Here is a 52,992-nt window from a genome sequence, read left to right on the forward strand (position 1 = left end):
TGCTTCGACTCGGTCTGCGAGTCTCGCAATGACAACTCTTTTCCTTTGTGGTGAGCGTGTGGTGTTATCACCTTCTCCTACTCACTCGAAAACAGAATACTAAACCCTCAAAACGCGTTTGGAAGCTGACGGCAGATAGCTGATAGCTGACACCTGTCCTTCAGCCTATAGCGTTACTAGTCTTACAACTAGAAGGAGAGTTTGATTCCCATTCCCGCCTGGGCTGTTTCGAGAATCTTGTAGAGGTCAATGCCTTGAGCCATCGTCTCCCAGGAGGTTCCAAGATATGTGAGTGTGTTCGCGCTGAGTGCTGCGTCGAATTCAAGAAAAGGAGTGAGCTGAAGAGATGTGCCAACTACGGCCGTGCCGGAGGGAACATCCATGTTAAGGTCGGCAAACTGAATGGTTCTTCTAGACAATTCGATTGTGGAATGGAAAGACATGACCTTGAGGGGCTTCACCTCAAGCCCGACAACAAGAAAATAGAGGTTTGAGGAATTCTTTTCCAGAGAGAACGATCTGCCTGCATCCACGGCGAGCGTTAAGATTGGGAAGTGTATGGCTGCTCCGATGCGGACCTTTGCCTCGGCAGGCATCCTGTAGATAGTGCCTTGCATGGCCATCTCCCCATCCTCCAGTGGTATTGAGGAGAGATCAACATCGATGCTTCCATATATCCTTCTCCCGGTTGAATCAACCTGTATATTACCGCCAAAGCCTTCTATGGTTGGTGTTCCCATGGCGATTGATGAGCTCGACTCGTACGTTGACGTGAGTGATACGGGTGTGTTCAGCTCTACAGCCACCCCGATCCCTGCGTGCTCCCCCTTTGCCTGGGTTCCCAGAACCAAGGCGACACAATCACCCTTGATCTGACCTGTACCGCTGTAGCCAAGCAGCGTCTGCCTGCTGATTGAGGCTGTTCCCTCAAGTTCTACGTGCCAGTCTCCCGAATCTGCAGGAACAGTCCCGGTCAATCTGCCCTCACCATCTATTTTGATGTCCGATTGGACATAGCCTTCTATTGAATAGAGCTTGATTCCAGCGCCGATACTAAATGGGCCCAGTTTGTGGGCCAGGGCAATCATCGTGGGTCTCTGGTCAAGCTCAGAGTCTATTTTTCCATCAAGGTCGAGTTGAACCTCACCCTCTATGTGGAAGACGACCGGGATTTCCACACCGTCTGGAAGTCCAGGTATCTCTTCACTGGTGAGTGTATAAGGGATATCCACGTCCAAAACCTGAAAAATGCTTTGGGTTCCAGATAGATGGATTCCAATATGTTCTGGTTCGAGAAATCCGAGACTTGCATGGAATATGGGCGTCCTGGCGGCGAGTGAAAATTGCTCGATTCCGCCCTTCCTCCTTAGGAGGAAATTCAGCGGCACCTTGACCTCGCCGACCATTTCTCCTGCGTCGAACGACAACTGGCTGTTTGATCTCCAGCTTCGCCCTCCAGCCATGGCAAGGGCAATCTCGAAGTTCTTCACGTCCGTGAGCGCAGCGGGGTTGATGGCCGCTCCTCTGATCCCCTCTGCCATTCCCACGTGGCAGGATTTGAGACTCAGGGCACTAAGGCTCAAAAAAGAAGGGCTTACAGATATGACACCCGTGAGCGAACCAACATAAGAGCTCTGCTCCTGTGCCAGGCCACCTGAGCTGATCATCATAATCAGAAGTAAACCAACGCTGATTGAAAACAAACTCTTCATTATAAATGTCCTATTGTGTTGTTCACTGCTATAGAATGCAAGAAACATGCCCACGATGCGACACTGGGTCATACCTAACCTGTGGCCTTAACTGGGATTAGCCCACCTGAAAAGAGACTGCCAGCGTGGGCCTGGGCCTTAGTTTCGCAAATTGCAATGTTTTATTTCTAGATTTGCAACGGTCCAATGCACCGGGCTATTCTGGAAAGTCTGAGATAAGCAGAGACGATTGTGCGGCGGTTGGATACGTCAATGGGGACATTGATATTGACTCTTTGACGGTTAGTCTATATAATAGTCTAAGGTGGAGAAAGGTTTACTGCGATTGTTTGATGCGAACGCGAATCGCGCAAGGGAGGGTTTGCGCGTCGCGGAGGATGTGGCGAGGCTCATCGCTTGTGATGAAGCACTTGCCGTCAAGCTGAAAGAACTGAGACACAGGCTGACAGAGCTTTGCTCTTCCGTGGTTGGCGAGGGCCTTCTTATAGCAGAAAGGAATAGCCAGGCTGACCTGGGTCGGTCGGCCGCGTTCGACTCGAAAAAGAAGTCAAAGGATATACGGGATCTTGTCCGGCGCAACATGAGGAGAAGCGAGGAGGCTTGTCGCGTCCTCGAGGAGACTTCTGGTCTGGTGGATGGGGACATAGGGGGCGGATTCAAAGAGCTCAGGTTTGAGATGTACGATATGGAGAAGCTCCTTTTGGAAAGGTTCTGACCGTGACCAGGAGGTTTGATCTTCTTCTCTATGCAATCACCGAGAAGAGATACTCAAGAGGCAGGTCTCTGATAGAATTGATGGAACCCTGTCTGAAAGGCGGGGCGTCGGTAGTACAACTCAGGGACAAGGATGCTTCCACAAGGGAGTTGGTGAGCGAGGCGATTGAGCTCAGGAATCTCACCCGCGCCCATTCTGCTCTTTTCATAATAAACGACAGAGTTGATGTGACTCTCGTAGTTTCCGCAGACGGTGTCCATCTGGGGAGTGATGATATGGAGCCTGCGCTTGCCCGCAACCTGCTCGGTCCTGATAAGATCATAGGGAAGACAGTGAGGAATGCAGATGAAGCTGGCGAGGCTGAACTTCAAGGGGTGGACTATGTTTCAGCCGGATCAATTTTCAAGAGTGAAACGAAGGATGCGCCGGTTATCGGGCTGGGGGCCCTTGAGAATATCTGTAAGGCGACCAATCTGCCCGTGGTGGCCATTGGCGGGATTAAGCTCGAAAATCTAGAAAGCATTTTCGCCAGAGGGGCAAGCGGAGTTGCAGTGGCAAAAGAGCTTCTTGATTTTCCGGACATAGAAGAAAGAGCGAAGAATCTCAGGACAGTCATTGACAAGCTAAATTCTGAAACTGCTGGCAAGCAGAAGTAAGAGAAGACAGGTGAAGAGATGGAAGATTTTTCGGAACAAGCCCAATCAGGGTCCGATTTAACGTTTCAGAACTTCGTTGCAGGAGAATGCAATTCGGCTGCCCTTGCAGCAACACGGGAAGTCTCAGAATCGCCTGGTATCAAATACAATCCTCTCTACATTTACTGCGGCGTGGGTCAGGGGAAGAGCCATCTTCTTCAAGCGCTGGGTTGGGACTTCAAGAGGAGAAACCCGAACAGCGCTGTTCTCCTTGTGAATGGAGAGGAGTTCTCTGAGGAATTTGGGCAGGCAGCGGACAAGCAGGCTTTCAGAGAAAGGTACTCACAGCCGGCCCTTCTTCTCATCGACGACTTTCACCTCTTGTCAGAAACTGCCAGAACCGAAATCCTGAGGATCTTCGAAACACTTCAGTCTAGGAAGAAACAACTGGTGCTCACTAGCCTTCGCAATCCACAAAGGATGACAATGGATGAGAGACTGAAATCGAGGATTGAGGGTGGCCTCGTGTGCAAGATTCTTCCCCCCGATCTGAATACGCGAATAGGTATTCTTAAGCTGAGGGCCAAGAAAGCAGGGGTGAGTATCAGTCAGAATGTTCTTGAGGAGATAGCGGGGAGGGTGATTTTGAATGTGCGCAAGCTGGAGGGCGCAATCAACAGGTTGGCAGTGCTCTCAAAGGCGAAGGGTGAGGAGATATCAGTCGAATTCGTTGAATCTGCGCTCAGAGACATGATACCCGAATTTCCCAGTGAGGGGGCGGCAGCTTATAAAGAACCGGTTGAAGGGGGGCAGGAGGAATTCGGCGACTTCGTCCTGGAAGTTGCGAAGACGATGTCAGTTATAAGGCAGGAGCCGTCCGAAGAAGCGAGAATGAGGGAGGCTTACGCTGAGAAGCTCTATGTTTGGGAAATGAAGGGATTCAATGTGGGCAGGTTGAAAGCTGCCATGGACAAGAAAATGGATGTTGTGGCAAGGGAATTCATTACATTCACGTCCAATGTGCAAAGGCTGATAGAACTCCAGAACAGATACGGCGCCCTAAATGCGAAACGTTTTCCAGATGAGCAGGCAGAGATAGAGGAACTCCTGTTCAATCCAGACGCTCTGGAGGAAGTGACCAGGCGCATAAATTGGCTGGAATCCAGAGTTTCGGCGACATCACTCGATCTCATAGAGGACTACACTTTCGAGAGATTCTCAGTAGATAGCCCCAATCAGGAGGCCCATAAGCTCTGCCGCTCTGTCGCGGAATCGCCGTGGACCTGTCCTGACGTGATATTCCTGTGGGGCGGGCAGGGGACAGGGAAAAGCCATCTCATCAGCGCAGTGGCGAGGGAGCTGTACACGAAACGAAGCAACATAAATGTTTTCTTGCTCCACGGTGAGATTTTTGTGGACGATCTAAAGATGGAAAGGGGAAGACATACGAGGGGAAAGTTGAGGGCGAGATGTCTTGAGGCAGACCTTCTCCTGGCTGATGACGTCCAGGCAATCTTTGAGAATCAGATCTCAGCAAACGAGTTCATGGCCATACTTGAACAGCGTGTTGAGCAGAAAAAGAAGATGATTCTTGTTTCCGATCTCCCGCCTGAGAAAACCTACATAGATCCGGGCTTTATGAGACTCATGTCGAAAGGTGTTGTCCACGAAATAGGTGCGCCCACCGAGAAGCTGAAGCAGGCGATCGCCTGGGACTACCTCCTGAGGAAAGAAGTAAAGGTCAGTCAGGGGGAGATAGAAGAGGTCTGTGCAGGTGTCAAAGACAACTTATGGGAACTGATGGACAGACTTGATCAGGTCGTAGGAGGGAGGCGTGGAGAGACTGCACTCGTGGAAGGTACTCCTGTTGTGGAAGACAGATCAGCCTACCGACCTGTTGTAGAGAAAGCCAAAGTCAAGCCTCCTGTGGAAGAGGCCGAAGAGGTGGCTGCTCCACCTTTAGAGGAACAAAAGCTTGATCAGGTGTTAGAAGAGAGGCCTGCGGAGACAATTCCTGTTGAAGGTACTCCCACCACAATAGACAGGTCAGCCTACGAACCTGAGCCAGAGAAGGCAGAACCTGAGCCTTCTGCGGAAGAGGCCGAAGAGACGCCTGGGCCTGATCTATTGGTGGAAGAGAAGCTCAGCGAGATTCATCCAGGTGAAGGTGCCCCTGCTGAGGAGGCAGAGGTCAAGCCCTTTGTCGAAGAGGCTGAAGGTGCCCCTGCTCCTTCTTTGGCGGAGCCCGGCCTTGACCTGGTGGTAAAAGAGAAGTTCAGCAAGATTCACGTGGATGAAGGTACTCCCGCAGAAGAAGACACATCTGCCCCTCGGCCAGCAGCAGAGGAGGTTGAGCCTTCTGTGGATGAGGCGGAGGAAGTGGCTGCTCCGCCCGCGGAGGAGCCCGACCTTGAAAAGGTATTGGAAGAGCGCTTTGGAGAGACTGTTGCACCGGAAGGTGCTCCTGTTGAAGAGGATAGGTCTGCGTACGAAACAGTGCCAGGAATGGCAGAAGAAGTGGTTGCTCCCCCTTTGATGGAAGGTGAAGAGAGAGAGCCGGAGGCGGAACCTGTTGCTGAAGCTGAGGTGCCTCCGAAAGAAGTAAAGGAGGGTCACCCATCTGAGCACGGACGGGCGGAAGAAATGATGGACGCAGAGTGGGATGTTGACGAAGAAAGGCTGATCGAAGGGCCGTGAACGGTCTTGGATGTGTCATAGAGGTTTTTGATGAGCATAGAAGGAAGTCTGGCTGAACAGTCATTGGTAACGGTTATACGTTCACTTGCGAACACCAACAGGACCGGGGTTCTGAATGTGACAAAAGGAAGTAGTATGGGGATGTTCTTTTTCGAGGATGGGAAGATATCCAGTGTTGAAATGGACCAGGTGGAGGAAGGTCTGGGCCGCAGGTTGCTAAAGAGCGGTTGGATAACGGAAGAGCAGCTCGAAGAGGCTCTAGAAATTGGAGAAAGTCAAGCTGAGAAGAAGCCTGTTTCAGATATATTGACCGACATGGATGTAGTCCCTGCTTCAGTCCTCAGGTCACACGTTGTGGAGCAGTTGGAAGAGGTCATTTCCAAGATTCTGACATGGAATGAGGGTTCATTCGTTTTCGATCCTTTTCCGTGGCCCGCAGATAAGCATTCGACTGTGGCGATAGATTCGGATGAGGTTCTCGTGGGGCCCATCAGAAAACTGGAGCGCGCAGAGGACATGGCAAAGATACTTCCACCGAAAGATGTGGTTCTGGTGCGTACGAAACACGAGCTCGAGGAAGAATGCCTCAATGCTGAAGAAAAAGAAGTTTTGTCCGCGGTGGATGGTTCACTTTCCATGAAAGAACTGATAGAGAAACATCAGGGAGACTCTGTTTCTACAGCGCGCGCACTTTGTGTTCTCTATGGTGCTCGGTTCATTGGAACGCAGGATGAACAGAAAATTGCTGGGGCGAAGAAAGCACCAAAGAGGGATGAACACGTGGAGATGGGGATTGCCTTTCTTGAAATGAAGATGTACGATGCGGCACAGCGCGAGTTCAGATGTGCAGTCGAAATGGATCCCAACTCAGCAGAAGTGAGGTTCTATCTTGGCCTAGCCTGTTACAAGCTCAACCTTTTCCGGGCGGCTGCCGACTATTTCGCTGAGGCTAGAGAATTGGGCTCCGCGAGCAATGCTGTGCTCAACGACATGGGTCTGGCGTATGAGAGGTTGGGGCATCTGGATAGGGCCAGGGAATGTTATGCAAAGGCGGTAGAAGCTGACGATGCCAACAGCACGTCCTATGTGAATCTTGGAATAGCGTGTTACAAAAAAGGTTTGTATGAGGAAGCCGAGAACGCTTTCAGACTCGCGATTAAAATGGGCTCTACGGCTTCATTGTGTCCATACTATTTGGGTATGATACTTGCTAGAAAAGAAGAATATGATGAAGCAGAAAAGATGTTCAAGTCTGCAATCGAGGCAAACCCGGGTTCTGTTGCTGCTCATAACAATCTGGCAGTAGTCTATGAACTAAAGGGAGACCGCAAGAGGGCCGTGGGCGAGTATGAGATGGCGTATGAGATCGATCCTGACTATCGAAAAGCCAAAGACAATTTGAGAGCTATTGGAGGTTGATGGTTGCCTGCAGGACTCCCCAAATACATTGAGACTTTCAATCTTCAGTTCGAGCAGATGAAGGAAGCTCTGAAAGTCGCAGAGTCTGAGAAAGACAAGGAATATGTCAAGGGCCAGATCCAGGAGCTTTACAGGCTGATTGAGATGCACGTACAGAGCCTGAGGAGGATTCAGAGGCTAATAAAGGAATTTGCAGCAAGAGAGAAGGTCCCTTCTTCTGCTGACTCTGGGCCTGAGCCGAAACCCGAGATGGATGAAAAGTCAAGAGGGGAGTTGACCTCCTTCCTCAAGAGTCTGAAGATTTCAGAAACAGACCTGCAGACCTTGAGGCAGAGAGGCTGGGAAATGATAACGGCCGGTGATTGGGACGATGCTCTTTCCGCACTTACGCGTACAGTGGAACTCGCTCCAGATGACGTGCGGAGTCTTGTTCTTCTAGGATGGGCATACTCAGGCAAAGAGATGTACGAGAAGGCAGAGGAGATTCACGCCCACGTGTTAGAGAGGGAACCTGAGCACGCGATGGCCCTGGTCAACCTCGGGTACATATCCTTGAAGAGATGCAACTATAGGGATGCGATCCAGTTCCTCTCAAAGGTCATGAAGCAGGACAGCGATAGTACGGCTCTCATATATGCACACTACTACATGGGACTCGTTTACATGGAAAGGAAGATGCTGGAGGATGCAGTTGGTTTTTTGAAGAAGACTGTTGAAATGGCTCCAAACCTACTTGAGGCATACTACAACTTGGGTCTGGTATATGAAAGGCTGGGTGAGTCCGAAAAAGCCGTGAATATCTGGCAGGACATAGTGGCGATAGACCCCGGTGATAAATGGGCTCAAATGGCTGGAAAGCAGCTTGAGTCCGTTGGGGACTCAAACCCTGAACCCGAGGAGTCCAAGCAGGGCGAGTTTTCGCCTTGACAAACAATACAATGGGAAATAATATACATGGTTTGGCGTTTCTGACATCACGTGTTCCTGAAGAAAAGAGCCTCGGGAAGGTGATAGGTAGTGGGCCGGGGAAGAGGATTGGGCGATTAGCTCAGCTTTGGTTAGAGCGCTTGCTTGACATGCAAGAGGTCACAGGTTCGAGTCCTGTATCGCCCACCATTTGAACAGGAGGTATTTCTGTCTTCTTCTGGTTTCGGTTGTAGAATCGAATGAAAAACATAGAAGTAAAACTTCCCGGCGGAGTCGTCAAACAATACCCGACCGGGATTAGATTGTCTCAAGTCCTGAACGAGCTTGGCGGCGACCTGAACGGGAGAGCTCTTGCGGCAGCCGTGAATGGTGAGGTGACAGACCTGTCCAGGGAGCTTCAGGATGATTCGCAGGTTCGCTTCTTCGCCTTTGACTGCGAAGAAGGGAAGGCTGCATATTGGCACAGCACGTCTCATATTATGGCGCAGGCGGTCAAGGAACTCTTTCCTGAGGCAAAGCTGGGGATAGGCCCTCCCATTTCTGAGGGGTTCTATTACGATTTTGATGTGGAGAAACCGTTTTCGACGGAAGACCTCAAGAAAATCGAAAAAAGGATGCACGAGATTGCAAAGGAGGATCTACCATTCCAGAGGAGAGAGGTGAGCAAGGAGGAAGCCCGAGCTTTGTTCAAAGAGAAGAATGAGCCCTACAAGATCGAGCTGCTCGAAGGCTTAGAAGGACAGGTTTCACTCTACGAACATGACGATTTCGTTGACCTGTGCAAGGGACCTCATGTCCCATCAACAGGAAGGATAAAGTCTTTCCAGCTCCTGTCAGCTGCCGGAGCTTACTGGCGTGGAGATGAAGCAAACAAGATGTTACAGAGAATCTACGGCATCGCATTTGAGAATGAAGAGGATTTGCAGAAGCACATCGAGCTTCTGGAAGAGGCGAAGAAGAGAGATCACAGAAGGCTTGGCACGGAACTAGACCTCTTCTCAATCCATGAGGAGACGGGAGCCGGGCTCGTCTACTGGCACCCTAAAGGTGCACTCATTCTTGAGTTGATAAGGGATTTCTGGAGGGAGGAGCACTGGAAGAGAGGGTATCAACTCGTCTCCACTCCTCACATAGCAAGTGGCAGGCTGTGGCGTTCCTCAGGCCATCTCGATTTTTTTGGAGAGAACATGTACGTGTTTGATGTGGATGAAGTGCCCTATGCTTTGAAACCCATGAACTGCCCCATGCACGTGGTCATATACAAGACCAGGGTGAGAAGCTACAGGGATCTCCCTCTAAGGTTTGCTGAGCTGGGGACTGTTTACAGGAAAGAGAAGTCTGGAGTTCTCCACGGCACATTGAGGGTGAGAGGGTTCACTCAGGATGACGCGCACATCTTCTGCATGCCCGAGCAGCTTGTGGAGGAACTTGTCGGGGTGGTGGAGCTTGCAAAGTACATGATGTCCTCGTTCGGGTTCAAAGAGTACAAGGTGAATCTCTCTGTCAGGGACCTGGCACAGAAGGAAAAGTATATGGGAAGCGACGAGGATTGGAAGAAGGCAGAATCTGCTTTGATAGAAGCTCTTAAGAAGGCAGACCTGCCCTATCACAGGGCTGAGGGAGAGGCCATTTTCTATGGACCAAAGATAGACATAGACTTGCTCGATGCTCTTGGGCGGCACTGGCAGGCGACGACAATTCAATTCGATTTCAATCTTCCCGAGCGGTTTGGCATAACCTATATGGGAAAGGACGGAAAAGAGCATACTCCCTACATGATCCACAGGGCCATACTGGGCGCGCTTGAGCGGTTCGTCGGAACCCTGCTGGAACACTATGCTGGCGCTCTACCTGTCTGGCTTTCGCCAGTCCAGGCGAAAGTAATGTCCATAACTGACGGGCAAGCCTCTTACGCTAATTCTGTTTCTGAGAGGCTGAAGAGCGAAGGGTTAAGGGTTGAACCTGATGTGAGAAACGAAAAGATTGGCCACAAGATCAGAGAGGGAGAAAAGGAGAAAATTCCATACATGCTCATAGTTGGCAAGAAGGAGGTTGAAACCGGGAAGGTTTCCCTGAGGAGGCGGCACGAAGGGGTTAAGGGCGTGATGAGTGTTGAAGAGTTCTTGAAACTTGCCGGTGAAGAGATTTCCAGCAAAGTCTAAGGGAGGTGATATAATAATTGGAGAAGCCAAGGGTCAATGAAAGGATAAGGGTTCCCAAGGTGAGAGTGGTAGGGGCGGATGGGGTACAGATAGGGATAATTGATACCAAAGACGCGATGGCAAGAGCAAGGGAGGCAGGGCTTGATCTGGTTGAGGTAGCACCAGTTGCCGAACCTCCCGTCTGTAAGATAATGGATTTTGGGAAGTACAAGTACGAGGAAGCCAAGAAGGAGAGGGCGGCGAAAAGGAAAGCGCACGCATTCCATCTGAAAGAATTGACCTTAAGGCCCAAGATTGAGGAACACGACTATCAGGTGAAACTGAAACATTTGCGCAGCTTCCTGACAGCACACAGCAAGGTTAAGATAACCTTGAAGTTTAGAGGGAGGGAGATGGCGCATCTCGATCTCGGGAAGAAGGTGCTTGACAGACTCGTCAAGGATTCAGAAGATCTCGGTTCTGTTGAGCATCCACTCAAGGTTGAAGGCAAGCGCATGATTATTGTATTGGCTCCGAAGATGCAGAAGAAATAGGATGGACACATGCCAAAGTTGAAAACGAGAAGATCTGTAGCAAAGAGGCTGAAGAAGACTGCAAAAGGGAAGTTCAAGCGTCAGAAGGCCTATCATAGCCACATCTTGACCAAGAAGACGAGGGCCAGGAAGAGAAGCCTGAGAAAGAAGACAATTGTGAAGGGACCTGAGAAGAAGAAGCTCAAAAGAATGGTGCCCTTCATAGGAAAATAAGGAGGAGAAACTTGGCCAGGGTTAGGAAAGGCCCGGCCGCCAAAGCAAGAAAAAAAAGGTGGCTGAAGGCAGCAAAAGGATACTGGGGAGGCAGAAGCAGACTCTACAGGACTGCTCGAGAAGCAGTGATGAAGTCGTGGTCCTATTCGTACAGAGATAGGAAGAAGAAGAAGGGTGATTTCAGGCGGTTGTGGATAATCAGGATAAACGCCGCGGCGAGGGAGCACGACTTATCATACAGTGCATTCATGTATGGTCTCAAGAAGGCGAACATTGCTCTTGATAGAAAGTCGCTGGCCGACATAGCAGTCAACGACACCAAAGGCTTCGCCAAACTGGCAGAGTTGGCAAAGAGCGGAGAATGACTTAACCGCTGTACGCCATACGCTGTACGACCCGTCAGACTGTCAGTTCTCAGCTGTCAGTCGTCAGCGAATCATTCGAAATTACGAAATCCCTTACAACCCTTCCCCGCACCTTCGAAATTAGGAAATTGAAAACCGTTTCACCCTCTCCTTAATCCTCTCCCTTGACACAGGGAGAGAAACGGATGGGGTCGGACGAAACTAGAAAATTGCCCCCTGGCATCCCCTTGGGGAAATGAAAGCGTCTAGTTGCATTTTCGATTTTCGGAGGGGGGGAGCAAGGCGAAGGGGAATTTCCGGAGCGAGGTCGGTAGGGTCGGGAATTTCGCAATTTCGTGGTTTGTGATTGGCACGGGGACTTCGTGAAATGGGGGCTCGTGAAACGGGGCGGGCCCCGTGTATCTCACTACATGAGAAACGGGGCAGGCAGGTGTAAACTCACAAACTTCTTGTGATTTCGTTGTTGTAGGGGCGCGGTCGCCGCGCCCTTTAGTTTGGGCAGGGAGACCCTGCCCCTACAAAGTCTCAAACCATGGGGACCTCGTGAAATGGGGGCTCGTGAAACGGGGCAGGCCCCGTGTATCTCACTACGTGAGAAACGGGGGGCCGTGAAACGCCCCAGGCAGGCAGGATGCACATGGACTTCTGTACTTTTTGGTTTCGGGGAACTGGCACTTCCTTCCGTTTGTTTTTCCATTCCTCCCTCAATTAGGTCTTTGTACTTCGCAATTCGTCCTTCGTACTTCAAGTAGCATGGTTCTGAAGTTCGTTACTGCTTATGACTAAATGAGTTACAGTCTGTCAGTTAATATTTCAAAAAAGGTGTTGACACATAGGTTGCTCAGTGATAAAATGCTTTTGACAAATGAGGTTATGGGCTGGGATCTGGCCGGCTGCTGTGCTTCTTCTCATTGCCAGCGGGTGCGGCCGTGGTTTTGAGACGCCCCATTGGCGCGTCGGACAGTGGGTTAGATACAGCGTTACCTCAAGTGGCGAGACCTGGCAGCTTGAGTACGCTCTGGTCGGCGAAGAGAAAGACGGAGAGTCCCAGCTGTTCTGGCTGGAGACGAGAAGGTTTGACGGGAAAGATACGCTCTTTGTAAAGTGGCTTGTTCCCGCCGGGCTCAACGGCCCAGCAGAGAGGGTCCTGGTCGGTGAAGGAACTTCTGCAGGTGTCATGGTAGATGGCCCAGGCCTGCCCCAGCAATCTGAAGGGGGAAGGTCTTCTGGTGGCCAAAGTCTGGCTGTTCTGGAGAGTGTGGAAACGCCGGCCGGCCCGTTTTTATCGGAGAGGTATGCAAAACCTTCCGGCCTGGTCTGGCTAAGCCCCAAGGTGCCTATCTTCGGGGTGGTCAGGTCAAAAGGTGAGGAAGGTGAGCTGATGTTGGTTGCATATGGACTGAAAGGAGCGACCAGCAAATTGACAGAGGCGCCCGGTATGATGACCATTCCCTGATAGGAGGGTCTGGAAGTGGATTCGGAGATAAAAGACATTGACATACTGGAGAAGAGGATCGGGGGCGCCGTAAAATTGATAGATGGTTTGAAGAAAAGGGAGGATGATCTAAAGAACAGATTGCGGATCCTCGAGGATGAGAACAGACTCCTCAAGGATCAAAGCAAGAGCCTTTCAAGAGGTCGTGAAGAAGCAAGAGTTAAAGTGCAGGCTCTGCTCGAAAAGCTGAAGCTTGCAGAGGAGTAGGTGTTGGTCACAGCAGTGAACATTAGCAGTTGTATAGTTGTTTCCGGTTTATCCAAGGAACACTCGCTGCGGGGTGGATGAAGATGCAAGATGAAAAGGAAAAGCCAGTAAGTGTAAGAATCATGGATAGTGAATACTCAGTCAGTGGAAGTGTGGACGAGGAGTACACTAAAGAGATTGCCAGATACGTTGATGAGAAGATGCGGCAGATTGCGAGTAAGCATCCCTATCCATCCTCGGCAAAAGTGGCAATACTGGCGGCTCTCAACATTGCAGATGAGCTGTTTGATGAAAAGAAAGCCAGGTCACAGCTTAAAGAAGAGCTGTCAAGGAGAGCCAGAGTAATGGCGCAGGCGCTTGAGCAGAGGCTCTCTACTGCTCCTTGATATACTGGATTTAAGAAGCATTCTATACAGAAGTTCCCTGTCGTGTTCGTGACGGGTGAATTGAAAATGAGCCAACACCTGACTCTAGGGAGCTCACATTCGAATGCGTAGGGCAGACCGCTCTGTGCGGAAGCGCGAAACAATCGAGAGGGCACCCACCTTGGAGAAAGGTTCATATCACTTCACTTGGCGGCACTGAGGCAGGGAACTTTTCTGTTTAACATGGAAGAGAAGATAGATCTTTTTGAGGAAGAAAGTGGTGGTCGGACCAGAGCTCCTCTGGCCGCAAGAATGAGGCCCAGAAATCTTGATGAGTTCGTAGGACAGTCTCACATCCTTGGTAAGGGCAAGCTGTTAAGGAGAATGATAGAGGCTGACCGACTCAGTTCGCTCATTCTTTATGGCCCTCCTGGATGCGGCAAGAGTTCCCTTGCCTACGCCATAACGGACATGACCACATCCCACATCAAGAGAATCAACGCGACCACCTCTGGCGCGTCTGAAATCAGGGCAATCTGCACGATGGCGGAGCGGCGAAGGACCGTACTTCTGGTTGATGAGATAAGCCACTTCAACAAGCTCCAGCAGGACGGCCTTCTGGCTGCGGTGGAGGAAGGAAATGTGATACTGATAGGTACCACTGTGTACAACCCTTTCTTCTCCATCATTCCGGCACTCAACTCCAGGTCGCACATATTTGAGCTGAAGCCTCTGTCCGTTGATGAGATAAAGGAGCTTATCAAGCGCGCTATCAATGACAAGGAGAGGGGTCTGGGGGAATACAGAACAGGAATGGCCGATGACGCATTGAACCACCTGGCAAGGTTTTCGGGCGGCGATGCGAGAAAGGCGTTGAATGCGCTAGAGATCGGCGCACTGTCCACCTCTGCTGTAAACGGTGTGGTGGAGTTTACGCTCGAGGTGGCAGAGGACTCTATGCAGAAGATGTTCTTTCGCTACGACACGGATGAACACTACGACACGATTTCTGCTTTCATAAAATCGATGCGCGGTTCGGATCCAGATGCCTCCCTCTACTGGCTGGCCAAGATGATAGCCTGCGGCGAGGATCCCAGGTTCATAGCAAGAAGAATCTGCATCTGCGCATCAGAGGATGTCGGTAACGCAGACCCGATGGCAACTGTTCTGGCCTCCGCAGCCCTGCACATTGTGGAAACAATAGGTCTGCCTGAAGCAGGAATAACGCTAGCCCAGGCTACCACGTACGTTGCGAGCGCTCCAAAAAGCAACGCATCCTACGTGGGCTACAGGGAGGCCACAACAGACGTGGAAAGTTCAAGGACGATGGAGGTTCCTCAAAACCTGAAGGAGGCAGGATACTCTGGAGCTCGAAGGCTGAAGAGGGGAGAGAGCTACAGGTATCCGCACGCCGCCTCAACGGGTTTTGTCGAACAGGAGTACACCCCAGAGAAGAGAACCTACTATCGTCCGACAGATAGAGGATATGAAAAAAAGATTCAAGAGTATCTTCGAAATCTACGGGCAGAAGAGTGAGATGGAGACGAGTCGTGTACCCTTTGGCTCATCAGTCTCACAAAACTCTGCCTGAAACGGGGGGGTGATAGGTGTGGACATAAGTCTTCTTTCAGTACTTACAAGTATGGGAATTGCGGCACTATTTTTCATTCTGGGTTTCTTTGTAAACAGGAAGATCGGCGAGCTGAAGCTGTACAATGCAAAGAAGATGGCTGGGAACATCGTTGAGGAGGCGAAGAAAGAGGCAGAGAGCTATAAGAGGGAGGCAGCCCTTGAGGCCAGAGACAAGATGTACAAGGCCAAGTTGGGATTTGAAAAGGACACTGCAAAGAAAAAGAGAGAGTTGCAGAATATTGAAAGGAAGCTCGCCGACAGAGAGAGCAATGTCGAACGCAAGAGCGACCTGCTTGCCAGAAAAGAGAGGGAGACGCAGAGAAGAGAGAGGGATCTTGCCCTCAAAGAGAGGACTGTGAAGGCGAAGGATGAAAGGTACAAGCAGCTTCTGGAAGAAGAGAATGCAAAATTGGAGAGGATAGCGGGGATGACTGCAGAGCAAGCCAAGCAGAGATTGATGGCAAACCTGGAGGCGCAAGCGAGGTATGAAGCTGCACAGATGATCAAAGAGATAAAGGACAAGGCAAGGGAGTCTGCGGAAGGGGACGCAAAGGAGATAATCACTTCTGCCATCCAACGGTGTGCAACCGACCACGTGGTCGAGTCGACTGTCTCGGTTGTCTCCTTGCCAAACGAAGAGATGAAAGGAAGAATCATCGGGAGAGAAGGGAGAAACATCAGGGCTTTCGAGACTGCAACCGGTATTGAGGTCATAATAGATGACACCCCTGAAGCTGTCTCCCTGTCCGGGTTTGATCCGGTACGAAGAGAAACTGCAAGACTGGCGCTGGAGACTCTGGTCGCAGATGGACGCATACATCCTGCAAGGATAGAAGAGATAGTGGCCAAGACGGAAAAGCAGGTTGAGGAATTGATAGACAAGACCGGAGAGGAAACGCTGCTGGAAATGGGGATCCCGGATGCCCATCCCGAGGTTGCCAGGCTTCTGGGGAGGCTGAAATACAGGACAAGTTATGGACAGAATGTTCTTCAGCACTCCAAGGAGGTAGCTTATATATGTGGCCTGATGGCGGGTGAACTCGATTTCGATGGCGCTATTGCCAGAAGGGCTGGTTTGCTGCATGATCTGGGAAAGGCCGTTGACCAGAGCCATGAGGGGACACACGCAAAGATTGGTGCAGAGCTTGCCAGGAAGTATGGAGAAAGTGATCTGATAATCAATGCGATACTCGCTCATCATGAGGACACAGAGCCCACGTCAGCGATAGCCACACTGGTTGCGGCTGCGGATGCTGTCTCAGGAGCACGTCCGGGAGCAAGGAGGGAGACGCTAGAGGCCTACATCAAGAGGCTCGAAAAGCTGGAGGAGATAGCGAACTCCTTCAGAGGTGTGGATAATGCTTACGCAATTCAGGCTGGTAGAGAGATAAGAATAATCGTTCAGCCTGAGGAGATATCCGATGTGCAGGCCGGGGAGCTTTCTTCGATGATTGCAAAGAGGATTGAAGCTGAACTGAAGTATCCTGGCCAGATAAAGGTGACGGTAATAAGAGAGATGAGGGCTGTTGGATACGCCAAGTAGTCAACGCGACAAAGGTGATCTGGTGCGTCTTCTCTTCATAGGCGATATCTTCGGAAGGCCCGGTCGCAAAATGGCTCAAGCTGCGGTTCCATTGATCAGGGAGAAGGAGTCAGTGGACCTTGTGGTGGCTAACGCGGAGAATGCCGCTGGGGGAAATGGGCTGACGAAAAAGGTTGTGGAGGAGCTTTATTCTGCGGGGATAGACTGTCTTACCAGTGGTAACCACCACTGGGATAAACGAGAGATACTCGAGTACGTGCAGGACGATGGAAGACTGCTACGACCTCTCAACTACCCTCCGGGTACCCCTGGCCAGGGATCTGTCGTACTGAATCTTGATTCAGGCAGAACCTGCGGAATTGTGTCCCTGGTAGGCCGCCTGTTCATGAAATCTGTCGATTGCCCGTTCAGGGCCGCAGAGGAGGAAGCGGCAAGGATGATGAAGTTGACCAGCACCGTAGTCGTCGATTTCCATGCCGAAGCTACCGCGGAGAAACAAGCGCTGGGCCACTACATGGATGGAAAAGTCTCTGCAGTGCTGGGTACCCACACCCATGTCCAGACCGCGGACGAGAGGATTCTGCCCGGGGGAACAGCCTACATTACGGATGTGGGTATGACAGGTCCGTTCGACTCATGTATTGGCATAAGAAAGGACCAGGCGATCGAGAAGTTTCTCCGTCAGCTTCCAAGGAAGTTTGATGTGGCAAAGAGAGATGTTAGACTGAATGGTGTCATAATTGACCTGGGCGATGATGGGAAAGCCCGAGCAATAAGAAGATTCGAAATGTGCTGGGACGAGGTTGTCAATGTCGGCGACGATAATAAGCGGGACTGAACTGGCTCAAAGCCTGAGAAAAGAGATAAGTGTAGAGGCGGAGACACTCTCTCAAAGAGGGATAACACCCGGACTGGGAGTCGTACTGGTCGGCGATGATCCTGCCTCAATATCCTACGTTAGGGGGAAAGAGAAGGCATGCGCGCAGGTGGGCATCTATACTGAGACTTTGAGGATGGCTGCCGAGACCAGCCAGGAAACTGTTCTGGGAACTCTCGCAGAGATGAATCAGAACAGCAAGTTCCACGGTATTCTGGTTCAGCTTCCCTTACCCAGCCACATAGATGAGATGCGTGTCATCGAATCGATTCTGCCACTGAAAGATGTTGATGGATTCCATCCAGCAAATCTGGGGAGGCTGATGATAGGTAAGCCGAGATTCAAACCGGCAACCCCGGCAGGGATAGTTGAACTTCTGCTTCGCAGTGGGAACAGCCCGGAAGGGAAATCCGTGGTGATAGTTGGAAGGAGCAACATCGTTGGCAAGCCGCTTGCGAATCTTCTCATCCAGAAGTGTGAGGGCGGGAATGCCACAGTAACTATCTGCCATACCAAGACTCAGAATTTGGGTTCATATACTTCCCGGGCTGACATACTGGTGGTTGCAGCCGGGAAGCCGAACACAGTTTCTGGCAGCATGATAAAGTCAGGTGCTGTCGTAATTGACGTAGGCGTAAACCGCGTTCCAGACTCATCTAAGAAAAAAGGATACAGACTTGTCGGTGATGTGGATTTCGAATCTGCCAAGGAAGTTGCCAGAGCGATAACCCCTGTGCCGGGTGGAATAGGTCCGATGACAATTACCATGCTTCTTAAGAATACTGTACATGCAGCGAAACTGCAGGCAAGAGAACTGACCGAGACCAACAGCGAACGGAAAGAATAGACGGTATTGCAGTATAAAGATGGTATTTTCGAGGGGTGTCTTTTGGGTGCTGAGAAGGTCTACAAGGTAAGTGAGATAACCAGGCAGCTCAGGAGTCTGCTTGAAGACGCCTTCCCCGAGGTTTGGGTGGTGGGTGAAGTGAGCAATTTCAAACCACATTCTTCTGGTCATATCTACTTCTCCCTGAAAGATGAGGCTAGTGAACTGAAATGTGTCATGTTCAGGAGAGACGCAGAGTCCTTGAGCTTCACCCCTATTGATGGCATGAAGGTGAAGTCGTTAGGCCGCATAACAGTATATGAGAAGAGGGGTTTCTACCAGTTGCAGGTTCTCTTCCTCATGCCTGCTGGGGTTGGAGAGCTGGCCCTGGCCTTCGAAAAGATGAAGGCGAGGCTCCAGGCAGAGGGCCTCTTTGATGAGGAAAAGAAGAAGAGTCTGCCTCCGTTTCCTGCCCGCATCGGTGTGGTAACCTCTTCCACAGGTGCTGCCCTGAGAGACATATTGAACATCCTCAGGAGAAGGTGGCCCTTCCTGACAGTCGTTCTCCGCCCAGCAAGAGTGCAGGGGGAGGGTGCATCAGCGGACATTGCAGAGGCAATTGACGATCTGAATGAGTACGGAGAAGTGGACCTGATCATAGTGGGGAGAGGAGGAGGTTCAATAGAAGACCTCTGGGCATTCAACGAGGAAGTTGTGGCAAGAGCCATTAACCGATCAACGAAACCTGTTGTCTCTGCTGTTGGTCATGAGGTAGACTATACGATTGCCGATTTCGTTGCTGACCTGAGAGCCCCCACTCCTTCGGCAGCCGCAGAAATAGTCGTCCCGAACAAACGGGAGATCCTCTCGCAACTGGATAGTCTTGTCAAAAGAGGCACGCGAGCCTCTTTTGCACGGATTAGTGACCTGAAAAGGAAACTCCAGGCACTGGCCAGAAGTTATGGATTGAGGAGGCCTCAGGATTTGGTCATGGAGAGCTGGCAGAGTCTGGATGAACTACAGAGGAGAGGTTCCACGGCCATCAGACACCGGCTTGAGATTCTGGGCGGGAAGATCTCCGCACTGGAGGCGAGGTTGAAAAGTGCCGGACCTGAAGCGACCCTTTCCAGAGGCTACTGCATATGCCTCAAACTTCCACAGAAGGAATTGGTGAGAAATTCCTCAGTACTGAGCAAGAGCGATGGTGTCTCTTTGAAATTCGCTGAGGGGAGCGCGAAATGTATTGTTGAAGAGGTGGGGGCCTGAGAAATGCGCGATTTGACCTTTGAAGATGCAATGAACAGGCTGGAGGAGATCGTTGCAGAAATAGAGTCCGGGGAAGTTGGTCTTGACCGCTCGATAGAGCTGTGCGAGGAAGCGTCCAGACTGGTGAAAACTCTGAAGAAAAGGCTGACCGATGCGGAGCTAAAGGTGAAAGAACTGACAAGGGATGAACAGGGCGAACTGAAGGTTGATGAAGAAAAGGAGGAGGGGGGGTGTTAGCCTTCTACGACCAGTACAGGGCCATCATCCTTCCCATCGTGTGTGGTCTGGTTGCTCAACTTTCAAAAGTTGTCAGCTTCTATATCAGAGAGAGAAGGATCAATCTGAAGAGAATGACTGAACCTGGAGGGATGCCCAGTTCACATTCTGCAGCCATAGTTGCTCTGTGTACTGTGGTCGGGTTTGAAAATGGGATTAATTCGACGGTGTTTGCAGTCACTTTTCTTTTGAGTCTGGTTATAATGTATGAGGCTGCCGGTGTACGGCGAGCGGCAGGGGAACAGGCGGAAGTGCTCAACAGGATTGTTGATGAGTTCTTTAGAGACAGGAAAGTATCAGAGGGGAAGGTCAAGCAGTTGCTGGGGCATACGCCTTTTGAGGTTCTGGCAGGGGCCGCAATCGGTTTTATTGCGGGATTCCTGTTCGGGAGATAGGGAGAAGTTTTGTCCATTCTTGAAAAGATAGAGTCGCCAGCAGACCTGCGCGAATTGAAGATGGGCGACTTGAAGAAGCTGGCAGGAGAAATCCGTGCCGAAATCATTGACATAGTGAGCAGAAATGGCGGCCACCTCGCGCCGAATCTTGGTGTTGTCGAATTGACCCTCGCTCTCCATTATGTGTTCGACGCACCCCGGGACAAGCTCATCTGGGATGTTGGGCACCAATCGTACACTCACAAGATTGTCACGGGAAGAAGAGAGCAGTTTCACACCTTGAGGACCCTGAACGGCATAAGCGGTTTTCCCAGAAGAGATGAGAGTCACTTCGACGTTTTCGGCACCGGCCATTCTTCGACCTCCATATCCGCATCGCTCGGTCTTGCTGCTGCCAGAGACCTTAAGGGAGAAGATTTCAGAGTGATTGCTGTCATAGGAGACGGCGCTCTCACTGCAGGAATGGCCTTTGAGGGCTTAAATCAGGCGGGTCATCTGAAGAAGGATTTGGTTGTTATACTGAACGATAACGAGATGTCGATCTCTGAAAATGTGGGAGCACTCTCTGAATACCTTACGAGGATAACCATGTATCCCATATACAACAGGATTAAGGATGATGTGTGGGAGCTTTTGGGTAAGCTGCCAAAGGGGTTGAGTTCAAGGGCAAGGGATGCCGCAAGGAGGATAGCTGAAGGTCTTAAGAACCTGGCTGTCCCTTCGATACTGTTCGAAGAACTGGGGTTCAGATATGTTGGTCCTCTGGATGGACACAACATGGAGGAACTAATAACCACGCTCAACTCAGTCAAAAGGCTCAAAGGGCCAATACTGGTGCATGTCCTGACCCAGAAAGGGAGAGGTTATTCCTATGCCGAGGAGAATCCAACAAGATTCCACGGTCTGGGCTCTTTCGATGTTGAGACCGGCCTTTCCAAGCCTTCCGATGCCCCCCCTGACTACACAGATGTGTTTGGCAGAACACTTGTAAAACTCGGAATGAAGGACAAAAGAGTTGTGGCAATAACTGGTGGGATGAGGGAAGGGACCGGCTTGCGCTATTTCGCGGACAGGATACCTGACAGGTTTTTTGATGTGGGCATTGCAGAGCAGCATGCTGTCACATTCGCCTGCAGCATGGCCCTTGCGGGTCTCAGACCTGTCGCTGCCATATACTCCACATTCCTCCAGAGGGCGTTTGACCAGGTGCTGCACGATGTCTGCCTGCAGAACTCTCCCGTTGTGTTCTGCATGGACAGGAGTGGTATTGTGGGCGAAGACGGACCCACGCATCACGGCACCTTTGACCTCTCCTACCTGAGGCTGATACCGAATATGATCATAATGGCGCCCAAAGACGAGAACGAGCTGAGGAACATGCTTTTGACTGGAATATCGTACACAAAAGGTCCTGTTGCCATAAGATATCCGAAAGGTGCCGGCGTTGGGGTCAGACTGGAGAAGGAGATAAAGGTGCTCCCCATGGGCAAGGCTGAAACCTTGAAGAAGGGTAAGGATGTCGCCATCCTGGCCATCGGCTCGATGGTTTACCCCTGCCTTGAGGCTGCAAAACTTCTGAAGTTGGCGAAAATAGACGCAGCTGTTATCAATGCACGGTTTGCTCAGCCGATTGATGAGGCTCTGGTCAAGACTGTGGCCAAGAAAACAGGCAAGATCGTCACTGTTGAGGAGAATGTGCTCAGGGGAGGTTTTGGTTCAGGCGTAATTGAAATCCTGGAGGACCTGGATTTAAGCGACGTGAGAGTTCTCCGCTTGGGGCTTCCCAATCAGTTCGTGGAGCACGGATCACGAGACAAGCTGCTGGACATCTGCAGCCTGACCGCACAAAAGATTGCAGACAGGATTGCGAATCACTTCTTCTCCCAAAAAGGCAAACGTAAGAGAAAAACGAAAGCCTGAGAGAGTCTGGAAAAAGTGAAAGTTGGCGTCATAGGCGTGGGCTATCTGGGTAAACACCACGCTCGAATCTATTCTGAGATTGAGCGCGCACAACTTGTTGGAGTGAGTGACATAGACGAGGGGCGCGGAAAAGAGATTGCCTCCACCTACGGTACTCAATTCTTTTCAGAGCCTGCAGACCTTCTCGAAAGAGTGGATGCTGCAAGCATAGCAGTGCCTTCCAAGCACCACTATACTCTGGCAAAAGAAGCACTTTCAAAGAGGGTTCACACTCTCGTGGAGAAACCGATAGCCTGTAGTGTAGAGGAGGCCAGTTCTCTTGTTGAGCTTGCCAGGAAGAATGGGACAAGGCTCTATGTCGGTCACACGGAGAGATTCAGTCCACCAATCGTGGCGCTGAGAGAGAGGATAAGCTGTCCCCTTTTCATAGAGTGCCACAGGCTTGCAAGTTTCAGGCAGAGAGGAACTGATATCGCCGTGGTCCTCGATCTGATGATTCATGACATAGACATGGTTCTCTGGTTGGTCAGGTCTCCACTGGAGAAGGTTGATGCTGTGGGCATACCTGTACTCACTGAGCATGAGGACATAGCAAATGCTCGAATGGAGTTTGCCAGCGGCTGCATTGCTAATCTAACTGCCAGCCGTGTTTCAAAGGGAAATCTGAGAAAGATCAGAATATTTCAGAAGAATGAGTACATTTCGATTAACTCTCCGGGCAAGAGTGTGGAGATCTACACAAGACTCCTGGGTGAAGATGGGAGGCCTCAGGTGAGAAGGGAAGAGGTTGAGGTGGGTGGAGATGAACCGCTCAGGGCCGAATTGGAGGCTTTCCTTGAGGAGATTGGTGAACAGGAGAAGACGAATCTGGCTACAGGGGAGGAAGGGAGAGATGCCCTGGTGGTGGCCTTCAAGATTCTCCAGTTGATCAGAGAAAGGAGAGCCAGGATAGGAATAGAGTGACCATCTAAGTCCTTCGATTCATAAATTCGATGACGAATTCATTCACTCAGGACAAGTGCTGAGTGAGCAACCTATTGAAGCACTAAGTCCAGACGCCCGTTTTGTACCCCAAGCAGTTGGTCAAGAGATCATGAGTTCAAAAAGAGTCCTCATAGTTGCCGGCGAGGCATCCGGAGACATGCACGCTGCGAATCTGGTCAGGGAACTGAAGAAGCTTGAACCCGAGTTCTCGTTTTTCGGAATAGGCGGTTCCAGGATGGAAAATGCAGGCGTAGAACTTCTGAGGCGGACCGAGGAACTGTCGGTTGTTGGGTTTAGTGAGGTACTTTCCAAGCTGGGGGCGATAAGGGGAGCAATGTCTCACCTTTTCAGAGAAACCTCCAGACGAAGGCCGCATATGGCTGTGCTTGTAGACTATCCGGGGTTCAATCTGAGATTTGCCAGACTGATAAGAGGTTCGATCCCGAAGATTTTCTACTACATTGGTCCGCAGGTCTGGGCCTGGGGCGGTTGGAGGACCAGGTCTGTGTCCCTTTTGTTTGATGGTCTCATATCTGTGATTCCCTTTGAATGTGACCTGTATGAAGGGACACGACTGGAGTGTCACTTCGTTGGACACCCCATCCTCGATCTGGTGAATCCGAAGGTTTCAAAAGAAGATTTCCGTTCTGAGTGCTGTTCCAGAAGTGGTCCGCTCATAGGCATGGTGCCGGGGTCGCGGAAGGAAGAAGTGAGGAGGATACTGCCTATCATGCTTCGCTGTGCGAAGATGATAAGAGAGAAGAAGAAGGAAACCTGCTTCGCCATTGGAGTGGCAGAGACTATCGACACGGGATTTGTCAGATCTCTGTGCGAGAAGATTTTCGAAGACGTTTTAGTCCTCGAGGGGAAGACATATGAGGTGATGCAGGCCTCTGATTTGCTGATGGTTGCATCCGGCACTGCAACGCTTGAGGCTGCAATACTGGGCATTCCCATGTTTATCATCTACAAGACTTCTCCTCTAACCTGGGCACTGGCAAAAGCGCTTATTAAGGTCAGGTCTGTGGGACTTGTCAATATCATAGCGGGACGAAGGATCGTTCCCGAGTTCATACAGTTTCAAGCGACTCCGAGAAAGATATGTGATCAGATTCTTTTTCTCCTTTCAAACCGTGAACGTATGGAAGAGACGAAGAAGGCCCTCTCTGAGGTGCGTTCACGTCTAGGAAGTCCTGGCGCAAGCAGGCGGGCTGCGGAGATCATTCTCGACCTTTCGGAGAAGAGATGCAACTTGAGCGCTTCAAGATAAACGCTGCTGCGGTGCTGGGCAGCCTCTTTGTGCTGGTTCTCGGCCGAACCCTGAGAACAAAAAAGGCGGGTAGGAAAGACCCCGGCCGTTGTGTCATATACGCATTCTGGCACGGCAGAATGATAGTTCCTCTATTCACTCACAGGGGGAGACGAATAAGCATACTGATAAGTCAGCACACAGACGGTGAAATTGCCTCAAAGGTTGCCAGGATTCTTGGATACGACCCTGTGAGGGGATCGACAACAAGGGGAGGAGCGAAAGCTTTCAGACAGATGTTGAGGAAGGCGAGAGCAGGCAGATGCCTTGCAGTCGCTTCAGATGGCCCGCGCGGTCCAAGGTGCGTATTCCAGCCCGGAGTAGTCAAGCTCGCGCAACTGACCGGTCTCCCCATTCTACCTGTGGGAATTGGGGTCGAGCGGAAGAAAGTTCTCTCGTCCTGGGATAGGTTTGTCATTCCGGCGCCTTTCTCGCGCTGCGTCGTTGTATATGGGGATCCAATTCACGTCAACAAAAGGGATGATGTATCGACGGTGACGAGTGTTGCAGGAAAGGAGCTGGCAGAGCTGTCGGAAACCGCAAACAGTTACTTTCTCACGAGGTGAATCTTGTGGCATGTCGTCTATAGCCTGCTCACCTTTCCTGTGTCGATTTCCCTTCACCTGCTCCGACCTTTGCTTAACGAAGAGTTCACGGAGAGGTTGGGAGAAGTTGCCCCACCTGAAGCGAGCATAGTTTATTGGTTCCACTGCGCTTCTGTTGGTGAGCTCTCTGCAATATCCGGTCTTCTTTCAGAGATTAGAAGACGAGAACCGGACTCTGGGGTAGTCATCTCCACCATGACCAGGACTGGAAAGGATCGGGCAAAGAGACTTTTTCCTGATGTCCCCTCCTTTCTTGCACCCCTGGACTCCTCTCGTTTTATAAAAACCGCCCTGAGCAGGATAAAGCCTTCGGTTCTTGTCATCGCCGAGACAGAAATCTGGCCCAATCTGATAAAGCTGACAGCAGAATCTGGAACTCAGGTTGTGATGGTGAATGCGAGGCTCAGCGCTAGGAGTCTCAACCGTTATCTTCTTTTCAGACCGCTTTTTGCCAGAGTGTTGAAGAGGGTCGAGTGGTTGTTTGTACAGACAGAGGCAGACCGTGTTCGGTTTGAAAGGCTGGGTGCGGAGAATCTACGTATAACAGTCACAGGGGGGATGAAGTCTGATTTGGACATACCTTCAATACCAAGAAATTCTATCAACGAGGAGTTCTCACTGCCAGATGAGAGGAAAATTGTGGTGGCAGGCTCTGTCAGACCCGAAGAGGAGAAGGAGATAATCGAAGCCTTTGAGATTGTGAGGGAGCATCACCCATCCACTTATTTTGTGGTGGCACCGAGGCACGTACAAAGAGCTCAGAATATTGCCAGTCTCGCAGAAGAGAGGGGGATGAGAGTAACACTCAGGTCGGATGGCAACTGCTATTCAGGCGAAGACATGCTCATACTTGATACCATTGGCGATCTCGCCAGGGTCTACGGGTGCGCTCATGTGTCGTTTGTTGGTGGGAGTCTGAGGGCCTACGGAGGACACAACCTTCTTGAACCTGCCATGTGGGGCTCTCCCGTACTTTTTGGGAGATATACTGACAATTGCGATGAAGAAGCCCGGGCCTTGATCAGACAAAAAGGGGGGATGAGGGTGGATGGGTGGAGGGACCTTGCCTCCAAGTTCAATTGTGTGCTTGGAAATGATGGGTTGCGTGATGAAATGGGCAGGAATGCAAAAGATGTGGTCATACAAAGATCAGGAGTTTCGCACAGGATATACGAAGACCTCTGCCAGAAAAAAATCTTAGGGACTGGACATGGAAAACGATAAGCTGGAAGCTTTTCTCATATCAAGAATGGACCACCCTGCCGTAGACGTTCTTCTCAAAGCTGCCACGCCCTTCTATCCTCTGGTCTATCTTGGCGCCAAGGCCCACGCTAATTTCAAGCTGAGGAGAAGGAGACTGCCTAAACCTGTGATAAGCGTGGGAAACATCACTGTTGGGGGAACTGGAAAGACGAGCTTCGTCAGACTTCTGCTTGAAATGCTAGAGAAGGAAGGGCTGAGAACTGCGGTTCTTTCCAGAGGATACAAGAGGACGGGAAGAGGACTGAGGGTAGTGAGCAAAGGCGGGGGTCCTTTGCTCGGTTATGAGTCCTGCGGCGACGAGCCGTGGATGATAGCGAACTGGGGGACGAATGCAGCGGTGCTGGTCAGCAGGGATAGGTTTGAGGCTGGCCTTGCTGCCATGGAAGAATATTCGCCAGATGTCTTCGTGCTGGACGACGGATTTCAGCACGTGAGCTTGGAAAGAGACCTGGATATTGTTCTACTGGACTGCACAAACGCTTTCGGCAATGGGAGGATTATTCCATTTGGCCTGCTGAGAGAGCCTCTTTCTGCGCTCAGGCGAGCCGACTTAATCGTTGTCACCAGATGCAATCAGTCAGATATTGTTGAGGCGGTGGAAACCCTGGCTCGGCAGTTTGCATGTGGTGTTCCCCTGATGAGGGCATCGCACGAGCCTGAATTGCTTGTGGGCTGCGATCAAAAGGCTCTTGATCTGGGAGAGCTCCGGGGCCGACCCGTCTATGCATTTTCTGGTATCGGAAACCATTCTTCGTTCTATTTGTCCGTCCTTCAGTGTGGAGGAGATATCAAAGATACAAAGCCTTTTCCTGACCACCACAAATACACCAGGGATGAGCTGCTCGTAATGGAAACAGAGGCCCGGGGTTCAGGTGCCGAGTGGCTCCTCACCACTGAAAAAGATATGGTTCGGATTACGGATGTAAATTTGACAATTCCCCTCTATGCCCTCACAGTACGGTTGCGGATTCTTTCAGGCATGGAATTGCTTGAATCCGCACTAGATAAAGCCCTGCAACCACCCCTTTCCCCGTAATCCCTGCCCTTCGAGCTGTAAGCCATAATTGACGAATTCACAGCATTTGGTGCCAGGTATAAACTTTTGGCTCTTCTCCAAGAAAGTTGGTGACAGGGAGAAGTTGGGGAATGTGCGGAGAACCCTTGCCTGTGGCGCCGAGCAAGCTCGGCTACTCCTGAATGTATGGAGTAGCGCCGCTTGCGGCGCGCTAGGTTGGCGCCCAGTTCGAGGAAAACGGCGCAGAGTATGACATGGAGGAAAAGAAAAGTCAGACGCTCAGCTGCTTCGAAAGTGTCAGACATCCGCTGCTAGTTATCATTTAGAGATTAGGATTTGTTCCATCCCTGGTTATTGGGCAGGGAGACCCTGCCCCTACGAAGTCTCAAACCATGGTGCCAGGCATGCACTTTTGCACTTTTGATAGAAAACACGCCACTGGTTGGGTGAGGGCTGGCCAAGATGTCAATGTGTCACGCCAGGCACCAAATGCGAGCCTGGGAAAGAAGGCTGGACAAGTGCGAGATTGGTGCTATGATATTGGCGATTTCCCAGCTTGGAGGCAAAGATAAAAAGGGCAACCTGTCCAGCAATCATCATGGCAGCCTTGGTGGCTCCTTTCGGCATAGCCTTGGCTGAACCTGCAATGCCAGACTCCGTCGTGAGGGTGGGGGCATGTGCTACGCCAGGGATTGCTTGGGGTGTGTTCGTGCAGGGCGACTACGCCTATGTGGCGGACAGAGGGGCAGTAACAGTAGTAGATGCGACGGATCCCTCCTTTCCTTGGGTCGCTGGTACACTCAATGATCCGCTAGCTTGGGCATTGGGACTCTTCGTTGAGAATGCCGTTGCATACCTAAACTGGACTGCATTGGGCAATGGCTTTTCCACGTTGGACGTTTCCAACCCCGATTCACTCTATGTCATTGGCTGGTGCTATGTGCCGCCAGCTGGCGGCCCGGATCCGACGGGCGTCTGTACAGTAGATACCATAACCTATTTGGCAAATGGTGATGACGGCTTGGGTATTATCAATGTGTCGGATCCCGCATCACCAGATACTGTGACGTACTTCGATACGCCTGGATATGCGCTTGACCTCTCCACACAGGACACACTCGTCTTCATTGCCGACTATGATAGTCTTGTGATTGTGAACGTCGCTGACGTTCTGAACCCTTATCGTGTTGGTGCGGTCAACATGCCCGACAACTGCTACGGTATCTCTGTGGCTGGTGAATATGCGTACGTCGCATGCAAGGGCGGTTTTGGCTTTGGTAGTCTCGAGGTGGTTAATGTTTCTGATCCGTCTTCTCCCCAGATAGTCGCCAGTGTTGACAACATCGTAGGGGACCCGCTTGATGTTTGGATTTCAGGCAGCTATGCCTATGTGGCTGCCGCAGATTACCCGTCTATTGAGGGAGGAGTAAGGGTAGTAGATATCTCTGATCCACTCAGCCCAAGTCTGGTGGCGAGCTACGATACACCAGGGGATCCAAGAGGTGTATTTGCAGTTGGCGACCTTGTGTTCGTTGCTGACTATGACAGTCTGCAGATACTGAGACATATTGCGACAGGTATCAATGAATCAACGGTTGAGCAGCAACCAAGGGTCTTGAGGTTACGACAAAACCAGCCCAACCCATTCACCGACTTTACGACCGTCAGATATGAACTACCAACCGCAGGCTCGGTTACGTTGGAAATCTATGACGTCACAGGGCGTCTTGTGAGAACACTGGTTGATGCGGCTCAACCTGCCGGCTTACATACAGCCATGTGGGATGGTAGAGATGAAGCAAATGGAAAGCTAGCAAGCGGTGTCTATTTCTGCCGTCTGACAACCGAGTCAGGCACTCTGTCCAACAAGATGCTTCTGGTTCGTTAGTAGGGTCTACAAAAGCAGATTCTTCCCCCCTTCGCCTAATCGGCTTCGGGGGACTGCGCCCGACTCAGCGGTATCCCCTTAGTCGGGCTTGCGTCTTGTACGGCTCTGAAGGACAACTGGGCTCCTCTAGAATGACCCGTCTTCGCTCAACTTCGTTGAGCTTCGACGGGCTGGCGCAGCCCGACGTAGCTAGCGAAAGCGTAGTCGGGTCACTCTGAGCGTTAGCCCTTCGTCTCACTCAGGATAAACTCCGAGTCTGCTTTTCGCATAGACGTGGGGACAGGCCCTTCGTGGTTTTGTCGGGTTTTGCCTTCGTAATAAGTCTTCACCCTCTCCTTTATCCTCCCCCTCAGCGACGGGGCTCGTGAGACGAGCCAGGAAGGAAAGTGAAAAGGGATGGCTCCGCGCTTCGCCAAGCCTCTGGAGTAGCACCACTTGCCTGCCTCGTTTCACGGGGTGGCGCGCCGAGCAAGCTCGGCTACTCCAGGCATGGTGCCAGGCATGCACTTTTGCTGACATCGATGTTGGGTGTCCTTGTAGGGGCGCGGTTTCCGCGCCCTTTAGTTTGGGCAGGGAGACCCTCCTTCGCTCTCCGTAGCTACGGAGGACAAGCCCTGCCCCTACAGAAATGTAAAAATGTAAAACCTGGTACCACTTGAACCTATCCTATGTTCTACATCTTACATCCAACGTCTGCAAGTTGTCCGATTTTTTTAAATTTCTCTTGACAAAGGAGTTAGATGCCCTTAGAATGCCTCTGTGGTGAATTGTGGGTAAATGTGGTGAACTGTAAGGACATGTTGGTGTGATGAATTACCAGGGAACATACTACTACTCTGTAGACCACAAGGGCAGGATTGCAGTTCCGGCCAAGTTCAGAAAGGTGCTGCTCCCGGAGGCTGATTCTACATATGTGGTGACAAAAGGGTTTGATAAGTGCCTATCTTTATACTCACTGGACCAGTGGATGAACTTCGCCGATTCGCTTGCCAAACTCCCCAAGACGAAAAGGCAGTCACGGAACGTGGTGAGATGGTTCATGGCGAACGCAGAGCGGGTACTGGTTGACTCCCAGGGAAGGATAAAAATTCCTCAACATCTCCTCGAATACGCAGGCGTCAAGAAGGATGCGGTCATAATTGGCGTCTACGATAGGATGGAAATCTGGAACAGGAAGGACTACGAGGAGAATGCGGCAGCAGTTGAGGAGACAATAGAGGAAGATCTCGAATCACTCGATTTTTAGAAATGGCTTCGAGAGGTTAGTTCATTGACAGAGCATATTCCCGTGCTTTTGGAGGAAGCCATCGAGAAGCTGAGGGTGAGGCCGGGGGGGACCTATGTTGACTGCACAGTGGGAACAGGAGGTCATGCTGAAAAGATTCTCGAAGTGTCGTCCCCCAACGGAATTCTCATAGCTATTGACAGGGACAACGAGGCCCTGGAGATTGCAAGAGAGAGACTCAAGAGATTCGACAAGAGGGTGAACTTCTTCAAGAGAAGATTCGGGGAGCTGGATGAGATTCTAAGAGAAGCAGGCGCCGGTTCAGTTGATGGGTTCCTTTTCGATCTGGGCATTTCTTCTGTTCAGATCGGGAACCCTGAGAGGGGATTCAGCTACAGGTTGGACGGTCCCCTTGACATGAGAATGGACCAGGAGTGTGAGTTTACCGCCGCCGACCTCCTCAACGAGCTCGAAGTTGACGAGCTGCAGCAGATAATACGAGCATATGGGGAGGAGAGGTGGTCGAGGAGGGTCGCCAGGTCGATCGTGCAGGAGAAGAAGAGGGGAAGGGTTGCATCGACAGGGCAGCTCGCATCTGTCGTGAGGAGGTCGGTCGGCGGTAAGCTTGCTCACAAGTCCCTGGCACGGGTCTTTCAGGCTCTAAGAATCAAAGTGAACAATGAGCTGGAAGAGATTACGGCCGGTCTTGATTCTGCTCTTGAAAACACGAAGAAAGGCGGAAGGATTGTTGTCATTGCATACCATTCACTAGAGGACAGGATAGTGAAGCGCAGATTCCTCGAGTTGTCCAGGGGGTCCACACCAACTGTCAAGTTGATCACCAAAAAGGTGATCAAGCCACAAGAGGGAGAACTCAAGGCCAACAAGAGGTCACGCAGCGCAAGGCTCAGGGCTGCGGAGGCTGTCTAAGTGAAAAAAGCGAAAAGAGGAGTGTTGAGGAGTAGAGTCTTTACCACATTCCTCTTCTTTTTTGCCGTTTCCTTTGCTGTCTTCTATGTGTGGGAGCGTATCACTGCTTTGGAACTGACTATCAGCGTGGAAGAGTTGAAGGACGAGATTTTGAGCGTGGAGAATGCCGCAAAAAGGTTAGAAATCGAAAAGACGGTACTCTCCTCACGCAGCAGGATAGAAAGAATCGCCATAGACCGGCTTGGCTTGAGGTTTCCAGCCGCGGATCAGATTGTCGTGGTGAGATCTGACTCAAGATGCATACATTTGAGTGAAAAGGGTCGCATAAATGGGAAGAATTAAGTTTGTCGTTGTGCTCCTGGTGCTAGCCTGGTCAGGCCTGGTGTTCAGGCTGGGTATGATTCAGCTGGTGGAAGGAAAGCAGCTCGAGGAGTGGGCCAGAAGGGAGCAGCAGTGCCGTGTCGTGCTTGAGTCTGAGCGGGGAAACATCTACGACAGAATGAATCGGCTGCTTGCGGGCTCCGTGGAGGTCAGCTCCGTAGGTGCCGTCTGCCCTGCTATCGAGAACAAAGAAGATGTGGCCGAAGTGTTGAAAGACTTAGGCCTGGGCGAATACAAGGAGATTCTATCTCTCCTGAGGAGTGGCTCAAGATTTGTCTGGATCAGAAGGTCAGTTCGGGAGGAAACGGCCTTGCTGGTCAAAAAAGCGAAGATTCGTGGGATCAGCGTCTCCAGGGATTCCAGGAGACACTACCCGATGCGAAGCCTGGCCGGAAATCTTCTGGGCTTCGTAGGTGAGGACAAGACGGGCCTTGAGGGAATAGAGTATCAGTTCGAATCTATACTTGGCGGTTCACCAGGATGGGCTGTACTCCAGAGGGTCTCAGGCAACCATTATCCCTTCCCAGACTGCCCCAGAAAGAAGGCTGAAAGGGGCAAGGACATGATTCTGACGATTGACGCGAGTGTTCAGTCTATCTGCGAAGAAGAACTGAAGAAGACCGTGGATAGGTTCCGTGCCAGGCAAGGAGTTGTGATTGTATTGGATCCGAGTACCGGCGAAATCCTGGCTATGGCCAACTGTCCCAGCTATGATCCAAACCTTTTGGGTAGGGGTGATGCGAGTACGTGGAAGAACAAGGCGATCACAGACATGTTTGAGCCGGGCTCAACTTTCAAAATAGTTGTCGATGGTGCGGCGCTGGACCAGTCCCTGGTGGCTCCGGGAGACTCAATAGATTCCAATGGAGGAGTAATTCGAATAGGTTCGCTGAAGATACAGGATGTCAAGAACCATGGAATCATGACTTTCAGTGAAGCTGTTGCCTATTCGAGTAATGTGGTGGCGGTGAAAGTGGCAAGGAGGCTTGGGAAGGAAGGGATGTATGAGTCAGCCAGAGCCTTCGGGTTCGGCAACAGGACCGGAATTCTGCTTCCCGGAGAGGCGAAGGGATTTCTTTCTCCACCAGGTGAATGGTCGGAGATCCGCTTTGCCAATGTGGCCATTGGCCAGGGTGTTGCCGTGACTGCTCTGCAGTTAGCAGTTGCCTACGCTGCCATAGCAAACGGCGGGGAATTGGTTGAGCCGACAATTGTGAAGGGAGTCATCGACAGCAATGGCAGGGTTCTCAAGAAATCGGGCGTCCAAGTAGTAAGAAGAGTCATCTCAAAAGAGGCTTGTGACAAATTGAGAGGCATTCTCACAGGCGTTGTGGAGTATGGCACTGGCCGGATGGCGCGCCTTGATGGAATATCTGTTGCCGGGAAGACCGGTACGGCTCAGAAGGCTGAGCCTGGTACCGGGTACGTTGATAGTAAGCTTGTCTGTTCATTCGTGGGTTTTCTTCCTGCAACTGATCCCAAACTCGTCATCGTGGTGGTCGTGGATGAGCCAGTTGGGAGACACTGGGGTTCAGATGTTGCCGCCCCACTGTTCAAGAGAATAGCAAAGAAGGTAATTGAGATGCGGCCCTACCAGTCAGACATATATTCGGGCCTGGCTGAGTTGCGATGAGGCTGATGATGAACCTGGCAGAGCTGATCGAAGAACTGAGAGGTTGCGTGATTGATGGAAACCCAACTGTTGAAATATCCAGTGTTGCGTACCACTCGCGGAAGGCGACCGACGGCACCCTTTTCGTAGCTATAAAGGGGTTCAAAGCGGACGGTCATGATTATGTCAGTGATGCGGTAAAAAGGGGTGCTGTGGCAGTGGTAGTAGAGCGGGAGGTTGACGCGGCCTTTGAGGTCTGCAAGGTGTTGGTTCCTGACACCAGGGAAGCTCTCTCCCACATATCAAGTGTCTACTACGGCACTCCATCAAGGAAGCTTGACATAACTGGAGTCACAGGGACAAATGGAAAGACTACAACCTGCTATCTACTAAGGTCAATCTATGAGGCCGCTGGTATGCGTTCAGGGATGTTGACCACCATCGAATACTGGATTGGCAGAAAAAGGCAAAGGGCACAGCTGACCACTCCGGAATCCCTGGATTTGCAGAGGATCCTGGGGAAGATGGTAGAAGGCAGAGTTAAGGCTCTGGCCATGGAGGTCTCCTCCCACGGGCTGGCCTTGAAGAGGGTGAGGGATGTCGAGTTCGCCAAAGGTGTGTTCACCAACCTTTCCAGGGACCATCTGGACTTCCACGTTGATATGGAAAACTACATCTCCTCCAAGAGATCCCTCTTCAAGAATCTACGATTAGGAGCGATTGCTGTCCTCAATTGCGACGATCCACACTGGGAGGACATGGCATCTGCTACTCAAGCCAGAGTGGTGAAATATGGTTTCGCCGGTAGTGCGGATTTTAGAGCGACAGAAGTCAAAGCCACTCTTGATGGAACGCAGATAAAGGCGAGCTGGGAGAGGGAGACTGCTGAGATTGAGTCATCTCTCATAGGCAGGCACAATGCCTATAACATGCTGGCTTCCGCCGCAACGGCAGCGTACTCGGGTCTGGACAAGGAGGCCATAATTGCTGGCATAAAGAATGTCAAACGGGTTCCTGGCAGGCTCGAACCATTCCGCCTTCCCAACGGAGCCAAGGCCTTTGTTGACTACGCGCATACACCAGATGCCTTGAAGAGGGTTCTTGACTCGCTCAAAGAGGTGACAGAGGGCGACATCATCTGCGTGTTTGGATGTGGAGGAGATAGGGACAAGGGCAAGAGACCAATCATGGGCGAGGTGTCCACAAATCTCGCAGACTTCACCATAGTGACGTCGGACAATCCCAGGTCTGAGAATCCCCAAGCCATAATCGATGAGATCATAAGTGGCGCAAAGAAGGACAACTTCAAGATAGAGGTCGATAGAAGGAAGGCGATTGAAGAAGCGGTTGCCATGGCAAAGCCGCGGGACTCCGTTCTCATTGCGGGTAAGGGGCATGAGAGGTTTCAGACAGTTGGGGACGTCAGGAAACCTTTTGACGATAGAAAGGTCCTTTCCAGTCTAATTGGGAAAGGGAACTGATGGAGCCTTTGACCGTGGATTTCATTGCACAGGCTGTGAATGGGACGTTGAGAACTGGTGGGAACGACTCCCAGACTCTGAAGATGCTAATCAAAGGCGTCTCTACAGATTCCAGATCCATAGAGAAAGACCAACTCTTCTTCGCCATAAAGGGTGACAGATTCGACGGTCATGATTTCGCAGAAGAGGCGGTGTCCAGGTCCGGGACCCTGGCTGTGGTCGGTAAACCACTGGACCGAGTATCCACTCTTCTGGTCAAGGATACGGTTGATGCACTGGGTGATCTCGCGAGGGCTTACAGAGGGAAACTTGGGAAGAGGACCATTGCGATAACAGGGACAAACGGGAAGACTACCACAAAAGAGATGTCTGCGCTCGTCTTGGGCGTCAAATACCAGGTTCGCAAAAACAGGGGGAATCTGAACAACCTGATCGGGCTTCCACTCTCGGTGCTGGAGATGGATGGGGAAGATGAGCTGGGAGTGTTCGAGATGGGGATGAGTGCACAGGGCGAGATAGAGAAGATGTGTCAGATATCTGAGCCGGTTCTAGGAGTGATCACGAACGTGAGCGCTTGCCATCTAGAATCACTGGGAGACATGGAAGGGGTAGCCAGGGCCAAGCGAGAGCTCCTCGACTATCTGGATGAAGACAAGAAGGTCGTCCTCAATTTCGACGACCCCACGCTCAGAGAAATGGCCAAGGAGACGAGGGCGAGCGTGATTGGGTTTGGTGTAGAATGTGATGCTCCCATTCGGGCCCGGAGTGTTTGCGAAGAAAACTGGGGAATATGTTTTACTCTGGAATCCGGAGGCGACTTCAAAATACCCATCCCAGGCACATTCAATGTGTACAATGCGTTGGCTGCGATTGGGGTGGGTATGGCTTTTGGTGTTAGTACACAGGAAGCGGGCGAGGCTCTATCCCAGCTTGTTCCAGAAAAGAGGAGGATGGGTAGGATCCCCTTAGACGGTGCCATACTCGTAGACGATTCCTACAACGCCAATCCAGCGTCGGTCGTGTGTGCCCTCCAGGTTCTTTCTAAGATGGGTGCCAAAAGGAGAATAGTGGTCCTTGGTGACATGCTTGAACTCGGGGCCACGTCGAGACTATTGCATGAGAAGGTGGGGCTCCAGATGAAAGAACTGGGGGTTGATATTCTCTACGTTCATGGAAAGGATGTGAAGTACACTGCACAGTCGGCAAGGAGGTCCGGACTGGAATGTGTGAGAGAATTTCCGGAGAAGTCTGAGCTGATCACGGCCCTGAAGACCCTTTTGAAGGATGGGGACGTGGTTCTGGTGAAGGGTTCAAGAGCAACGCGCATGGAAGAGATCGTGCAGGCCCTAGTTCTGGAAAGGACTGGAGGGTAAACTACAGCTTATGCTCTATCATCTACTATATCCACTCAGCAGATATGTCTCTTTCTTTAACGTATTTAAATACATAACCTTCAGGGCAGCCTATGCCGCTGTGACGGCTCTCATTATGGCGTTTATCGTAGGCCCGGCAATAATACGGAGGTTGGAAAGGTTCAATGTCAGGGAGAAGATAAGTGATGATCTGCCAGAATGGCATAGATCGAAAGAAGGTACCCCAACCATGGGGGGGCTAATCCTCCTCTTGACTTTTGTCGTTCCTGTGCTCCTCTGGGCGGATTTGACGAACAGATTCATCCAGCTCATTTTGATAGCCTCAATCTGGTTGGGGGCCATGGGTTTCGCTGATGACATGTTGAAGTTCAAAAGAGGGAAAGGGATGGGAGGGAAGTATAAACTCCTTGGTCAGTTCGCGCTCGGTTTGGTGGTGGGGTTGAGTCTGATTCTGGGTCCAGTCAAGGAGGGATATGCTACCAAGACGAGCCTCCTCTTCTTGAAAAACTATTTTCTGGATTTTGGATGGTTCTACATACCATTCCTTGTTCTAGTGATCGTCGGTTCTTCAAACGCAGTCAACCTTGCCGACGGCCTTGATGGACTTGCCATAGGAATGGTGGCCATCGCTTTCGGTGCCTACGCTATCCTGGCATACCTTACGGGACATGCCAAGATAAGCGAATACCTGAGTATTCTCTTTCTCCCCGGGGCAGGAGAACTTTCGGTCTTTTGCCTTTCCGTAGTGGGGGCCTCTCTGGGGTTTCTCTGGTTCAACGCAAACCCTGCCAAGATTTTCATGGGTGATACCGGCTCTCTTGCCCTCGGGGGTGCTATTGGTACTGTTGCCGTACTCATAAAACATGAGATGCTCCTTCTGGTGATAGGAGGTGTGTTTGTGGCAGAGACGGTTTCAGTCATGCTGCAGGTAGCTTACTTCAAGAGGACTGGCGGGAAGAGGCTTTTCAAGATGGCGCCTCTCCATCACCATTTCGAGCTTTCAGGGATACCAGAGCAGAAGATAGTGGTGAGATTCTGGATAGTAGCGATACTCTGTGCCCTTGTCGGTCTATCCACCTTGAAGATAAGATGAGACAAGAAGATGGATGTAAAGGGGAGGAAGTTCTCAATTATAGGGCTGGGAAGGAGCGGTGTTGCAGCCGCCAGGCTCCTTATGAGGAAGGGTGCAGAAGTGTTTGCAAGTGATGTGAGGGAAAGATCTGAGCTGACAGCGGTGGCGGACGAACTGGAACGGTTGGGAGTTCGACTCGAGTTTGGCCGGCATTCGGAGAGAATATTGGAGAGTGAGAGCATAGTGGTCAGCCCTGGGGTCCCATCCGACACACCCGTTCTCAAGCAGGCAAAAGAAAAAGGGAAGGCGGTCATATCAGAGGTTGAACTTGCGTACTCTTTCCTTGAGTGTCCCATGGTTGCTGTCACAGGGACAAACGGGAAGACTACGACTGCCGCGCTCATCAATCATGTTCTTGAAAGAGAGGGTCTTCGTACTGCCCTCGGCGGAAATGTCGCGCCAGGCATCCCCATGAGCGGTCTTGTGGGCAAGCCACTTGATTTTGCAGTGGTGGAAGTTTCAACCTTTCAGTTGGAAACAATAGACAGATTCAGGCCACACGTGGGAGTACTCACAAACATTGCTCCTGACCACCTTGATAGGCACGGGAGCTTCGAAGAGTATAAGAGGTTAAAGGCAAGGCTGTTCTCCAACCAGACAGATCAAGACTTCTCTGTTCTCAACGCTGATGATGAGAATGTGATGGATGCGACGGAGGCTGTAAGGTCGAGGAGAGTCTTCTTCAGCATAAGTGGAAGGGTGGATAGTGGGGTGTGGGTTGCTGAAGGCGACATACGATTCCGAATCTTAGAAAGGTCGGGCCGCATATGCTCCAGCTCTGAAATCGCGTTGAAGGGCGAGTTCAACCTGGAGAACAGCCTTGCAGCATCTGCTGCCTGCCTTCTGTTGGGCGTAGAAAAAGAGACTATTGCTGAAGCGTTGGCGAGCTTCAAAGGTGTTATACACAGGCTTGAGGAGATAGGGGAAATTAGAGGAATCACTTTCGTCAACAACTCTATGTGCACAAACCCGACTGCAGCCTCGAAGTCTCTTGCAGCCTTCAGTGAGCCTCTGGTACTGATAATGGGAGGCAAGGACAAGGGGTTCGACACAGATCTGCTCATAAAGAGTGTGGTGGAGAAAGCGAAACACGTAGTACTGATCGGTGAGGTTGCCAAAAGACTGTCAAAGGAATTGGAAGTGGCTGGCTTCAGCCGATATGAGAGTGCCAGCTCTATGAGTGACGCATTTAACAAGGCCTATGCCGCTTCTACAAGTGGGGACACAATCCTTTTGTCTCCTGGATTTGCCAGTTTCGACATGTTCAAGAACTTTGAGGAGAGAGGGTTTGCATTCAAGGAGGCCTTTGCCCAACTCAAGTCGAAGTCTCAGTGATTATCAGGCTCGTCCTGACCTGGGGCTTTTCATAGGTATGCTCGTTCTTGTAGGATTCGGAACGATAATGGTTTACTCATCGAGCGCCTTCTATGCGTGGGCCACGTCCGAATTCGGCAGTGGGTTCTTCTTTCTCAAGAGACATCTCATCAGGCTTGGGGTGGGGCTGTGCGCGATGGTGGTGGCTGAGAAGATCGACTACCGGTTCTGGTCGAGGATAGCAAAGCCGCTCCTGGGTGTGTGTATGCTTCTTCTGGTGGCAGTGCTCATTGTTGGTTCTGGCCGGTCACACGGGGCGAGCAGGTGGCTTCGTATCTCTTTTGTTTCTGTCCAGCCTTCTGAATTGATGAAGGTCTGTCTGGTCATATTTCTGGCTTCATACGTGGTATCTGCACGAGAAAATATGAAACATTTCAGTCGAGGTTTCCTTCCTCCCCTTGTTGTGCTGGGCATTATTACAGCGCTGGTCGTCAAGCAACCGAACTTCGGTACCGCGGTTGCCCTTCTTTTGATAGGCTTTTTCATGCTATATATTGGCGGTTCGAGGGTACATCACCTCGTTGGGGCAGGGATAGCTGGCGCGGTCGCCGTTGGATTGATTGCCTATGGAATACCCTATGCGCACCACAGGATTGTGGGATTTATGGGTGCGGCCTCGGGGAGCCTTGACGGTAACTATCAGCTCAGACAGTCGCTCTTGGGTATGGGGTCTGGAGGGCTGTTCGGAGCGGGATTGGGCGGGAGCAGGGCGAAGCTCCTCTTCCTTCCCGAACCGCACACAGACTTCATCTTTGCGGTTGTAGCAGAGGAACTGGGTTTCATAGGGGCCATAGTTCTCATGGGTACTTTTCTATTTATTCTGGTGAGGGGGGCGCAGATCGCACTCTCTTCGCCGGACGATTTTGGCATGTTTTTGGCGGCTGGTCTGACGATTTCCATATTCACCTATGTGTTGTTGCACATAGCAGTGGTGGTGGGAGCGCTTCCCACCACAGGTCTACCACTCCCATTTCTCAGTTTTGGGGGTAGTGCCCTGTTCACAAATCTTGTTTCTGTGGGGATTCTCCTGAACATATCGAAGAGGCGCCAGAAATCTAAGGCACCCCACTATGGCAGGAGATGTCTAAGGTGAAGGTGCTGGTGGCGGTTGGAATGACCGGTGGTCACATATTCCCAGGCATTGCTGTGGCTGAAGAGTTGAAGGCATTCGATTCTGGTTGTCAGGTTGTCTTTGCAGGCTCAGGTAGGGGAAGAGCGAAAAGCCTGGTAGCAAGGGCCGGCTACAATTTCATAGCAGTCGGCGCGCGTGGATGGGTTGGCGTTGGAACAAGGGGGAAGATGTTGTTTCTGTTTCTGATGGCGATGTCTCTGGTTGCCGCTTTTCTTGCTCTGCTCAGAGAGAGACCGCAAGTGGTCGTGGGGACAGGAAGCTATGCGACAGTTCCTTTTGCCGTGTCAGCACTCCTGATGGGCATACCAACGGTCCTTCTTGAGCAGAATGTGGTGCCTGGCAAGGCGACGAGGTTGCTCTCTCATTTTGCCAGAGAGGTTCACGTCGCCTATGGAGAGAGTACTCGACACCTGAGCAAGAGGGCGAGGGGCATTGTCTCGGGAAATCCGGTCCGCAGGTCTCTTTTCGCTCCAGACCGCAAGAGTTCAATAAAAGAGTTCGACCTTGATGCGAATTTGAAGACGGTGTTCGTATTCGGTGGAAGCAGAGGTGCGCGCTCCATAAACAGAGCTTTTGCAGACGCAGCACATGTTCTATCGGAGCATGATGAATTGCAGTTCATTGTTCAGACTGGAGAAGACGACCTTCAGTGGGTGAGGGAGGCTTGCACCAAGGCAAAACTGAAAGCCTACACAGCGCCATTCATACATGGCATGGAGTTGGCTTATGCGTGCGCAGACATTGTGGTTTGCAGAGCCGGAGCCACAACTGTTGCTGAACTTACTGCTCTTGGCCTCCCTTCAATACTGATTCCATACCCTTATTCTGCAGGTGGACACCAGGAGAAGAATGCGATGATGCTCCAAAAGGCGGGCGCCTCGGTTCTTGTCTACGACCGGAGACTCACTGGAGAAATACTCGCCTCTCTGATACTCGAGACCCTGAAGAGTGAAGCGAGGCTCGCAAGCATGGCAAAGGCGGCGAAAGCATTGGGCAGGAGAGATGCAGGAAGACATATTGCGCAGTCGATTCTGAATGCAGGTAGGAGAGAGTGTTCAGGAAGATAAAACATATGCATTTCGTGGGTATTGGTGGAATAGGGATGAGCGGAATCGCAGAGGTTCTGCTGAATTTGGGATACACAGTGACAGGCTCAGACTTGAAAGAGTCTCCAATAACGGAAAGGCTTTCCAGTCTCGGAGCGAAAGTTTCCACGGGTCATTCTCCCCACAATGTGAAGGATGCCGACGTGGTTGTGTACAGCTCCGCGGTCAAGCCTGACAACGTAGAACTGGTGGAAGCCAAGTCACGGCAGATACCAACAATAGCGAGGGCAGAGATGTTAGCTGAACTGATGAGGATGAAGTACGGCATAGCGGTGGCTGGAACCCATGGCAAAACGACAACCACCTCTATGATTGCAAGGATTCTTACTGAAGGCGGCTTAGATCCTACCATTGTCGTTGGGGGCAAGTTGAGGAGCTTGGACACCAATGCCAAGCTTGGAGCAGGTGAGTACCTGGTGTGTGAGGCGGACGAAAGCGACAGATCATTCCTGAAGCTTTCACCCACCATTTCTGTCATAACAACTCTCGAAGAAGAACACATGGAAAGCTATAGAGACCTGGAAACTGTTGAAGACGCCTATGTTCAGTTTGCAAACAAGGTTCCATTCTATGGATGCGTAGTGCTTTCGCTTGATGAAAAGAACCTCCAGAACATACTCGCCAGGATTGAAAAAAGGTGCATTACGTACGGCATGAAGACCCAGGTGAATGTGAAAGCAAAGGGTGTAGTTTTTGAAGGGTTCGGTTCTAAGTACGTGCTTCAAAGCAACGGGGATACGCTGGGTGAAATCAGGCTTGGCGTTCCTGGTCTACACAATGTATACGATTCTCTTGCCGCTTGCGCTGTGGGGCTCGAACTCGGGCTGGATTTTTCTGTTCTCACCAGGGCGCTCGCTGAGTTCAAAGGAGTGAGAAGGCGCTTTGAGATAAAAGGGGAGGTGGATGAAGTAACGCTCATCGATGACTACGGTCATCACCCCACTGAGATTGAGGTGACGCTGGAGGGAGCAAGGCGGGCATGGCCGGGCAGAATCATAGCCGTATTCCAGCCGCATCTCTACTCCAGGACAGCCAGACTGGCAGATTCCTTTGGAAGAAGTTTCTACAATGCTGACCTGGTTGTTGTTACCGACGTCTATGGCGCCAGAGAGGAGCCCATACGTGGTGTGAGTGGTAGGTTGATAAGCGATGCGTGCACGGCCAGCGGGCACAAGGCCGTAAACTATGTTGAGGATATGGCGTTTGTGGCCAGGTGGCTTCTGGACATTGTGAGACCTGGTGACATGGTGCTCACCATGGGCGCTGGAGACGTGTATAAAGTCGGCGAGGAACTCCTCAAATTGCTAAAGGCGAGAAGCGAGAATTCCAAAGCCCGCGCAACTAGTTGAAGGTGTGCAAAATGGGAGTCCTGTACGAGAAACTGAAGGAGTTGTTTAAGGGTGAAATGGCTGAGAATAAGCCCATGTCACGCCACACGTCTTTCGGCATAGGGGGGCCGGCAGAGATCTACTGTAGGCCCAAGAACGAGGAAGATCTTTCTGGACTTCTGCGGTTTGCACGCTCAGAAGGTATCGACACTCTGGCGCTGGGGAATGGCACCAACATACTTGTGAAAGATGGGGGTATCCCAGGCATAGTTATACACACTGCTTTTGAAACGCTAATCCTGGAGGGTGAGATCCTTACGGCAGGGTCAGCCCTTTCCCTGGCAGACCTACTGGAGTTCTGCATTGAGAACTCCGTGGCCGGTCTGGAGTTTATGGCCGGCATACCCGGTTCTGTAGGAGGAGCACTGGCAACAAATTCAGGTGCATACGGACACGATTTCGGCGAGAGGGTGGTATGGGTAAGAGGTGTAAACATGGACGGCAGTGCGGTGGAACAGTCTGTTGGAGGCGAGGAGTTCGCGTACAGGGGCTCCAACTTCAAGGGGAAGATGGTCATAGAAGGAGTGAGAATCTCGGTTGAGAAGGGTGAGTCTGAGACTCTGCGAAGAGAGATATCAGAATACCTCGGTAGGCGGAAGAAAAACCAGCCTATTGGTGAGAGGAGTGCAGGTTGTATCTTCAAGAATCCAAAGGGCCTTCACGCCGGTAAACTGCTCGACTCAGTGGGGCTTAAGGGGAAGACCCATGGTGGCGCAGAGGTTTCGCAAATACATGCCAATTTCATAATAAACAGGGGTGGGGCATCTGCGAAGGATGTTCTCTATTTAATTGAGCTGGCCAAAGATGCTGTGCGTGAAAAGCAGGGTGTCGAACTTGAACATGAAATCGCTATCGTAGGAAGGGACTAGTGGGATGAACAGTTCCCATAGGCAGGTGAAGAAGAGAAGAACCAGGAAGCTCAGAGTGAGAGTCACATTCATTCTGTTCGTTCTCGGCCTTCTTGCTTCGGGTGGCTGTGGAATGTACAGGCGTGCCAGAGATTGGCGAATTTTCTCAATCAGCCAGATAGTGGTGAGGGGAGTGGGTGAGGAGTACGTGACCAGAGTGGCTGATGCCAGTGGGATAAAACGGGGCAGGTCGATGCTTGAACTGAACCCGAGAGAGATAGCCAGAAGGCTGGAGTCGCTCGACTTCGTGAGGAGGGCGTATATCAGAAGGAGGCCGCCCGGGAGAGTGATTCTCGATATCTCGGGCCGGAAACCTTTTGCCCTCGTGAATGGAAACATTGTTGTGGGAGAGGATGGAAGAGCAGTCTCTTCAGATGTGAAGGGGTTGGACCTCCTGGTCGTAGACTGTCCCTTGAGGAAGGGCGAGGGAGGATTTGAAAGTGTGGATCCTGGGCTCTTGCAACAGGCTTTCCTCGTCCTTGCTGCAGTTGAGAGCCTTGGTGTGAAGAGAGTAGATGTCACCAACCTGGATGACGCGAGGGTGTTGCTTGCAGATGGAACGCTCCTTCGTCTGGGATCAGGGAGATTCTGCGAGAAATCAAGGATGATCGCCCTGGTTCTAAGAGACCTCAAAGAGAGGAACGGGAAGGTCTCAACAATTGATGCACGCTTTGATTCTCAGATCTTGGTGCTAAGGCAGGAGTCTTTGCGTTCTCGAAAAAACTAAAAGGTGGTGGAAAAATGGGAAGAAGCACGGTGATCGTCGGTCTTGATTTGGGCACAACAAAGATTGCAGCCATAGTTGCCGAAGTTAGCGAGAAGGGAGAGGTGAATGTTGTAGGAGTGGGCACCAGCCCTTCAGATGGGTTGAGAAGGGGAGTTGTGGTTAACCTGGAGAAGACAGTCAATTCTGTGAAGAAGGCGGTCCATGAGGCGGAACTGATGGCTGGAGTCAGAGTTGACGAAGTCTACGCCGGGATCGCCGGCGACCACATCAGGTCTATTAACTCCAGAGGCGTGATTGCGGTCACCCGCTCTGGGAACGAGATTGGACAGAGTGATGTGCACAGGGTCATAGAGCAAGCGAGAGCCGTCGCCATCCCCATAGACAGAGAGATCATACATGTGATACCTCAGGAGTTCGTGGTTGATGACCAGACAGGGATCAAGGATCCGGTGGGCATGGCCGGGGTCCGGCTTGAAGCAGTAGTCCACATTGTGACCGGAGCTGTGACGTCCGCGCAGAATATCTACAAGTCGATAGACCGCGCGGGGATGAAGATTAGGGACCTCGTTCTTCAGCCGCTCGCAGCAAGCTATGCTGTTCTCGACCCCGAAGAGAGAGAGCTGGGTGTCGCGATTATCGATATTGGAGGCGGGACTACTGACATAGCAATCTTCTACGACGGATCTATCAGGCACACATCAGTGGTGGGACTGGGCGGCTCAAACATCACCAACGACATAGCCATAGGCTTAAGGACGCCAAGAACTCGTGCAGAAGAGATAAAGATGAAATATGGCTCTGCAATGGCCTCTCTCATTGACCCTGAGGCGAAAATAAAGGTACCAGGAGTTGGAGGAAGGGAAGAGAGGGAGGTCTCAGCGCAGGTTCTGGGGTCAATCATAGAGCCGAGACTTGAGGAGATACTCTCGCTGGCCCACCGTGAGATAAAGAAGACCGATTATGCAGATCTGCTTGGTGCTGGAGTTGTCTTAACTGGAGGGACAGCACGGATGGTGGGGATAGCCCAGCTGGCAGAACAGATCTTTGATCTTCCTGTGAAGGTGGGCATACCAAAGGGTGTTGGCGGTCTCACCGATTCTGTGACAGACCCTCTTCACGCAACGGGGGTCGGACTGGTTCTCTATGGGTATGAGAACAGGTTCAAAGGAGGATTGACTGGAGTGACCGACCACAACCTGTTCGATAAGATTGTGGACAAGATGAAGAACTGGTTTGGAGACCTATTCTAGTAATCAAATAAAACTGGAGGAAGGAGGTGTTTTGCGGCTTCAGTTCTTTGAGGAGTTCAGATCAAAGTGGATTCAGTTCAACAAGGTGGTGTGGTTTGTGCAAGGGGGTGGGACATGTTTGATCTCGTTGAAAATCTAAAACAAAACGCCAAGATAAAAGTGCTGGGAGTGGGAGGCGCAGGAGGGAATGCTGTCAATAGAATGATAGAATCCGGTCTGGCCGGAGTCGAATTCATTGCAACAAACACTGATATCCAGGTCCTTTCCATGTCCAAGGCAGATGTGAAGATCCAGCTCGGAGTGGAACTCACCAAAGGGCTGGGGTCCGGCGGAGATCCTGAAATCGGGAGAAAAGCAATCGAAGAGAACATAGACGACGTTGCAGATGCAATACGAGGAGCTGATATGCTGTTCGTGACTGCTGGATTGGGCGGCGGCACAGGTACTGGAGCCTCTCCCAGGGTTGCTGAGGTTGCCCGGGACCTGGATGTTCTCACGGTCGCTATCGTCACCAAGCCATTCGATTTCGAGGGGACGAAAAGGATACGCCAGGCTCAGGTTGGTGAGAAGGAGCTCAAAGGAAGGGTGGACACTCTGATAGTGATTCCCAATCAGCGGTTGCTTGCAGTGGTGGGCAACCAGACACCCATATATGAGGCGTTTCAGGTGTGCGATGAGGTGTTGCTTCAGGCAACAAGGGGCATTTCAGATCTGATAACTGTGCCCGGCCTCATCAACCTCGATTTTGCAGATGTGAGAACGATCATGTCCGAGACCGGAGAGGCCCTCATGGGAGCAGGATCTGGCACTGGCGAGAACAGGGCTCAGGCTGCAGCAACAGAAGCTATCGGCTGTCCGCTCCTGGAGGATGTTTCCATAGAAGGGGCAAGCGGCATTCTGGTCAACATAACTGGAGGACCTGATCTCACCTTGCACGAAGTAAGTGATGCTACCACCGTGGTCTGTGAAGCAGCAGGCAAGGAAGCGAACGTCATATTCGGTGCAGTCATTGACAAGGCGCTGGAAGGTTCTGTCAGAGTGACAGTTATTGCCACTGGACTACCATCAAGGAAAGAGGATCAGATTTCAGAGGTTCTGGAGGCGAAGCCATCGGAATTTGGTCCACTCAGGAACCAGGCATTGGACATGCCAGCCTTCCGGAGAAAAGACGTACTCTCAAAGAGTAAACTTCTGCAAAAAAGGGACATTAGAGATTTCAGCACAGATGAGCTGGAAATCCCTACTTTTATGAGGAGGCAGATGGACTAGATCTCAGCCACTTTCGCTCCGTGCAAGAAGTGCAGAATAGGCCAGCCGATAAGGGGTCAATCTAGACCGTTTCTGCGCCGCTAAGTACAGGGAAGTAAAGGCGTTGTGCATTGTGACCCGTTGATGGCATATATCTTGCTGCGTCATGTTGGAGTGAGAAGGGGGTGTGATGGAGAGGGTACTTGTGGTGGATAAGGATCAACTCTCAGCCAGGTCCATTGTGGGCGCGGCATCTGGCATTGGAGTCGGAGTCGATCTTTGTGAGGGGACGACCGAGGCGTTGAAGAGGTTGAAATCTCACAAGTACTGTTCGGTGATTGTTGACATCGATAATGCCGGGACAAACCCCACCGATGTCGTAAGCGCTTTCAGGGGCGCTTCTCCAGGGACGAGCATTATTACCTTCACTGCCAGAAACCGCCTGGAACTTGAGAGGAAGATCAGGTTGAAAGGCGTCTTCTACTATATGGTTGGACCGCTCAGCGAAATCGAATTCAAGGAGGCCTTAGAAGGTGCCGTAAGGGCAGCCGATCACGGTCGATTTGAATAGTAACGTTTTGTTGTAACGAAATAGCCCTGGTTTTGCGGCCGGGGCGTTTTTTTGCCGAAATTTCGCAATTTGCTTTCATGACGCGATAGATTTTCGCCTTTGGCAAGTACTGGCCGTCTTTTTTTATACCATTTTTGGAATGAATTAGCTTCTGCCATTCTGGCAGTTTTGCACACTCCTGTAATCGCAAAAAGACAGAAGTTAAGTTTTAGGGGCAGTTAGGTTCCCAATCCCGCCTCATCCGGCACGCTCTAAAACCGCCTGCACAGCCCATCTTCCCACGAAGCGCTCTCTTGAACCTCTAGGACGCTGATAGGGCACGGTTTTTGCAATAGTCTTGGGCTGGAGGCGTCAAGAGGAAAAATGAGTAGACACAAGAGAGCTGTATCTAAGCTGATTCTGGCAGGAGGAGGGGCCCTCGTGCTCCTCATTCTGGTCTGTACGGAGGCTGAGGCTGTCTCCATCAACTGGGGTACAGCAGGTAATCCCATCTACGGTGAAGGTGGGGTGGGATCCGACCTTCTCGCGAGGGGTGATGTGGTCCAGTTGATTTGCGACAGAGCCCAGGACGGTATTGATCCGCCTGGGAAGGACGGAATGCCGACAGGTGATGATGAACTGATACATACGTCCTATATAGGCCACGGAAGCTTTTTTGAGGGTGAGTTCTCTGACAATGTGCTCACGGGGATTGTGGGTATAGGCGATTTCCTCTACGTGAGAGCGTGGAATGACTCGGTGCTGTTGAGAGCCGCCCGGTTTGGGGACACTCGACAGCACGATCCTCAAGAATGGGTTGTTGACAACAGTATTCAGTTTACGCTTAACGCCACTGAGAATGGATCTTGGGCAGCCACCTTCTACAAGCTGAAGATTCTCTCCAAGAGATTGAGAGCCTTCCGCCCGGGGGCGAGTCCAGGTGTGGCGGACCTGGTAGATTTGGGTGATGGTGCAGCCATTTTGTACCTCAACCGACCCAATCCATTCAGCAGCTCGACAATGCTCGGGTTCAGCTTGGTAGGATGCGCGGCTAGCTCGAGGGCAGAACTGAAGATTTACGCTGTTAGTGGTTCTCTGGTAAGAAACTTGTTTTCTGCAGAAAGCGTTCAAGGTGATCGGTGGGTCATCTGGGACGGTAAGGATGATTCTGGCAGTGATGCAGGGAGCGGAATATATATCTGCAGGCTGAGGATTTTCGATGGAACGCGCACTGCAGAACTTTTGGCGAAGTTGGTCTACGCGCGGTGACTGGCGCATGAGAGATAAGGGAGATTGCTATTGTGAGATCTAGTCCAAGTGAGAAGAAATTTGCCATCTTGGTGCCACTGGCAGTTGTCTCTGTGACTGTAGTACTGGCTGCCTCGGTTGTGAGGTTGACGGCCTCAAGCTTGGAAGCCCGAGTGATGAACTTCTACAGGGTTCAGTCTGAATATGTGGCCAGAGCCGGTGTCGCAGAGGCGCTAACCCGGCTTGCAAATGGTGAGATTCATGACCCTGATGAGGGGAATCCTGATTGGAGAGCCGAAATATGTGTAGGCTTGAGAACAGAGAGTTCTCCTCCAATTTATCGATATACAAGTTATCAGACCGACCTTAGTTACGGGACACTCAAAGACCCGGTTACTGTGACGTACCTGTTGGATCGGGGAAGCATAGTCTACTTTGACCCGGATAGTAAGATGAAGACGACAAGACCTGGTGACTATCCCGTATATGTGGCTCAGGCCGTAGGTGGTAAAGGGAGGTCTGCCAGTAGATTCAGAGGTGAGTACATAAGCTATCCATTTCAGCCTCGAATGGAAGAAGCGTTCATCTGCGAGAGTTGGCCAAAGCCTCTTTCCAGGAACCGCATCTGTTCAAACGAGCATGGCACACACCTTCCGGCGTTGACGCGACCACCGTTCTGTGCGAGGTACCACGTTTCGAGGAAGGACGACCTGCCGGTTCCTTCTGGTCGCATTCCCAGTACTAGTGAGGTTCTGGGAATATCTCCTGCCGAGCTGATTACCGTTTTGAGAGCGGCCAGTGTAAACAGGAGCCTGGAGAACGAACCCGTCGGAATAACATTTTTCTCCACGCATGCACGGTACGACAGAAGCGTGTCGGGTTCAGGGCTCCTCTATGTGGTAGGTAATTTGGTCGTTAAGGGCGACTTTCGTTTCAATGGGTTGGTGTATGTGGAAGGTAGTGCCAGTTTTGCTGGGGATGTTTGGGTAGTTGGGGGGCTGGTAGTCAGCGGGCACTGCAATGTTGGCCCTACTGTGCTGTACTCAAGAGAGGCGATTGTTGAGTCTATGAGGAATTCAATTCTAGTGGATCTGTCTAGGATATGAGGAATCAAGTTCTTGGAGGTGAATTATGGAACACAGAGTTCTAGTCATTGGAGATGATGAGCACAAGAAGGAGGAGCTCTCGGGTCTCACCGCTGTATTCGGGATGCCATCCGACAACTGCAATTGGTCTGATCTCGCTGTGAAGAGGTTGAAATCCTTTCGATACTCCGCTGTGGTGGCTGACATAAGTGGTGGAAACCTTTCACCAGAAGACTGTGTGACTCTGGCAAAGGCCGCAGCTCCGTATACTCCAATCATAGTTGTTGCAAGCGAAAACGATCTTGACACCGAAAGAATCGTAAGACAGATGGGGGTATTCTACTACATGGTTAGACCATATCACAGAGAAGAATACATTGAAGCGCTTGGTGATGCTGTCGAATTCGCCGCGGGCCTCAGATCAAAAGAGGTTATTGCTTCAGAGATTCTTTCATCTGTTGGCAAAGACGAGTGGAGGTGAGACTATGTCCGGAGCGATTCTGATTGATCGGAAACTCGAGGATACCATTTTGGTGGGTGAGAACGATGAAACCAAAAGCGTAGCAGATGCTCGTTTTGAGGAGGAGGTTAACTGGATCCTTTTGAAGTTGCATCTAGAGGCTTTTCATACACTGTCCAGGTGAAGTTTATCTAGGAGGAACTGTTTTGTCTTTCACAGTTTTGGCCATACGCGAGGACAAGTACAAAGAGTCTGTAGAAAATATTCTGAACGGTGATCAGTACGATACAATCTGGGCAAAAAATGAGGATGAAGTGATCGAGCATGCTGCATCCGGAGTGGGTGGACTGATTCTTTTCGATGCAGACATGCCATACGTGGAGAGAGAGAATCTTCTGGAGAGACTTAGGAAGGTGAATGGCCATCTGAAGGTGGTGGGACTTACAAAGGATCCCACTCTTACAGATGCGCTGGAAACCCTGCGGATGGGGGCCGATGACTACATTCACATTCCTTCGGAACTGAGAAGACTGAGGAAAATTGCGGATAGCGCCTACAAGAAGTGGGTGAAGTCGCGCGACCAGAAGACTCCCTATGACGGGCACAAGAAAAGGTACGCGTTCGATGCCGTGATAGGTGAAAGTGACGGGATAAAAGAGGTTCTCCATATTGCCAGAAAGGTTGTGGAAACTGGTGCGAGCCCGGTGCTGATCCGTGGTGAGACAGGAACCGGCAAGGAACTGATTGCTCGTGCAATACATTACAACAGCTCAAAAGCTGACCAGCCGTTTGTTGAGATTAATTGCACGGCCATTCCTGAGACCCTTTTGGAGGCGGAGCTCTTTGGCCACGAAAGGGGAGCCTTCACTGACGCCAAGAGGCAGAAGAAGGGCCTCTTTGAGCTGGCCGATGGGGGAATGCTCTTTCTGGACGAGATTGGGAAGATGTCCGTCAATCTCCAGATCAAACTTCTCAAGGCAATTGAGGACAAGCGCTTCAGAAGGCTTGGTGGCACCAGTGACATAAAGGTCAAGGTGAACATCATGGCCGCGACCAACATCAACCTGGAGGAAGCGCTTAGCGAAGGTACTTTCAGAGAGGATTTGTACTTCAGACTGAACATGGTGTGTATAGAGGTACCGCCTCTGAGGAAGAGAGGGCGTGATGCGATTATCCTGGCGCGCCATTTTATCACCAGGTTCAACGAGGAATATGGGAAGAATGTTACTGCCATGTCGCCAGACGCTGAGGAGTGCTTGTTGAACTACTCCTGGCCTGGTAATGTACGGGAACTGAAGAATGTGGTGGAGAGGTCTGTTCTTCTTGGTTCAGGCGACCTGATAACCCTGGAGTCGCTTCCACCCGCGTTGAGATCTGGAAAGAGGATTCGCGAAAACATGGGCGCCGGGAACATTATCGTGCCCATTCCTCCAGGAGGCATCTCTCTAGCTGATGCCGAGAAGATCCTGGTGAAATCAATATTGAAAATCACAGGATGGAACAAATCGAAAGCCGCCAGGATACTGAAGATCTCCAGGCCCAGATTGGCACGAAAGATACAGAAGTACGAGATCGTTAAGGAGTAGATGTAACAGAACACTACAGTCCTTTAGCTGTCCTTGGCGACTGCAAACAATCCGGTTGGATTGTCTTAGGCACTGCACATCACCATCCTACAGAAGGCGTTGGGATTCCTGGGCGTAATTGTCTGTCTTTGAAACGGTTGGCCTTGGTCCTTCGATTCATGAATTCGATGACGAATCCATTTACTCAAGACTAGTGCTGAGTGAGCAACCTGGGGCAATGTCCCTTGAATGGAACGTCGCTGTACTTGCGAATCGAACCACTCAAGCAACAGAATTGGTCACGGCTGAGATGAAATGTTTCGGAATCGTACCTTCAAATCCACGAGAGAGATGGGAGACTTGTGGGCTAAGTCTTTGAAGATCCGACGGATATGGCTGTCGAGGGGCGGCGGCATGGAATTTGCAAACAGATAAACCTGGAGTTGTTTGTCTTTGAAAGGCTGAGATTTATTAGCACTAGAGAGGTTCGGGTTTTGAGAATGGTCCAGGGGGACAACAGAACGATCTTGCACAGGCTTTTTCTTGCCCCCCTTCTTCTTTCTTTTGCTGGTCTCGGAGGCGAGCACTAAACCCTGTTGAGAGCTTTCAAGTAGTGGCTCAGATTGAGACTAAACGTAAAGGAGGTGTGGCGAGGTAGGCAAGCTTTTTCTAACACTTTTTCCTAGTAATCCGGAAGGGGTGATAGCATGTCTTCTTTAGGGAAAAAGGCAGCGGCTGCACTCATTGGACTCGTTGGCATAGGTTTTGTGGTGGCGGGGTGTGGTGAGTTCGACGTTCCCTCGAGTGCTACTAATGGAGTCGAGAATATCCGATTCTTTCGTGACACGAGGGCAACCCTGGGGCCCAGCTACGTTGAAAAAGTGATCAAGGCCGAGGACGGGGGCACACTGACGCTCAACAGGTACACTATCGTTATTCCACCAGGAGCGTTGGAACGCAACACGAGGATATCGATTTCCGAGCCGATGCCCGGGTATGTCCTGGGAGACTTCGGTCCTGAAGGGATCCATTTCAAGAAGCCCGTAGAACTCTCGATGACATATCAATTCCTCGATCTGGGCGGTATTCAGGAAGATCGACTCACCATCTACTGGTTCAATCCTGAAACAGAAACCTGGTTCGATCTTCTAGCTCACGTTGACAAAGAAACACAGACCGTAACATTGGAGATTGACCATTATTCGCGCTATGCACTTTCTGATCACTAGAGTCGGTAGAGACCGACGGCTTACACAACTTTTTGGAGGGATGGCCGTTGAAAAAAGAGAAAATTCCCATAGAGGAACTGACTGTCCTTGTGGAGAGGATGAGGTCAGCTGTGGATGGCTCTCCGTCCGGCTCTGGATCAAGTGACAGGCTAAGGAAGTGCTCAGTCGATGAGGTGCTGGCTATTCTCAGGTCTGCCTGTTCAGTGAGAGCTGAAGACGAGCTGGATCCTCGGCCCAAGAGACCTTCAGAGTATTTCGATATTGCGCTTGGAGCTCTCGGGAAGAGCGGCAACTCTCCTTCAGAGGAAGAGGGGATGCTGCGCCTGATCTTCGAGATGGGCAAG

The 52,992-nt window shown here is 51.2% G+C and carries 49 protein-coding genes, 1 tRNA gene and 1 other RNA gene; 50 read left to right on the top strand and 1 reads right to left on the bottom strand.

The annotated features are described in order from the left end of the window. Positions 1-188 precede the first annotated feature (188 nt). On the bottom strand, positions 189-1,712 hold the full coding sequence (locus E3J62_04845; GenBank protein ID TET46174.1) for a hypothetical protein: 1,524 nt from the start codon (positions 1,710-1,712) through the stop codon (positions 189-191). A 361-nt stretch (positions 1,713-2,073) separates the two neighbouring features. Between E3J62_04845 and E3J62_04850 the strand changes: the two genes are divergently transcribed. The 50 genes from E3J62_04850 to E3J62_05095 form a co-directional block, all read left to right on the top strand. Next, positions 2,074-2,427 (top strand): hypothetical protein, encoded by a 354-nt coding sequence (locus tag E3J62_04850; protein ID TET46175.1) that lies wholly within the window; start codon positions 2,074-2,076, stop codon positions 2,425-2,427. Then, entirely contained in the window at positions 2,424-3,083 is a 660-nt protein-coding gene (thiE, locus tag E3J62_04855) for a thiamine phosphate synthase (protein TET46176.1), read from the top strand. The genes E3J62_04850 and thiE overlap by 4 nt, the downstream gene beginning before the upstream one ends. Positions 3,084-3,101: 18 nt before the next feature. Further along, on the top strand, positions 3,102-5,759 hold the full coding sequence (locus E3J62_04860) for an AAA family ATPase (GenBank protein TET46177.1): 2,658 nt from the start codon (positions 3,102-3,104) through the stop codon (positions 5,757-5,759). A 30-nt stretch (positions 5,760-5,789) separates the two neighbouring features. Further along, the gene (locus E3J62_04865; protein ID TET46178.1) at positions 5,790-7,178 is read left to right on the top strand and encodes a tetratricopeptide repeat protein; all 1,389 of its coding nucleotides are present in this window, start codon (positions 5,790-5,792) and stop codon (positions 7,176-7,178) included. A gap of 3 nt (positions 7,179-7,181) precedes the next feature. Next, entirely contained in the window at positions 7,182-8,105 is a 924-nt protein-coding gene (locus E3J62_04870) for a tetratricopeptide repeat protein (protein ID TET46179.1), read from the top strand. A 110-nt stretch (positions 8,106-8,215) separates the two neighbouring features. Beyond that, positions 8,216-8,294, top strand: a tRNA-Val gene (locus tag E3J62_04875). 50 nt (positions 8,295-8,344) lie between these two features. Then, positions 8,345-10,267, top strand: coding sequence for a threonine--tRNA ligase (thrS, locus tag E3J62_04880; protein ID TET46180.1), 1,923 nt, complete (start codon positions 8,345-8,347; stop codon positions 10,265-10,267). Positions 10,268-10,284: 17 nt separating this feature from the next. After that, entirely contained in the window at positions 10,285-10,800 is a 516-nt protein-coding gene (locus E3J62_04885) for a translation initiation factor IF-3 (protein TET46181.1), read from the top strand. 9 nt (positions 10,801-10,809) lie between these two features. Further along, the gene (gene rpmI, locus E3J62_04890; protein ID TET46182.1) at positions 10,810-11,013 is read left to right on the top strand and encodes a 50S ribosomal protein L35; all 204 of its coding nucleotides are present in this window, start codon (positions 10,810-10,812) and stop codon (positions 11,011-11,013) included. A gap of 11 nt (positions 11,014-11,024) precedes the next feature. After that, a complete protein-coding gene (rplT, locus tag E3J62_04895; protein ID TET46183.1) occupies positions 11,025-11,378 on the top strand; it encodes a 50S ribosomal protein L20 in 354 nt (117 codons plus the stop codon). 865 nt (positions 11,379-12,243) lie between these two features. Further along, a complete protein-coding gene (locus tag E3J62_04900) occupies positions 12,244-12,834 on the top strand; it encodes a hypothetical protein (protein ID TET46184.1) in 591 nt (196 codons plus the stop codon). Between the two features lie 15 nt (positions 12,835-12,849). Beyond that, positions 12,850-13,080: a cell division protein ZapB gene (locus tag E3J62_04905; protein ID TET46185.1), complete on the top strand. Its 231-nt coding sequence runs from the start codon at positions 12,850-12,852 to the stop codon at positions 13,078-13,080. Positions 13,081-13,157: 77 nt separating this feature from the next. Then, a complete protein-coding gene (locus tag E3J62_04910) occupies positions 13,158-13,466 on the top strand; it encodes a cell division protein ZapA (GenBank protein TET46186.1) in 309 nt (102 codons plus the stop codon). A 31-nt stretch (positions 13,467-13,497) separates the two neighbouring features. After that, positions 13,498-13,677: non-coding RNA, 6S RNA (gene ssrS, locus E3J62_04915), on the top strand. Positions 13,678-13,688: 11 nt separating this feature from the next. Next, on the top strand, positions 13,689-14,981 hold the full coding sequence (locus E3J62_04920; GenBank protein ID TET46187.1) for a replication-associated recombination protein A: 1,293 nt from the start codon (positions 13,689-13,691) through the stop codon (positions 14,979-14,981). A gap of 73 nt (positions 14,982-15,054) precedes the next feature. Next, on the top strand, positions 15,055-16,620 hold the full coding sequence (gene rny, locus E3J62_04925; GenBank protein ID TET46188.1) for a ribonuclease Y: 1,566 nt from the start codon (positions 15,055-15,057) through the stop codon (positions 16,618-16,620). 22 nt (positions 16,621-16,642) lie between these two features. Then, positions 16,643-17,458: a TIGR00282 family metallophosphoesterase gene (locus E3J62_04930; protein ID TET46222.1), complete on the top strand. Its 816-nt coding sequence runs from the start codon at positions 16,643-16,645 to the stop codon at positions 17,456-17,458. After that, entirely contained in the window at positions 17,430-18,344 is a 915-nt protein-coding gene (locus tag E3J62_04935; GenBank protein ID TET46189.1) for a bifunctional 5,10-methylene-tetrahydrofolate dehydrogenase/5,10-methylene-tetrahydrofolate cyclohydrolase, read from the top strand. The genes E3J62_04930 and E3J62_04935 overlap by 29 nt, the downstream gene beginning before the upstream one ends. Before the next feature lie 42 nt (positions 18,345-18,386). Next, a complete protein-coding gene (gene xseA / locus E3J62_04940) occupies positions 18,387-19,589 on the top strand; it encodes an exodeoxyribonuclease VII large subunit (protein ID TET46190.1) in 1,203 nt (400 codons plus the stop codon). Between the two features lie 3 nt (positions 19,590-19,592). Continuing rightward, positions 19,593-19,826 carry an exodeoxyribonuclease VII small subunit gene (xseB, locus tag E3J62_04945; protein TET46191.1) on the top strand — a complete coding sequence of 78 codons (234 nt, stop codon included), beginning with the start codon at positions 19,593-19,595 and terminating at the stop codon, positions 19,824-19,826. Beyond that, entirely contained in the window at positions 19,820-20,260 is a 441-nt protein-coding gene (locus E3J62_04950) for a divergent PAP2 family protein (GenBank protein ID TET46192.1), read from the top strand. The genes xseB and E3J62_04950 overlap by 7 nt, the downstream gene beginning before the upstream one ends. A gap of 9 nt (positions 20,261-20,269) precedes the next feature. Continuing rightward, positions 20,270-22,180 (top strand): 1-deoxy-D-xylulose-5-phosphate synthase, encoded by a 1,911-nt coding sequence (gene dxs / locus E3J62_04955; protein ID TET46193.1) that lies wholly within the window; start codon positions 20,270-20,272, stop codon positions 22,178-22,180. Between the two features lie 6 nt (positions 22,181-22,186). Continuing rightward, a complete protein-coding gene (locus E3J62_04960; protein TET46194.1) occupies positions 22,187-23,143 on the top strand; it encodes a Gfo/Idh/MocA family oxidoreductase in 957 nt (318 codons plus the stop codon). 130 nt (positions 23,144-23,273) lie between these two features. Continuing rightward, on the top strand, positions 23,274-24,434 hold the full coding sequence (locus tag E3J62_04965; protein TET46195.1) for a lipid-A-disaccharide synthase: 1,161 nt from the start codon (positions 23,274-23,276) through the stop codon (positions 24,432-24,434). Beyond that, positions 24,410-25,039 (top strand): DUF374 domain-containing protein, encoded by a 630-nt coding sequence (locus E3J62_04970; GenBank protein TET46196.1) that lies wholly within the window; start codon positions 24,410-24,412, stop codon positions 25,037-25,039. The genes E3J62_04965 and E3J62_04970 overlap by 25 nt, the downstream gene beginning before the upstream one ends. Next, positions 25,040-26,302 (top strand): hypothetical protein, encoded by a 1,263-nt coding sequence (locus E3J62_04975; protein ID TET46197.1) that lies wholly within the window; start codon positions 25,040-25,042, stop codon positions 26,300-26,302. Continuing rightward, complete coding sequence (gene lpxK / locus E3J62_04980) at positions 26,289-27,377, top strand: tetraacyldisaccharide 4'-kinase (GenBank protein TET46198.1); 1,089 nt, start codon at positions 26,289-26,291, stop codon at positions 27,375-27,377. Before E3J62_04975 ends, lpxK begins: the two co-directional genes overlap by 14 nt. 535 nt (positions 27,378-27,912) lie before the next feature. After that, positions 27,913-29,244, top strand: a complete 1,332-nt coding sequence (locus tag E3J62_04985) for a T9SS type A sorting domain-containing protein (protein ID TET46199.1) — start codon at positions 27,913-27,915, stop codon at positions 29,242-29,244. Between the two features lie 808 nt (positions 29,245-30,052). Continuing rightward, positions 30,053-30,490, top strand: coding sequence for a division/cell wall cluster transcriptional repressor MraZ (gene mraZ, locus E3J62_04990; protein TET46200.1), 438 nt, complete (start codon positions 30,053-30,055; stop codon positions 30,488-30,490). A 24-nt stretch (positions 30,491-30,514) separates the two neighbouring features. Then, positions 30,515-31,399, top strand: a complete 885-nt coding sequence (rsmH, locus tag E3J62_04995; protein ID TET46201.1) for a 16S rRNA (cytosine(1402)-N(4))-methyltransferase RsmH — start codon at positions 30,515-30,517, stop codon at positions 31,397-31,399. Beyond that, entirely contained in the window at positions 31,400-31,741 is a 342-nt protein-coding gene (gene ftsL / locus E3J62_05000; GenBank protein TET46202.1) for a cell division protein FtsL, read from the top strand. Further along, positions 31,728-33,413: a penicillin-binding protein 2 gene (locus tag E3J62_05005; GenBank protein TET46203.1), complete on the top strand. Its 1,686-nt coding sequence runs from the start codon at positions 31,728-31,730 to the stop codon at positions 33,411-33,413. Before ftsL ends, E3J62_05005 begins: the two co-directional genes overlap by 14 nt. After that, the gene (locus tag E3J62_05010; GenBank protein TET46204.1) at positions 33,410-34,873 is read left to right on the top strand and encodes a UDP-N-acetylmuramoyl-L-alanyl-D-glutamate--2,6-diaminopimelate ligase; all 1,464 of its coding nucleotides are present in this window, start codon (positions 33,410-33,412) and stop codon (positions 34,871-34,873) included. Before E3J62_05005 ends, E3J62_05010 begins: the two co-directional genes overlap by 4 nt. Next, positions 34,873-36,246, top strand: a complete 1,374-nt coding sequence (locus E3J62_05015) for a UDP-N-acetylmuramoyl-tripeptide--D-alanyl-D-alanine ligase (GenBank protein TET46205.1) — start codon at positions 34,873-34,875, stop codon at positions 36,244-36,246. The genes E3J62_05010 and E3J62_05015 overlap by 1 nt, the downstream gene beginning before the upstream one ends. Before the next feature lie 10 nt (positions 36,247-36,256). Next, positions 36,257-37,339, top strand: coding sequence for a phospho-N-acetylmuramoyl-pentapeptide-transferase (locus E3J62_05020; protein ID TET46206.1), 1,083 nt, complete (start codon positions 36,257-36,259; stop codon positions 37,337-37,339). A gap of 9 nt (positions 37,340-37,348) precedes the next feature. Beyond that, positions 37,349-38,713 (top strand): UDP-N-acetylmuramoyl-L-alanine--D-glutamate ligase, encoded by a 1,365-nt coding sequence (gene murD, locus E3J62_05025; GenBank protein ID TET46207.1) that lies wholly within the window; start codon positions 37,349-37,351, stop codon positions 38,711-38,713. After that, positions 38,580-39,845: a putative lipid II flippase FtsW gene (gene ftsW, locus E3J62_05030; protein ID TET46208.1), complete on the top strand. Its 1,266-nt coding sequence runs from the start codon at positions 38,580-38,582 to the stop codon at positions 39,843-39,845. The genes murD and ftsW overlap by 134 nt, the downstream gene beginning before the upstream one ends. Next, positions 39,833-40,951, top strand: coding sequence for an undecaprenyldiphospho-muramoylpentapeptide beta-N-acetylglucosaminyltransferase (gene murG / locus E3J62_05035; protein ID TET46209.1), 1,119 nt, complete (start codon positions 39,833-39,835; stop codon positions 40,949-40,951). The genes ftsW and murG overlap by 13 nt, the downstream gene beginning before the upstream one ends. Beyond that, entirely contained in the window at positions 40,936-42,339 is a 1,404-nt protein-coding gene (locus E3J62_05040; protein TET46210.1) for a UDP-N-acetylmuramate--L-alanine ligase, read from the top strand. The genes murG and E3J62_05040 overlap by 16 nt, the downstream gene beginning before the upstream one ends. Positions 42,340-42,350: 11 nt before the next feature. Further along, positions 42,351-43,247, top strand: coding sequence for a UDP-N-acetylmuramate dehydrogenase (gene murB / locus E3J62_05045; GenBank protein ID TET46211.1), 897 nt, complete (start codon positions 42,351-42,353; stop codon positions 43,245-43,247). A gap of 4 nt (positions 43,248-43,251) precedes the next feature. Further along, on the top strand, positions 43,252-44,013 hold the full coding sequence (locus E3J62_05050) for an FtsQ-type POTRA domain-containing protein (protein TET46212.1): 762 nt from the start codon (positions 43,252-43,254) through the stop codon (positions 44,011-44,013). 14 nt (positions 44,014-44,027) lie between these two features. Beyond that, positions 44,028-45,263, top strand: coding sequence for a cell division protein FtsA (ftsA, locus tag E3J62_05055; GenBank protein ID TET46213.1), 1,236 nt, complete (start codon positions 44,028-44,030; stop codon positions 45,261-45,263). Between the two features lie 114 nt (positions 45,264-45,377). Then, positions 45,378-46,532 (top strand): cell division protein FtsZ, encoded by a 1,155-nt coding sequence (gene ftsZ, locus E3J62_05060; GenBank protein ID TET46214.1) that lies wholly within the window; start codon positions 45,378-45,380, stop codon positions 46,530-46,532. A 169-nt stretch (positions 46,533-46,701) separates the two neighbouring features. Then, on the top strand, positions 46,702-47,082 hold the full coding sequence (locus E3J62_05065) for a response regulator (protein ID TET46215.1): 381 nt from the start codon (positions 46,702-46,704) through the stop codon (positions 47,080-47,082). 363 nt (positions 47,083-47,445) lie between these two features. Beyond that, positions 47,446-48,330: a hypothetical protein gene (locus E3J62_05070; protein ID TET46216.1), complete on the top strand. Its 885-nt coding sequence runs from the start codon at positions 47,446-47,448 to the stop codon at positions 48,328-48,330. Positions 48,331-48,362: 32 nt separating this feature from the next. After that, positions 48,363-49,415, top strand: a complete 1,053-nt coding sequence (locus E3J62_05075; GenBank protein ID TET46217.1) for a hypothetical protein — start codon at positions 48,363-48,365, stop codon at positions 49,413-49,415. Between the two features lie 25 nt (positions 49,416-49,440). Then, the gene (locus E3J62_05080) at positions 49,441-49,875 is read left to right on the top strand and encodes a hypothetical protein (GenBank protein ID TET46218.1); all 435 of its coding nucleotides are present in this window, start codon (positions 49,441-49,443) and stop codon (positions 49,873-49,875) included. Positions 49,876-50,060: 185 nt separating this feature from the next. After that, positions 50,061-51,440, top strand: a complete 1,380-nt coding sequence (locus E3J62_05085; GenBank protein TET46219.1) for a sigma-54-dependent Fis family transcriptional regulator — start codon at positions 50,061-50,063, stop codon at positions 51,438-51,440. 686 nt (positions 51,441-52,126) lie between these two features. Then, positions 52,127-52,648, top strand: coding sequence for a hypothetical protein (locus E3J62_05090; protein ID TET46220.1), 522 nt, complete (start codon positions 52,127-52,129; stop codon positions 52,646-52,648). A 47-nt stretch (positions 52,649-52,695) separates the two neighbouring features. Then, the coding region (locus tag E3J62_05095; protein ID TET46221.1) for a hypothetical protein at positions 52,696-52,992 on the top strand (297 nt) is incomplete at its 3' end.

The sequence above is a fragment of the candidate division TA06 bacterium genome, assembly GCA_004376575.1.
Taxonomy (GTDB): domain Bacteria; phylum Hydrothermota; class DG-26; order E44-bin18; family E44-bin18; genus E44-bin18.

What these genes read in the sequence shown, in the direction of transcription:
- E3J62_04910 (TET46186.1), top strand. Translation starts at nt 13,158, where the DNA reads ATGAAGATGCAAGATGAAAAGGAAAAGCCAGTAAGTGTAAGAATCATG.
- E3J62_04845 (TET46174.1), bottom strand. Translation starts at nt 1,712, where the DNA reads ATGAAGAGTTTGTTTTCAATCAGCGTTGGTTTACTTCTGATTATGATG.
- ftsZ (TET46214.1), top strand. Translation starts at nt 45,378, where the DNA reads ATGTTTGATCTCGTTGAAAATCTAAAACAAAACGCCAAGATAAAAGTG.
- E3J62_04935 (TET46189.1), top strand. Translation starts at nt 17,430, where the DNA reads ATGTCGGCGACGATAATAAGCGGGACTGAACTGGCTCAAAGCCTGAGA.
- lpxK (TET46198.1), top strand. Translation starts at nt 26,289, where the DNA reads ATGGAAAACGATAAGCTGGAAGCTTTTCTCATATCAAGAATGGACCAC.
- E3J62_05010 (TET46204.1), top strand. Translation starts at nt 33,410, where the DNA reads ATGAGGCTGATGATGAACCTGGCAGAGCTGATCGAAGAACTGAGAGGT.
- E3J62_04970 (TET46196.1), top strand. Translation starts at nt 24,410, where the DNA reads ATGCAACTTGAGCGCTTCAAGATAAACGCTGCTGCGGTGCTGGGCAGC.
- E3J62_05005 (TET46203.1), top strand. Translation starts at nt 31,728, where the DNA reads ATGGGAAGAATTAAGTTTGTCGTTGTGCTCCTGGTGCTAGCCTGGTCA.
- E3J62_05050 (TET46212.1), top strand. Translation starts at nt 43,252, where the DNA reads ATGAACAGTTCCCATAGGCAGGTGAAGAAGAGAAGAACCAGGAAGCTC.
- E3J62_04920 (TET46187.1), top strand. Translation starts at nt 13,689, where the DNA reads ATGGAAGAGAAGATAGATCTTTTTGAGGAAGAAAGTGGTGGTCGGACC.
- E3J62_04965 (TET46195.1), top strand. Translation starts at nt 23,274, where the DNA reads ATGAGTTCAAAAAGAGTCCTCATAGTTGCCGGCGAGGCATCCGGAGAC.
- murB (TET46211.1), top strand. Translation starts at nt 42,351, where the DNA reads ATGGGAGTCCTGTACGAGAAACTGAAGGAGTTGTTTAAGGGTGAAATG.
- E3J62_05070 (TET46216.1), top strand. Translation starts at nt 47,446, where the DNA reads ATGAGTAGACACAAGAGAGCTGTATCTAAGCTGATTCTGGCAGGAGGA.
- mraZ (TET46200.1), top strand. Translation starts at nt 30,053, where the DNA reads ATGAATTACCAGGGAACATACTACTACTCTGTAGACCACAAGGGCAGG.
- E3J62_05020 (TET46206.1), top strand. Translation starts at nt 36,257, where the DNA reads ATGCTCTATCATCTACTATATCCACTCAGCAGATATGTCTCTTTCTTT.
- ftsA (TET46213.1), top strand. Translation starts at nt 44,028, where the DNA reads ATGGGAAGAAGCACGGTGATCGTCGGTCTTGATTTGGGCACAACAAAG.
- E3J62_04865 (TET46178.1), top strand. Translation starts at nt 5,790, where the DNA reads ATGAGCATAGAAGGAAGTCTGGCTGAACAGTCATTGGTAACGGTTATA.
- murD (TET46207.1), top strand. Translation starts at nt 37,349, where the DNA reads ATGGATGTAAAGGGGAGGAAGTTCTCAATTATAGGGCTGGGAAGGAGC.
- E3J62_05065 (TET46215.1), top strand. Translation starts at nt 46,702, where the DNA reads ATGGAGAGGGTACTTGTGGTGGATAAGGATCAACTCTCAGCCAGGTCC.
- E3J62_05015 (TET46205.1), top strand. Translation starts at nt 34,873, where the DNA reads ATGGAGCCTTTGACCGTGGATTTCATTGCACAGGCTGTGAATGGGACG.
- rpmI (TET46182.1), top strand. Translation starts at nt 10,810, where the DNA reads ATGCCAAAGTTGAAAACGAGAAGATCTGTAGCAAAGAGGCTGAAGAAG.
- thrS (TET46180.1), top strand. Translation starts at nt 8,345, where the DNA reads ATGAAAAACATAGAAGTAAAACTTCCCGGCGGAGTCGTCAAACAATAC.
- E3J62_04900 (TET46184.1), top strand. Translation starts at nt 12,244, where the DNA reads ATGAGGTTATGGGCTGGGATCTGGCCGGCTGCTGTGCTTCTTCTCATT.
- E3J62_04860 (TET46177.1), top strand. Translation starts at nt 3,102, where the DNA reads ATGGAAGATTTTTCGGAACAAGCCCAATCAGGGTCCGATTTAACGTTT.
- xseB (TET46191.1), top strand. Translation starts at nt 19,593, where the DNA reads ATGCGCGATTTGACCTTTGAAGATGCAATGAACAGGCTGGAGGAGATC.
- murG (TET46209.1), top strand. Translation starts at nt 39,833, where the DNA reads ATGTCTAAGGTGAAGGTGCTGGTGGCGGTTGGAATGACCGGTGGTCAC.
- ftsW (TET46208.1), top strand. Translation starts at nt 38,580, where the DNA reads ATGCCGCTTCTACAAGTGGGGACACAATCCTTTTGTCTCCTGGATTTG.
- E3J62_05080 (TET46218.1), top strand. Translation starts at nt 49,441, where the DNA reads ATGGAACACAGAGTTCTAGTCATTGGAGATGATGAGCACAAGAAGGAG.
- E3J62_05090 (TET46220.1), top strand. Translation starts at nt 52,127, where the DNA reads ATGTCTTCTTTAGGGAAAAAGGCAGCGGCTGCACTCATTGGACTCGTT.